The sequence below is a fragment of the Bradyrhizobium sp. HKCCYLS3070 genome (genome assembly GCF_051167575.1).
Taxonomy (GTDB): domain Bacteria; phylum Pseudomonadota; class Alphaproteobacteria; order Rhizobiales; family Xanthobacteraceae; genus Bradyrhizobium.
In genome coordinates this window covers 1-56,647 of the sequence record NZ_JBNPTI010000001.1, presented here as the reverse complement: position 1 = coordinate 56,647, position 56,647 = coordinate 1, and the positions used below count along the sequence as shown (strand labels likewise).

General features: G+C 65.7%; 49 protein-coding genes. 26 read left to right on the top strand and 23 right to left on the bottom strand.

From position 1 onward, the window contains the following. Nucleotides 1–156: 156 nt before the first annotated feature. On the bottom strand, nt 157–1,230 hold the full coding sequence (locus ACQR03_RS00245) for a tartrate dehydrogenase (RefSeq protein WP_315754669.1): 1,074 nt from the start codon (nt 1,228–1,230) through the stop codon (nt 157–159). Nucleotides 1,231–1,387: 157 nt separating this feature from the next. On the opposite strand from ACQR03_RS00245, the gene ACQR03_RS00240 reads away from it, so the two are divergent. The 6 genes from ACQR03_RS00240 (at nt 1,388) to ACQR03_RS00215 (ending at nt 7,914) form a co-directional block, all read left to right on the top strand. Continuing rightward, nucleotides 1,388–2,164, top strand: a complete 777-nt coding sequence (locus ACQR03_RS00240) for an SDR family oxidoreductase (RefSeq protein ID WP_434842365.1) — start codon at nt 1,388–1,390, stop codon at nt 2,162–2,164. Nucleotides 2,165–2,243: 79 nt separating this feature from the next. Next, nucleotides 2,244–3,668, top strand: a complete 1,425-nt coding sequence (locus ACQR03_RS00235; protein WP_434842366.1) for an amidase — start codon at nt 2,244–2,246, stop codon at nt 3,666–3,668. A 225-nt stretch (nt 3,669–3,893) separates the two neighbouring features. Further along, nucleotides 3,894–5,216: an MFS transporter gene (locus ACQR03_RS00230; RefSeq protein ID WP_315754675.1), complete on the top strand. Its 1,323-nt coding sequence runs from the start codon at nt 3,894–3,896 to the stop codon at nt 5,214–5,216. A gap of 41 nt (nt 5,217–5,257) precedes the next feature. Then, complete coding sequence (locus tag ACQR03_RS00225) at nt 5,258–5,920, top strand: sulfite oxidase-like oxidoreductase (protein ID WP_434842367.1); 663 nt, start codon at nt 5,258–5,260, stop codon at nt 5,918–5,920. A 175-nt stretch (nt 5,921–6,095) separates the two neighbouring features. After that, a complete protein-coding gene (locus ACQR03_RS00220) occupies nt 6,096–6,461 on the top strand; it encodes a hypothetical protein (RefSeq protein ID WP_434842368.1) in 366 nt (121 codons plus the stop codon). Nucleotides 6,462–6,696: 235 nt separating this feature from the next. Next, the gene (locus ACQR03_RS00215) at nt 6,697–7,914 is read left to right on the top strand and encodes a bifunctional alpha/beta hydrolase/OsmC family protein (RefSeq protein ID WP_434842369.1); all 1,218 of its coding nucleotides are present in this window, start codon (nt 6,697–6,699) and stop codon (nt 7,912–7,914) included. 192 nt (nt 7,915–8,106) lie between these two features. On the opposite strand, the gene ACQR03_RS00210 is transcribed toward ACQR03_RS00215, so the two are convergent. Continuing rightward, nucleotides 8,107–9,153 carry a YeeE/YedE family protein gene (locus ACQR03_RS00210; RefSeq protein ID WP_434842373.1) on the bottom strand — a complete coding sequence of 349 codons (1,047 nt, stop codon included), beginning with the start codon at nt 9,151–9,153 and terminating at the stop codon, nt 8,107–8,109. A gap of 232 nt (nt 9,154–9,385) precedes the next feature. Here ACQR03_RS00210 and paaI point away from each other — a divergent pair, with 232 nt between their 5' ends. Both paaI and paaK read left to right on the top strand, forming a co-directional pair. Next, the gene (gene paaI, locus ACQR03_RS00205; RefSeq protein ID WP_315715775.1) at nt 9,386–9,835 is read left to right on the top strand and encodes a hydroxyphenylacetyl-CoA thioesterase PaaI; all 450 of its coding nucleotides are present in this window, start codon (nt 9,386–9,388) and stop codon (nt 9,833–9,835) included. Nucleotides 9,836–9,878: 43 nt separating this feature from the next. Then, nucleotides 9,879–11,207 (top strand): phenylacetate--CoA ligase PaaK, encoded by a 1,329-nt coding sequence (paaK, locus tag ACQR03_RS00200; RefSeq protein WP_315715773.1) that lies wholly within the window; start codon nt 9,879–9,881, stop codon nt 11,205–11,207. 138 nt (nt 11,208–11,345) lie between these two features. Here the strand turns inward: paaK and paaE are convergent, their stop codons facing one another. From paaE to ACQR03_RS00160, 8 genes are all read right to left on the bottom strand, one after another. Beyond that, entirely contained in the window at nt 11,346–12,425 is a 1,080-nt protein-coding gene (gene paaE / locus ACQR03_RS00195; RefSeq protein ID WP_434842370.1) for a 1,2-phenylacetyl-CoA epoxidase subunit PaaE, read from the bottom strand. 139 nt (nt 12,426–12,564) lie between these two features. Continuing rightward, nucleotides 12,565–13,068: a 1,2-phenylacetyl-CoA epoxidase subunit PaaD gene (paaD, locus tag ACQR03_RS00190; protein WP_316202278.1), complete on the bottom strand. Its 504-nt coding sequence runs from the start codon at nt 13,066–13,068 to the stop codon at nt 12,565–12,567. Then, nucleotides 13,062–13,838 (bottom strand): 1,2-phenylacetyl-CoA epoxidase subunit PaaC, encoded by a 777-nt coding sequence (gene paaC, locus ACQR03_RS00185; protein ID WP_316225144.1) that lies wholly within the window; start codon nt 13,836–13,838, stop codon nt 13,062–13,064. Before paaC ends, paaD begins: the two co-directional genes overlap by 7 nt. A gap of 129 nt (nt 13,839–13,967) precedes the next feature. Next, entirely contained in the window at nt 13,968–14,255 is a 288-nt protein-coding gene (gene paaB, locus ACQR03_RS00180; RefSeq protein ID WP_009025702.1) for a 1,2-phenylacetyl-CoA epoxidase subunit PaaB, read from the bottom strand. Nucleotides 14,256–14,270: 15 nt separating this feature from the next. After that, nucleotides 14,271–15,260, bottom strand: a complete 990-nt coding sequence (gene paaA, locus ACQR03_RS00175; protein WP_316225142.1) for a 1,2-phenylacetyl-CoA epoxidase subunit PaaA — start codon at nt 15,258–15,260, stop codon at nt 14,271–14,273. A 78-nt stretch (nt 15,261–15,338) separates the two neighbouring features. After that, nucleotides 15,339–16,220 carry a phenylacetic acid degradation operon negative regulatory protein PaaX gene (gene paaX, locus ACQR03_RS00170; RefSeq protein ID WP_315754695.1) on the bottom strand — a complete coding sequence of 294 codons (882 nt, stop codon included), beginning with the start codon at nt 16,218–16,220 and terminating at the stop codon, nt 15,339–15,341. A gap of 90 nt (nt 16,221–16,310) precedes the next feature. After that, the gene (locus ACQR03_RS00165) at nt 16,311–16,787 is read right to left on the bottom strand and encodes a phasin (protein WP_315715766.1); all 477 of its coding nucleotides are present in this window, start codon (nt 16,785–16,787) and stop codon (nt 16,311–16,313) included. A gap of 188 nt (nt 16,788–16,975) precedes the next feature. Beyond that, complete coding sequence (locus ACQR03_RS00160; RefSeq protein ID WP_315715827.1) at nt 16,976–17,749, bottom strand: hypothetical protein; 774 nt, start codon at nt 17,747–17,749, stop codon at nt 16,976–16,978. Nucleotides 17,750–17,895: 146 nt separating this feature from the next. Between ACQR03_RS00160 and ACQR03_RS00155 the strand changes: the two genes are divergently transcribed. Continuing rightward, a complete protein-coding gene (locus tag ACQR03_RS00155) occupies nt 17,896–18,816 on the top strand; it encodes an alpha/beta fold hydrolase (RefSeq protein WP_316225141.1) in 921 nt (306 codons plus the stop codon). Between the two features lie 99 nt (nt 18,817–18,915). Here the strand turns inward: ACQR03_RS00155 and ACQR03_RS00150 are convergent, their stop codons facing one another. Continuing rightward, entirely contained in the window at nt 18,916–19,920 is a 1,005-nt protein-coding gene (locus tag ACQR03_RS00150; protein WP_316225139.1) for an alpha/beta fold hydrolase, read from the bottom strand. A 140-nt stretch (nt 19,921–20,060) separates the two neighbouring features. Then, nucleotides 20,061–20,321 carry a DUF6489 family protein gene (locus ACQR03_RS00145; RefSeq protein WP_315715763.1) on the bottom strand — a complete coding sequence of 87 codons (261 nt, stop codon included), beginning with the start codon at nt 20,319–20,321 and terminating at the stop codon, nt 20,061–20,063. 527 nt (nt 20,322–20,848) lie between these two features. On the opposite strand from ACQR03_RS00145, the gene ACQR03_RS00140 reads away from it, so the two are divergent. The 11 genes from ACQR03_RS00140 (at nt 20,849) to ACQR03_RS00090 (ending at nt 32,968) form a co-directional block, all read left to right on the top strand. After that, a complete protein-coding gene (locus tag ACQR03_RS00140; RefSeq protein ID WP_316225137.1) occupies nt 20,849–22,444 on the top strand; it encodes an ABC transporter substrate-binding protein in 1,596 nt (531 codons plus the stop codon). Between the two features lie 108 nt (nt 22,445–22,552). After that, a complete protein-coding gene (locus ACQR03_RS00135; protein WP_316225135.1) occupies nt 22,553–23,533 on the top strand; it encodes an ABC transporter permease in 981 nt (326 codons plus the stop codon). Nucleotides 23,534–23,535: 2 nt separating this feature from the next. Continuing rightward, on the top strand, nt 23,536–24,498 hold the full coding sequence (locus tag ACQR03_RS00130; RefSeq protein WP_316202282.1) for an ABC transporter permease: 963 nt from the start codon (nt 23,536–23,538) through the stop codon (nt 24,496–24,498). A 34-nt stretch (nt 24,499–24,532) separates the two neighbouring features. Next, nucleotides 24,533–25,516, top strand: a complete 984-nt coding sequence (locus ACQR03_RS00125; RefSeq protein ID WP_316225133.1) for an ABC transporter ATP-binding protein — start codon at nt 24,533–24,535, stop codon at nt 25,514–25,516. Beyond that, nucleotides 25,513–26,508 carry an ABC transporter ATP-binding protein gene (locus tag ACQR03_RS00120; RefSeq protein WP_315754701.1) on the top strand — a complete coding sequence of 332 codons (996 nt, stop codon included), beginning with the start codon at nt 25,513–25,515 and terminating at the stop codon, nt 26,506–26,508. The genes ACQR03_RS00125 and ACQR03_RS00120 overlap by 4 nt, the downstream gene beginning before the upstream one ends. A 48-nt stretch (nt 26,509–26,556) precedes the next feature. Beyond that, complete coding sequence (locus tag ACQR03_RS00115; protein WP_315754703.1) at nt 26,557–28,359, top strand: gamma-glutamyltransferase family protein; 1,803 nt, start codon at nt 26,557–26,559, stop codon at nt 28,357–28,359. Between the two features lie 13 nt (nt 28,360–28,372). Beyond that, nucleotides 28,373–29,083: a DUF1028 domain-containing protein gene (locus ACQR03_RS00110; protein WP_315754705.1), complete on the top strand. Its 711-nt coding sequence runs from the start codon at nt 28,373–28,375 to the stop codon at nt 29,081–29,083. An 84-nt stretch (nt 29,084–29,167) separates the two neighbouring features. After that, nucleotides 29,168–30,679, top strand: coding sequence for an ABC transporter substrate-binding protein (locus ACQR03_RS00105; RefSeq protein WP_315715826.1), 1,512 nt, complete (start codon nt 29,168–29,170; stop codon nt 30,677–30,679). Between the two features lie 145 nt (nt 30,680–30,824). Beyond that, complete coding sequence (locus tag ACQR03_RS00100) at nt 30,825–31,766, top strand: ABC transporter permease (RefSeq protein WP_316188161.1); 942 nt, start codon at nt 30,825–30,827, stop codon at nt 31,764–31,766. Nucleotides 31,767–31,830: 64 nt separating this feature from the next. Continuing rightward, nucleotides 31,831–32,661: an ABC transporter permease gene (locus tag ACQR03_RS00095; protein ID WP_316202325.1), complete on the top strand. Its 831-nt coding sequence runs from the start codon at nt 31,831–31,833 to the stop codon at nt 32,659–32,661. Between the two features lie 25 nt (nt 32,662–32,686). Next, complete coding sequence (locus ACQR03_RS00090; protein ID WP_315776418.1) at nt 32,687–32,968, top strand: hypothetical protein; 282 nt, start codon at nt 32,687–32,689, stop codon at nt 32,966–32,968. Between the two features lie 121 nt (nt 32,969–33,089). On the opposite strand, the gene ACQR03_RS00085 is transcribed toward ACQR03_RS00090, so the two are convergent. From ACQR03_RS00085 to ACQR03_RS00075, 3 genes are all read right to left on the bottom strand, one after another. After that, nucleotides 33,090–36,188, bottom strand: a complete 3,099-nt coding sequence (locus ACQR03_RS00085; protein ID WP_315715753.1) for a MexW/MexI family multidrug efflux RND transporter permease subunit — start codon at nt 36,186–36,188, stop codon at nt 33,090–33,092. Nucleotides 36,189–36,268: 80 nt separating this feature from the next. Then, a complete protein-coding gene (locus ACQR03_RS00080; protein WP_316170596.1) occupies nt 36,269–37,459 on the bottom strand; it encodes an efflux RND transporter periplasmic adaptor subunit in 1,191 nt (396 codons plus the stop codon). Between the two features lies 1 nt (nt 37,460). Then, nucleotides 37,461–38,147: a TetR/AcrR family transcriptional regulator gene (locus ACQR03_RS00075; RefSeq protein WP_315715751.1), complete on the bottom strand. Its 687-nt coding sequence runs from the start codon at nt 38,145–38,147 to the stop codon at nt 37,461–37,463. Between the two features lie 280 nt (nt 38,148–38,427). Between ACQR03_RS00075 and ACQR03_RS00070 the strand changes: the two genes are divergently transcribed. After that, on the top strand, nt 38,428–39,645 hold the full coding sequence (locus ACQR03_RS00070; protein WP_316170597.1) for a cytochrome P450: 1,218 nt from the start codon (nt 38,428–38,430) through the stop codon (nt 39,643–39,645). A 746-nt stretch (nt 39,646–40,391) separates the two neighbouring features. Here the strand turns inward: ACQR03_RS00070 and ACQR03_RS00065 are convergent. From ACQR03_RS00065 to ACQR03_RS00055, 3 genes are all read right to left on the bottom strand, one after another. Continuing rightward, nucleotides 40,392–41,333, bottom strand: coding sequence for an NAD(P)H-binding protein (locus ACQR03_RS00065; RefSeq protein ID WP_316170689.1), 942 nt, complete (start codon nt 41,331–41,333; stop codon nt 40,392–40,394). Nucleotides 41,334–41,471: 138 nt separating this feature from the next. Next, nucleotides 41,472–42,320 carry a VOC family protein gene (locus ACQR03_RS00060; protein ID WP_316186858.1) on the bottom strand — a complete coding sequence of 283 codons (849 nt, stop codon included), beginning with the start codon at nt 42,318–42,320 and terminating at the stop codon, nt 41,472–41,474. Further along, entirely contained in the window at nt 42,317–43,576 is a 1,260-nt protein-coding gene (locus tag ACQR03_RS00055) for a Glu/Leu/Phe/Val family dehydrogenase (protein ID WP_315754716.1), read from the bottom strand. The genes ACQR03_RS00060 and ACQR03_RS00055 overlap by 4 nt, the downstream gene beginning before the upstream one ends. Before the next feature lie 205 nt (nt 43,577–43,781). On the opposite strand from ACQR03_RS00055, the gene ACQR03_RS00050 reads away from it, so the two are divergent. Next, nucleotides 43,782–44,675 (top strand): sugar kinase, encoded by an 894-nt coding sequence (locus ACQR03_RS00050; RefSeq protein ID WP_315715822.1) that lies wholly within the window; start codon nt 43,782–43,784, stop codon nt 44,673–44,675. Between the two features lie 20 nt (nt 44,676–44,695). Further along, nucleotides 44,696–45,604 carry a ribokinase gene (rbsK, locus tag ACQR03_RS00045; protein ID WP_316202287.1) on the top strand — a complete coding sequence of 303 codons (909 nt, stop codon included), beginning with the start codon at nt 44,696–44,698 and terminating at the stop codon, nt 45,602–45,604. On the opposite strand, the gene ACQR03_RS00040 is transcribed toward rbsK, so the two are convergent. Then, nucleotides 45,601–46,836, bottom strand: coding sequence for an NAD(P)/FAD-dependent oxidoreductase (locus tag ACQR03_RS00040; RefSeq protein ID WP_315826399.1), 1,236 nt, complete (start codon nt 46,834–46,836; stop codon nt 45,601–45,603). The genes rbsK and ACQR03_RS00040 overlap by 4 nt on opposite strands. Before the next feature lie 114 nt (nt 46,837–46,950). Between ACQR03_RS00040 and ACQR03_RS00035 the strand changes: the two genes are divergently transcribed. Beyond that, nucleotides 46,951–47,736, top strand: coding sequence for an enoyl-CoA hydratase/isomerase family protein (locus ACQR03_RS00035; RefSeq protein WP_434842371.1), 786 nt, complete (start codon nt 46,951–46,953; stop codon nt 47,734–47,736). Between the two features lie 8 nt (nt 47,737–47,744). On the opposite strand, the gene ACQR03_RS00030 is transcribed toward ACQR03_RS00035, so the two are convergent. Both ACQR03_RS00030 and ACQR03_RS00025 read right to left on the bottom strand, forming a co-directional pair. Further along, nucleotides 47,745–49,451: an IlvD/Edd family dehydratase gene (locus tag ACQR03_RS00030; RefSeq protein WP_315826401.1), complete on the bottom strand. Its 1,707-nt coding sequence runs from the start codon at nt 49,449–49,451 to the stop codon at nt 47,745–47,747. A gap of 138 nt (nt 49,452–49,589) precedes the next feature. Continuing rightward, the gene (locus tag ACQR03_RS00025) at nt 49,590–50,408 is read right to left on the bottom strand and encodes an NAD-dependent epimerase/dehydratase family protein (RefSeq protein ID WP_316164338.1); all 819 of its coding nucleotides are present in this window, start codon (nt 50,406–50,408) and stop codon (nt 49,590–49,592) included. Nucleotides 50,409–50,497: 89 nt separating this feature from the next. Between ACQR03_RS00025 and ACQR03_RS00020 the strand changes: the two genes are divergently transcribed. Then, on the top strand, nt 50,498–51,466 hold the full coding sequence (locus ACQR03_RS00020) for an SMP-30/gluconolactonase/LRE family protein (protein ID WP_434842372.1): 969 nt from the start codon (nt 50,498–50,500) through the stop codon (nt 51,464–51,466). A 94-nt stretch (nt 51,467–51,560) separates the two neighbouring features. Here ACQR03_RS00020 and ACQR03_RS00015 read toward each other — a convergent pair whose 3' ends face one another. Together ACQR03_RS00015 and ACQR03_RS00010 are read right to left on the bottom strand one after the other, a co-directional pair. Beyond that, nucleotides 51,561–52,991, bottom strand: a complete 1,431-nt coding sequence (locus tag ACQR03_RS00015; protein ID WP_316191777.1) for an aldehyde dehydrogenase family protein — start codon at nt 52,989–52,991, stop codon at nt 51,561–51,563. A gap of 490 nt (nt 52,992–53,481) precedes the next feature. Next, complete coding sequence (locus ACQR03_RS00010) at nt 53,482–55,851, bottom strand: transketolase (protein WP_316191778.1); 2,370 nt, start codon at nt 55,849–55,851, stop codon at nt 53,482–53,484. 141 nt (nt 55,852–55,992) lie between these two features. Between ACQR03_RS00010 and ACQR03_RS00005 the strand changes: the two genes are divergently transcribed. Next, the gene (locus ACQR03_RS00005) at nt 55,993–56,454 is read left to right on the top strand and encodes an Lrp/AsnC family transcriptional regulator (protein WP_316191779.1); all 462 of its coding nucleotides are present in this window, start codon (nt 55,993–55,995) and stop codon (nt 56,452–56,454) included. Nucleotides 56,455–56,647: the final 193 nt, after the last annotated feature.

Below are 56,647 nucleotides of genomic sequence, written 5' to 3'. Positions count from 1 at the left end.
AGAGCGGACGGTGGCAATCGCGTAGGGCGGATTAGCGCAGCGTAATCCGCCGTCGTCCAGCAACGATGAGTAAGGCGGGTTACGCTCCGCTAACCCGCCCTACGAACCGTGGCTATGCAACCCGGCGTTCGCCGGGGGCGACAACAATAGCTGTTCCTAGTCCACCATCTCCGCGACCGCCTTGCCGCACGCCACCGTATCGGCATTGCCGCCGAGATCGCGCGTGCGCAAGGTGCGCTCGGCGAGCGTACGCTCGATCGCGCCGACGATCGACTGCGCCGCGGTCTTTTCGCCGAGATGCTCCAGCATCATCGCGCCCGACCAGATCATGCCGATCGGATTGGCGATCCCCTGCCCCGCGATATCGGGCGCCGAGCCGTGCACCGGCTCGAACACCGACGGGAAATGGCGCTCCGGGTTGATGTTGCCCGACGGCGCGATGCCGATGGTGCCGGTGCAGGCCGGGCCGAGATCGGACAGGATGTCGCCGAACAGGTTGGAGCCGACGACGACGTCGAACCAGTCCGGGTGCAGCACGAAGTTCGCGGTGAGGATGTCGATGTGGTACTTGTCCCACTTCACGCCCGGATAGTTCTTCGCCATCGCCTCGACGCGCTCGTCCCAATACGGCATCGTGATCGAGATGCCGTTGGACTTGGTCGCCGAGGTCAGATGCTTCTTCGGCCTGGACTGTGCCAGCTCGAAGGCGAACTTCAGGATGCGGTCGACGCCGGTGCGGGTCATCACCGTCTGCTGCGTCACGAACTCGCGGTCGGTGTCCGGAAACATGCGGCCGCCGACCGAGGAATACTCGCCCTCGGTGTTCTCGCGCACCACCCAGAAATCGATATCGCCGGGCTTGCGGCCCGCCAGCGGCGACGGCACGCCGGGCATCAGCCGCACGGGCCTGAGATTCACGTACTGATCGAACTCGCGGCGGAACTTGATCAGCGAGCCCCACAGCGAGACGTGGTCCGCGATCTTGGCCGGCCAGCCGACGGCGCCGAAATAGATCGCGTCATGGCCGCCGATCTGCGCCTTCCAATCGTCCGGCATCATTTGGCCGTGCTTCTCGTAGTAGTCGTAGCTCGAGAAGTCGAAATGGTCGAACTGCACGGCGACGCCATGCTTCTTGGCGGCGGCCTCGATCACGCGAATGCCCTCGGGCATGACCTCCTTGCCGATGCCGTCGCCGGGAATGACTGCGATGCGATAGGGCTTCTTGCTCATCGAGCGGATCCTTGAGTGTTGGCGCCGGTTGTCCAGGCTGATTTGTCGATCGCCTGAATGGACCAAACGGCCGGGAAGCGCAACGCTGCGGTGCAAGATTGACCGCATGGCTGACGCGCCCGACAATCCGGTCTCCCTCCCCTCAGCGAGAGCCTCCATGGACCTTCATCTGCGCGGCAAGCGCGTTCTCATCACCGGCGCGTCCAAGGGAATCGGCGCCGGGGCGGCCGAAGCCTTTGCCGAGGAAGGCTGCCACGTCCGGCTCGCTGCGCGCAGCGGCGATCGCCTTTCCGCCCTGGTCGAGCAGCTCCGATCGAAGCACCAGATCGATGCAGCCGCGCATGTGGTGGACCTGCGGAAATCCGAAGACGTCGGGCGGCTGGCGCAGGAGGCGTCCGACATCGACATTCTCGTCAACAATGCCGGCGATATTCCGGGCGGCGCGATCGACAAGATCGACGAGGCGGCCTGGCGGCATGCCTGGGACCTCAAGGTGTTCGGCTTCATCAACCTGACCCGGCTGGTCTATGCCCAGATGAGAGCGCGCGGCGGCGGCGTGATCATCAACGACATCGGCGCAGCCGGCGAGAAGTTCGACGTCAACTACATCTGCGGCAGCGCCGGCAATGCGGCGTTGATGGCCTTCACCCGCGCGCTCGGCTCCAAGAGCCTCGCCGACAACATCCGCGTCGTCGGCATCAATCCCGGGCCGGTCGGTACCGATCGCCACGTCAGCCTGCTCAAGACCCGCGCCCGCGATCTGTTCGGTGACGAGAGCCGCTACACGGAATTCCAGAAGAGCCTGCCGCTTGGCCGTCCCGCGCATGTCAGCGAGATCGCCGACCTGATGGCGTTCCTGGCCTCGGACCGTGCCGGCTACACCTCCGGCGTGATCTATACCGTCGATGGCGGCATCAGCGCAGGGTGGGGTTGATCGCCGCGACCTTTCCACCTCAGCCGAAACGTGATCTACAGCGAAGCGCCGGGACGCTTGCCATCAGGAGAACTAAGCTTTGGCCGACCAGGGATTGATCCGCGAGAGCGCCTGCGCCGTCGTCGACAAGTTGAAGTCCGGCAAGGTCACGCCGCTGGATTGCCTCGACGCGCTGGAAGCGCGCATCGCAGCCGTCGACGGCAAGGTCAATGCGCTGCCGACGCTGTGCTTCGACCGCGCGCGCGGTCACGCCAAGGCGCTGATGCAGAAACCGGCTGCCGAGCGCGGCGTGCTGGCCGGGCTGCCCGTGCCGATCAAGGACCTCACCGACGTCGCCGGCGTGCTCACCACCCAGGGCTCGCCGATCTTCAAGGACCGGATTCCGGAACGCTCCGATCTCGTGGTCGAGCATCTCGAAGCCAATGGCGGCGTGATCTACGCCAAGTCGAACACGCCGGAGTTCGGCGCCGGCGCCAACACCTTCAACGAGGTGTTCGGCGCGACGCGCAATCCCTGGGACACGTCCCGCTCGGCGGCCGGCTCCTCCGGCGGCGCCGCGGTGGCGCTCGCCACCGGCATGGCCTGGTTGGCGCACGGCTCCGACATGGGCGGCTCGCTGCGCAATCCCGCCAGCTTCTGCGGCATCGTCGGCCTGCGCCCGAGCTTCGGCCGCGTCGCGCATACGCCGGCGGTGGCCATCGACCGCAATCTCGCCATCCAGGGCCCGATGGCCCGCAACGTCACAGACCTCGCGCTGCTCTTGGACGCGATGAGCGGCGAGCACGCCGCGGATCCGATCTCGCTGCCCTCGCCTGCGACGTCGTTCCTGGCCGCCGCGCGCTCCGGCAGGAAGCCAGTCCGCGTCGCCTACTCGCCCGATCTCGGCATCACGCCCGTCGATCCCGAAGTCGCTGCCGTCACCCGCAAGGCGGCGCAGCGCTTCGCCGAGCTCGGCGTGATCGTCGAGGAGGCGCATCCCGATTTCAGCGAGGCGCATGAATGCTTCCACGTGCTGCGCGCGCTCGACTTCGCGATGAGCAAGGCGGAGCTGCTGCGCACCAAGCGCGACCTGCTCAAGCCCGAGGTGATCTGGAACATCGAGGAAGGGCTGAAGCTCACGGTCGCCCAGATCGCGCGCGCCGAGGCACAGCGCATCGCGATCACCGCGCGCGCGGTGAAGTTCTTCGAGACGTATGATCTGCTGCTGGCGCCGGCGACCATCGTGCCCCCCTTCCCGGTCGAGAACCGCTACGTCGCCGAATGCGCCGGGCAGAAGTTCGACAACTACGTGCAATGGCTCGGCATCGTCTATGCGATCACGCTGGCCTGCTGCCCAGCCCTGTCGCTGCCCTGCGGCTTCACGGAAGCGGGCCTGCCGATCGGCCTGCAAATGATCGCGGCGCCGCGCGCCGACGCCGAGCTGCTCGCCGGCGCCAAGTTGCTGGAAGATGTTCTTGGCGTGGCCAGCTCGACCCCGATCGATCCGCGCGCGCCGAAGGGCTAGTTTGGTCGGCGGCCTCATGGTTCGAGAGGCGCCTTGCGGCGCTCCTCACCATGAGGATCGGGACTTGCTTTCGTGGCGCGATGGCCGACGAACGGGGCTTTTTTTCAAGGCCGCCATCCGCCGAGTTCCATGCTCTGAACATGGGACCCATGTCCGTTATCGGCTGTTGGCAATCCGGGCGGCTGCCGTAGAAGGGCCGCAAATCATGCTTGCCGGAGACCGGATATGACAGACCAGGCGCTGCCGCCTGCCGCGGACACTACCACATTCACCGACGTCGAGCGGCGCATCAAGGCGATCCTGATCGGCTCGGCCGGCAACCTGGTCGAGTGGTACGATTTCTATGCCTATACGGCGTTCGCGCTGTACTTCGCGCCGGCCTTCTTTCCGTCGAAGGATCCGGTGGTCGAGCAGCTCAACGCCGCCGTCGTGTTCGCCGCGACGTTCCTGATGCGCCCGCTCGGCGGCTGGCTGTTCGGCTATCTCGCCGATCACCATGGCCGGCGGCTGTCGCTGACCGTCTCGGTGCTCTGCATGTGCTTCGGCTCGCTGATCATCGCGGTGACACCGACCTATGCCACCATCGGCATCGCCGCGCCGATCATCCTGGCGCTCGCCCGCGTGATCGAAGGCCTCAGCCTCGGCGGCGAATATGGCGCCAGCGCCACCTATCTCTCCGAGGTCGCCGACGCCAAGCATCGCGGCTTCTATTCGAGCTTCCAATATGTCACCCTGATCGGCGGGCAGCTCACCGCGATCATCGTGCTTTTGCTGTTGCAGAAGGTGTTCCTGACCCCGGAAGAATTGCGAGCCTGGGGCTGGCGCATTCCGTTCGCGATCGGTGCCGGCCTCGCAATCTTCGTCGCGGTGATGCGGCGGAACCTGCACGAGACCGAAGCCTTCGTGGAGGCCAAGAAGACCGTAGGCCCTTCCGGTTCGATCACCGCCCTGTTCAAATATCCGCGGGAGCTGCTGCTGGTGGTCGGCCTGACCGCGGGCGGCACCGCCGCGTTCTACACCTTCACCACCTACATGCAGACCTTCGTGAAGCTCTCGGTCGGCCTCACCGAGGACCAGACCACGATGGTGATCTTCGGCTCGCTGCTGTTCGCCTGCGTGCTGCAGCCGCTGTATGGCGCGATCTCCGACCGCATCGGTCGCAAGCCGCTGCTGATCTTCTTCGGCGTCGCCGGCACCTTGTCGACGATCCCGATCCTGACGGTACTGAAGGGCACCAAGGAGCCGTTCACAGCCTTCCTGCTGATCTGCGGCGCCTGGATCTTCACGGCGGGCTACACCTCGATCAATGCGGTGGTGAAGGCCGAGCTGTTTCCGACCAATGTCCGCGCGCTCGGTGTCGGCCTGCCCTATGCGATCACCGTATCGCTGTTCGGTGGCACCGCGCCGGCGATCGCCCTCTACTTCAAGAGCATAGGGCACGAGACGTGGTTCTATTATTATCTCACCGGCGTGATCTTCCTGTCGCTGCTGATCTATGCGACCATGCGCGACACCAAGCATGCGTCCGCGATGCACCGGCACGAATGAGCCCGCACGAAAAAGCCCGCACGAATTGACGAGGTGTCGAGATGGCCGACGAGTCCAGCCTGCCGCCCGAGAGCAAGCTGACCCGCAGCAAGGAACGCTGGGCGCGCGAGGGCAAATTCCTGACCGGCCGCATCATCAGGCCGGAGGACCAGCGCCTGCCGCCGGGGCAGCATCTGACCCGCGACTGGCCGGTGCTCGACCTCGGCCTGACACCGTCGGTCACATCAGAGCGCTGGCGACTCGATGTCTATGGCGCCGTCGAGAACCCGCTGTTCTGGGACATGCGCGCCTTCCTCGCCCAGGAGCAGCGCCAGTTCGTCTCCGACATCCACTGCGTCACGACCTGGTCGCGCTACGACAATCAATGGGAAGGGCTCGCCACACGTGACCTGCTCGCCGCCTGCCGGCCGCGCGACAGCGCTGAATTCGTCGTGCTGCATTCCTATGACGGCTACACGACGAACCTGATGCTCGAAGACTTCGCCGCCGAGGATGCGTTGCTCGCGCATAGCTGGTCCGGCGCGCCGTTGACTGGAGAGCATGGCGGCCCCGTGCGCGTCGTCGTGCCGCATCTGTATTTCTGGAAGAGCGCGAAATGGCTCAAGGCGATCGAGTTTCTCGAGGCCGACAGACCCGGCTATTGGGAGGTGCGAGGCTATCACAACCGCGGCGATCCATGGGCCGAACAGCGCTATTCGGACTGACGGGCCGACAGGACCGTAGGGCGGGCAAAGGCTTGCAGCGTCGTGCCCACCGCCGTCCCGCCGAAAAGAAAAGAATGGTGGGCACGCTTCGCTTTGCCCACCCTACGGACTGCATGTTATCGCTTTCGCACCAAAGCGCGGTTATCGCGATATCCGAACGTGCCAGAGATCCAGCATGGAGTTCACCTCAGAGACCGGCAAGATCCCCAAGGGTTATGGGTATCTGCTCAAGCCGAGCGTCGTCCTCGCCGCATTGACCGCACAGGATCTCGGCGGCATTCGCATCCACCTCGTACGCAGTCATGGCCGGCGTCTCTTCGATGCGCGGTATCGTCCGCCGGACGGAGACATTCCCTATGAGCGTCTCAACATCAAGGTCGGCACCGCGCACGAACGCGACCTGCCCCCGCTTCGCCGGCGCGCGAAGGAGGAAGGCCTTCCCACGCTGATCCAATGGATTTCCAATCTCGTCGCCCAGGACCTGCCGACAGCGATCCGCCGCGGCGAGCAGGAGATCGAGCTGCTGCCTCCGCGGGAGTGATGATTGCTACGTCGCGGCGCGCGAGGGAGGCCTCCCCCGCCCCGCAAGGCTATCGCATTTGACGGTCGCAGTTCGTTCGATCGTCTCTCTCCACGTCGTCATGGCCGGACCTGTCCCGGCCATCCACGTCGTTCGGCATGCTGGGAACGACGTGGATGCCCGGGACAAGGCTGGGCATGGCGGAGTAAACCCATGAGCAGCCGCCGCAAGCGGGCAAAACGAGGGGGACCACATCATGCCGACCGAACGTTTCCAGTTTGAAGGCGCAGGCGGCGACAAGCTCTCCGCGGCGCTCGATCTGCCTGATGGCGCGCCGCGGGCCTATGCGCTGTTCGCGCATTGCTTCTCCTGCGGCAAGGACACGCATGCGGCGCGGCGCATCGCCATGGCGCTGACGGCGCATGGCATCGCCGTGCTGCGGTTCGACTTCACCGGCCTGGGCTCCAGCGAAGGCGACTTCGCCAATACGACGTTCTCCTCCAACGTCGCCGACCTCGTCCGCGCCGCCAATCATCTGCGCGAGACCCGACAGGCGCCGGCGATCCTGATCGGCCACAGCCTCGGCGGAGCCGCCGTGCTGGCCGCCGCCGGCGACATTCCCGATGCGAAAGCCGTGGTGACGATCGCGGCGCCTTTCGACCCGGGCCACGTCACCGCGCTATTCAAGGACAGCCTCGAGGCGATCCGCCGCGACGGCTCGGCCGAGGTCTCGCTCGCGGGCCGCCCGTTCCGGATCAGCAGCACCTTCCTCGACGACATCGCCGAGCAGCGCCTGCTCGACAAGGTCAAGCATCTGCACAAGGCGCTGCTGGTGATGCACTCGCCTGTCGACGAGACCGTCGGCATCGACAATGCGACCCACATCTTCGTCGCCGCCAGGCATCCGAAGAGCTTCATCTCGCTCGATCACGCTGATCATCTCATCAGCAGGAAGGAGGACGCAGCCTACATCGCCGAGGTGATCGCGAGCTGGGCCGGCCGTTACGTCGCGCCCGCGGCCGCCGAGCCGGCGCCCGCGGATGGTCCGCGCGACGTGGTCGTGCGCGAGACCCGGTCGAGCAAGCTGCAGCAGGCCATCGCGCTCGGCCCGCATCATCTCACCGCCGACGAGCCGCTCTCGGTCGGCGGCCAGGACACCGGCCCGGGCCCCTACGACCTCCTGCTCGCGGCGCTCGGCGCCTGCACCTCGATGACGATGCGGCTCTATGCCGACCGCAAATTCCTGCCGCTCGACCGCATCACGGTCACCTTGCGCCACAGCAAGATCCATGCGGAGGACTGCGCGGAGTGCGAGACCAAGGTCGGGCTGATCGATCAGCTCGACCGCGAGATCCACCTGGACGGCGCGCTCGATCAGGAGCAGCGCAGGAAGCTGATGGAGATCGCCGACAAATGCCCGGTGCACCGGACGCTGACGTCGGAGATCCGTATCGTCACGCGCGCGACGGAGTGAGCTCATTCGACTGAGTCACAACCACCGTCATTCCGGGGCAAGGCCGTGAGGCCGTGAACCCGGAGTCCCGAGATTGTCTTGCGTCCATTTCCGGCAATGTCGATATTCCGGGTTCAATCGCCGACGCGCAGCCGCTTCGCGACTTCGCATCGACGATTGCCCCGGAATGACGGTGGTCGTGACACAATGAGACTAACGCGCGGTCTGCGGCTCGATCTTCAGCGGCCTGACGCGCAACGCTCCGCGCAGGCCGGCCGCCGTGCCGATGAAGATTCCCGCGATGGCGACGAAGGACGGCAGCGCCAGGGTCGACAGCCCTGTCAGGCCCTGCCCGACCGAGCAGCCCAGCGCCATCACGCCGCCGATGCCCATCAGCGCGGCGCCGCCAACCGAACGCAGCATGTGATGCGGAGAGTGGAAGCCTTCGAGCCTGAAGCGCCGCGTCGCCAACGCGGTGACGAGGCTGCCGGCGAGCACCCCGGCCACGGTGGCGATGCCGAAATTGGCGGTCGAGCCGGTCGACAGCATGATGTATTGCAGGGCATCGGCGATCGGCGCGACGAAGGTCAGGGACGCGACCGGCACGGGGTTGAAATCGTCCGCGCCGAGAGTGCCGGTCGCGAACCAGCCGGCCGCGATCAGCAGGCCGACGACGAGGCCGGCGAACATCTGGCCGGGCGCGCGCCGGAATGGCGCATGCGCAAGGGCGAAGACGATCAGCGCGCCGCCGAGCCCGAGGGCCGGCAGCAGCCGCGCCGCTGCACCATGCAGGCCACCGACCGACAGCACAGCCGGCAGCGACGTCGCGGTCGCCGTGGTCTGTGAGCCCTGCATCAGCGCGATGCGCAGCGGCGCGATCAGGCCCTTCAACGTCATCTCCGCCGCGATCGCGAGCACGGTCACGACGACGAGGGAGCGCAGATTGCCGCGGCCGAGCAGCACCAGCGCGCGCGAACCGCAACCGTTGGCGAGCACCATGCCGTAGCCGAACAGAACACCGCCCAAGAGCATCAGCGGCACCGAGAACGTCGGCTGCAGATAGATCGACTTGCCGAGATCGACGGCGCCGTTGGCCGCGAGCAGCTGTGTGGCGATGATGGCAATGCCCATCGCCAGGGCGTAAGTTCGCACCAGCCGGCGGTCGCCGTCGGCCCACCAGCCGCGCAGGCTGCTCATCATGCAGAAGCCGCTGAGCAGCCCCACCACGCCATAGACCAGGCCGATCATGAGACCGGCCATCATGGCCAGATTGGCGGCTTCGGGCACGTTCGGGATTCCTTCCGGTTGCGGACAACACGCGCGTTGCGCAGGCAGCGCTTTCGCTTGACGCGCGCAGAATATTTGCCACGATGTCGCACCTAACTAGATGAGAATGCTTGTTCCAACAAGCATCGACGGGAGAGAACGCCGTGATTTCAGAAGCGCATCCTCAGGGGTGGCCGACGCATTGCGCATGCATGGAGGCCGCACGGTGAGCGGCGTGGCGACACTTTCCGCCGACGCTCTCGCCCGCGCCTGCGCCGACGCGATGTGGCAGGATGACCGCGCCAGCCAGGGGCTCGGCATGCACATCGTCGAGATCGGCCCCGGACGCGCCGCGCTGCAGATGACGGTGCAGCCGCACATGGTCAACGGCCACGGCATCGCCCATGGCGGCTTCATCTTCACGCTGGCCGATTCCGCCTTCGCCTTTGCCTGCAACTCGCACAACGACCGCACCGTGGCCGCACAGGGCAGCATCAGCTTCATCCGCCCCGGCAAGCTCGGCGACGTTCTGCTTGCTCGCGCGCACGAGGTATCCCGCAGCGGGCGCTCAGGCATCTATGATGTCCGCGTTACGGCAGGCGACACGGTGATCGCCGAATTCCGCGGCCATTCCCGCAGCATCGGCGGCACGCTGGTCCCGGCCGCCGCGAGCTGATCCGCTTCCCTATCGCCCCGCGCCCCTGCCGGAGGACCTGACCATGACATCGACCAAGCTTCAATCGACCGGCAGCTACGTTCCCGAGATGGACGCAGCCGAGCGAGCCTCGCGCGACGAGATCATGGCGCTGCAGACGAGCCGGCTCGCCTGGTCGCTGAAGCACGCCTACGACAACGTCGCCCATTACCGCCGCGCCTTCGACAAGGCGGGGGTGCATCCCTCCGACTTCCGCGAGCTCGCCGACCTCGCCAAGTTTCCGTTCACGGTGAAGACCGACCTGCGCGACAATTACCCGTTCAACATGTTCGCCGTGCCGCGCGAGCAACTGGTAAGGGTACACGCCTCCTCGGGCACGACCGGCAAGCCGATCGTGGTCGGCTATACCAGGAACGACATCGCGACCTGGTCGGCCGTGATGGCCCGCTCGATCCGCGCCGCCGGCGGCAGGAGCGGCATGATCATCCACAACGCCTACGGCTATGGCCTGTTCACCGGCGGCCTCGGCGTCCATTACGGCGCCGAGCAGCTCGGCTGCACGGTGGTGCCCATCTCCGGCGGCATGACCGAGCGGCAGGTGCAGCTGATCAATGATTTCCGCCCTGACATCATCACCGTGACGCCAAGCTACATGCTGGCAATCCTCGACGAGTTCAAGCGTCAGGGCCTCGATCCGCGGCAGAGCTCGCTCAGGATCGGCATCTTCGGCGCCGAGCCGTGGACCAATGCGATGCGCGCCGAGATCGAGGATGCGTTCGCGATGGACGCCACCGACATCTACGGCCTGTCCGAGGTGATCGGCCCTGGTGTGGCGCAGGAATGCCTGGAGACCAAGGACGGGCTGCACATCTGGGAGGATCATTTCTATCCGGAGATCGTCGATCCCGACACCGGCAAGGTGCTGCCCGACGGCGAGATGGGCGAACTGGTGTTCACCTCGTTGACCAAGGAGGCCTTTCCCGTCATCCGCTATCGCACCCGCGATCTGACGCGGCTGCTGCCGGGCACCGCGCGGCCGGGAATGCGACGGATGGAGAAGGTCACGGGCCGCTCCGACGACATGATCATCCTGCGCGGCGTCAACCTGTTCCCGTCACAGATCGAGGAGATCCTGCTGTCGACCGAGTGGTGCGGCGGCCATTTCATGCTGGAGCTGACGCGCGAGGGCCGCATGGACGAGCTGACCATCTACGCGGAGTCGCGCCCCGAGCATTGGGACGAGAGCGGCCTCGGCGCGCACGCCGAGCGCATCTCCATCCACATCAAGAACACCATTGGCCTCACGGCAAAGGTGAAAGTCGTCCCGCCCGACACGCTGGAGCGCTCGGCCGGCAAGGCGAAACGGATCAAGGACAAGCGGCCGGTGGGGTAATTGTTGGTGTCGCGAGTGTGAGGTTCGGCAAATGGTCGCGGCTCGTCCTTGCGAGCGAAGCGAAGCAATCCAGGGCAGCGCGAAGATTCTGGATTGCTTGGTCGCTTCGCTCCTCGCAATGACGGCGAGCGTAGTTCCTCACATATGATCGTAGTCCACCACCACCCGCTCCGTCACCGGCCTGGCCTGGCACGTCAGTACGAACCCCGCTTTCAGCTCCCAAGGCTCGAGCGAGTAGTTCAGCTCCATCTCGGCCTTGCCCTCGACCAGCTTGGCGCGGCAGGTGGAGCACATGCCGCCCTTGCAGGCGAAGGGCAAGTCCACACCGGCACGCAGCGCGGCGTCGAGGATGGCTTCGCCGTCGGCGACCGGGACCTCGCGGCGCTTGCCGTCGATGATCAGTGCGGCGATGGCCTTCGGCGGCGCCGAGTCCGGAACAACCATCTTGGGCCGCGGCTTGCCGCCGGCGCCGGAGACGAAGCGCTCGACATGGACGCGGTCGTCGGAGATCCCGAGCGCGCGGCAGGCGGCCTCGATATCCTCGCTCATCCCGGTGGGACCGCAGATGAAGACGTGATCGACGCTCTCGGCCGGCACCAGCGAGCGCAGCAGCACGCGCACCTTCTCGCCATCGAGCCGGCCGTGCAGGATCGGCAGATCCTGCTCCTCGCCGGAGATGACGTGGAACACCGAGAAGCGGTCGAGGAAGCGATCCTTCAGCTCCTCGAGCTGTTCGCGGAACAGCATGCCTGCGGTGGTGCGGTTACCGTAGAACAGGAAGAAGCGGCTGTGCGGCTCCCGCGCCAGCACGGCCTTCACGATCGAGAGGATCGGCGTGATTCCGGAGCCGGCCGCGAAGCCGACATGGATGCGGGCCGCCTCAGGCTGCAGCGCGACACCGAAGCGGCCGGTCGGCGTCATCACGTCGATCTCGTCGCCGCGCTTCAGTTCGTCAGTGACGAAGCTGGAGAACGCGCCGCCATCGACGCGCTTCACCGCGATGCGTATCTCGTCATCATCGGGGCCGGAGCAGATCGAATAGGAGCGCCGCACCTCCTCGCCGCCGAGCGTGGTCTTCAACGTGAGATATTGCCCCGGCGCGAACTGATAGTCCGCCGCCAGCTCGTTCGGAATCGCAAAGGTCAGCGACACGGCATCGGGCGCCTCGCGGCGCAGGTCACGGATAGCGAGACGATGGAAGCGTGGCGTGGTCGACATCGGGTTCATCCTCCCGTCATTGCGAGGAGCGAAGCGACGAAGCAATCCAGGACCGCGCGCGGGACTCTGGATCGCTTCCGCCTACGCCCTTCGGGCTTCGGCGGACAAAGTCGCTGCGCTCGCGATGACGGCTGCTGCATCAGTGACACTTGAAATAATCGAACGGCTCGCGGCACGATCTGCAGCGCCACAGCGCCTTGCACGAGGTCGAGCCGAACTCGGCGAGTTGCTCGGTGTCGACGGATCCGCATTGCGGACACGCGACCTCGGCCACGCCAAACAGAGCGCGGCGCCCGCTCGACGGCTGCGGCGGCGCGATGCCGTACTCCCGCAGCTTGCGCCGCCCCGCCTCGCTCATCCAGTCCGTGGTCCAGGCCGGCGACAGCACCGTGCGAACGTGGGCATCACGGAAGCCGGCGCGCTCCAGCGCCAGCTCGATCTCCAGCGCGATCATGTTCATCGCCGGACAGCCGGAATACGTCGGCGTGATCGCGACCTCGACGCGGTCGCCGACGACCTCGACCTCGCGCAGGACGCCGAGATCGTCGATCGTCAGCACCGGAATTTCCGGATCGGCCACCGATGCCGCGGCGTCCCAGGCGCGCTGGCGCAGCTCGGCCGGGCTGAAATCCGCAACTACCATGTCGCACCGGGAAAGCTGCGCTGCATATATTGCAGCTCGCTGAGAAGATGGCCAAGATGCTCGCTGTGGCGGCCGTCGCGGCCGCCCTGCTGCATCCACTCGTTCTCCGGCAGCACCAGGGTCGCCTCGCGCGCGACATGCGACACGCTCGACAGCCATTCCGGCAGCAGTTGCGTCGGATCGATCGCGATACCCGCGTCGATCAGACCGCGCTCACTCTCGTCGACGCTGAACATCTCGCCGGTATAGGCCCAGAGGTCATCGATCGCGGCTTGCGCGCGGGCGTGGCTTTCGTCGGTGCCGTCACCGAGCCGGATCACCCATTCGCTGGCGTGGCGCAAATGATAGGCGCATTCCTTCTCCGACTTGGCCGCGATCGCCGCCAGCGTCGCATCGGTCGAGTCCATCATGCCGCGCCAATACAGATCGGCGAAGGCCGCGTAGAACAGCTGCCGCACCATCGTGTACGCGAAGTCGCCATTGGGACGCTCGACCAGCAGCAGGTTGCGGTACTGCCTGACATCACGAAGATAGGCGAGCTTGTCCTCGTCATTGTCGTGACCCTCGACCTTGGCGGCGTAGCCATAGAGCTCGCGCGCCTGGCCAATCAGGTCGAGCGCCATGTTGGAGAGCGCCATGTCCTCTTCGAGAACAGGCGCATGGCCGCACCATTCGGAGAGGCGATGGCCGAGGATCAGCGCATCATCGGCGCGGCGCAAGGTGTAGAGCACCAGCGGCGTTTCGCAGACGGTGATCGAGGGAGCGGTCATGGTTGTGATCCGATCAGGCCCGCCACGAACTCAGCCATTGCGAGCACAGCAATCCAGGGATTCATCCGAGCCGGCAGTCTGGATTGCTTCGCTGCGCTCGCAATGACGACGGCTGACGGCCGTCCGCACTTACATATGCCCGACTTCCTCGGGCACCTCGTAGAACGTCGGATGCCGATAGATCTTCGACTCCGCCGGCTCGAACATCATGCCCTTGTCGGCAGGATCGGACGCGGTGATCGCGCTCGACGGCACCACCCAGATCGACAGGCCCTCGCCGCGGCGGGTGTAGAGATCGCGCGCCGCCTGCAATGCCATGGTCGCATCCGGCGCGTGCAGTGAGCCGCAATGCTTGTGCGCAAGCCCGTTGCGGCTGCGGATGAAGACTTCCCACAACGGCGTGTTCGGCGTCGCCATTTCGATCTCCCTGTCCTATTCGGCAGCCTGTGCCATCCGGCGCCGCGCGCGCTTCTCGGCGTAGGCGGTCGCGGCCTCGCGCACCCAGGCGCCCTCGGCATGCGCCTTGCGGCGCGCGGCCATGCGATCGCGGTTGCACGGGCCGTTGCCGGCCAGCACCTGCTTGAACTCGCTCCAGTCGATCGGGCCGTGCACCCAATGGCCCTGCTCGTCCTGCGTCATCTCGGGATCGGGAATGGTGAGCCCGAGATACTGCGCCTGCGGCACGGTGGCATCGATGAACTTCTGGCGTAGCTCGTCGTTCGAGAAGCGCTTGATCTTCCACTTGGTCGAGGTGTCGCTGTGCTGGCTGGCCTGGTCGGGCGGGCCGAACATCATCAGCACCGGCCACCACCAGCGGTTCAGCGCATCCTGCGCCATCGCCTTCTGCTCGGGCGTGCCGCGGCAGAGCGTGAGCATGATCTCGTAGCCCTGCCGCTGATGGAACGATTCCTCCTTGCAGACGCGGATCATCGCGCGCGCATAGGGACCATAGGAACAGCGGCACAACGGAATCTGGTTCATGATCGCGGCGCCGTCGACCAGCCAGCCGATCACACCGATGTCTGCCCAGGTCAGGGTCGGGTAGTTGAAGATCGAGGAGTACTTGGCCTTGCCGGCGAGCATCGCATCGACCAGTTCCTCGCGCGAGGCGCCGAGCGTCTCGGCGGCGGCGTAGAGATACAGCCCGTGGCCGCACTCGTCCTGGACCTTGGCGAGCAACGCCGCCTTGCGGCGCAGGCTCGGCGCGCGCGTGATCCAGTTGCCCTCGGGCAGCATGCCGACGATTTCCGAATGGGCGTGTTGCGAGATCTGCCGGACCAGCGTCTTGCGATAGGCCGCTGGCATCCAATCGTTCGACTCGATGCGCTCTTCGGCATCGATGCGCGCCTGAAAGCGCGAGGCGCGTCCAGCGTCCTCGGCGAAGCTGCCCTCCTCGGGCGAATTGAGCGCCTGCGTGTACATGCGGCGGCGTCCTCCCAGGACTTGGTTGACGCCAATATATAACGAGATTTCATCCGTGCAATCGAATTCTGTAATATATCAACGGACCTCATTCTCAACGGCGAAACGCCGCAGCAGCGCCGCTCCGGCCGCCGGCAGAGGCCCCTCTTCATTTGTCGCATGCGCGTCGAGCCAGCGCTCGGAACCCGGCAGCAGCAACCGATAAATCTCGCCGCACAGCGCCCGGGCCTGCCGTCCAGGCCAATTCCCCGGCAGCAGCTCGGCCGGCAGCAGCGGATCGCGCAGCACGATGCGCCGATAGTGGTGGATCAGCAGGATCCGGGCGGTGAAGGCCTGCCCGTCGGACAACACCTCGCCGCGCGCGATGCTGTCCTTGAGCGGCGCAAAGGAGGCGCTGAACTTGCGGTACGCCTCCGCCGTCCGCTCCAGCGCCCAGCTCTCGGCGACCAGCCGTCGCGCCATGTCGGAGCCGGCGGACGCCTGCAGGCGGATGGCCCCCTCCACTGCGTCAGGGACGGCGATGCTCGAGGGGGCCACGAACACACCGGGCAGCGGGCTGCCGAAGCCCGCATCGCGCAGCGCAGTCCGCGCCTGCTCGCGATCCTCGGCGCTGCCGATGAGCAGCAGTTCGAAGCTGCCGTTCCATTCCGCCGGCGGCGAATCGTAGATGTGGCGGGTGGCGCCGGCGAAGGTCTGCTCGCCGCGCCGGGTCAGGCGATAGAAACTGTTGCGGCCCATTCTGCTGCGCTCGAACCAGCCTTCCGCCGTCAGCCGCGACATCGCCGTGCGCACCACGCTGCCGTCGATGGCGAGCCCTTCGAAGAAGGCGAGCAAGCTGCCGAGCCAGACGCTGCCGCCCCGCGGCACGATGGCGTCGCCGAACACGGTGATGATCAGCGAGCCCGTGCGCGACGGCTCGCTCTTCAGTTGATTGACGATGCGGGACAGAGGCTGCGCCATGTCTCCGCTTTATCCGGTTTCGCCTGGTCACAAAAGAAAAGGCCCGCACGATGCGGGCCTTGCAGGTCGATCGGCTGATGCGCGAGGCGATCAGGCGGTCTTGTTGTAGGCCTTGGCCATGTTCTCCTGGGCGAGCTTGGCACCCTCGGTGACGAGCTTGCCGACATACTCGCTGGTCGACTTGGCGCGGGCGACGAGCGCCTCGCCACGGGCACGGGCCAGCTCACCCTGGATCTGAACGGCTTCGCTGATCGACTTGGCGGACGCCAGCCGGTCGATGCCGTCGAAGAAGGCCTCGGTGTCCTGATACAGCGCCTGCTGAATGTTCCGGCTGATCTTGCCGGCCTCGGTCACGCCGTCGAACACGGCGGTCTCGATCGCCGACGTCACCTTCTCGGAGCCAGCGAGGGCCTCCGCAGCGCGCTCCTTGGCGGTCGACGCGGTCTTCTTGACGAACTCCCGCGCGGACTCCGGCACTTCCATCGTCTGCAGGTTCTTGAACGCGTCGGTCACCGGCGCAAAGGCGTCTTTGACGGTGTCGAACACGGTGTTGGTCTCGGTGGTCATGGCTGTCTCCATCCTCAATGCTTCTGAGCTATGGCTCGCTCCGTCCCTTATGAAACCGGAGTGACTCAGCTATATCATTCTGAATGGTGCAACGCAACATAAATGTTGCAACGCACCATCCCGGGATGGGAGGAAAGAACTGGCAACCGCTGAGCGACCCGCCGCACGTCGGAACGTTCGGGTGAACCTCAGTGCTCGGCAGGGGCGCCGCCGTGCTTTTTGTTGCGGTTCTTCCCCGACCGGGCCGGCTCGGCCGGCTTTGGAGCCGCCTCATCAGCCTTGGGCGCGGCGTCGACGGGCTGAGACGGCTTCATCAACGTGTCGAGCATGGCCCGGATCTCGCGCAACTCTGCCTCGATCGCGACTGTCGGTGACGGATCGGGTGCTTTGGCAGCGTTCAGCGTCCGGTCGAGCAATGCTTTGATCTCGCTCAACTGGGGCGTGACGTCGACGGCGGATTTTGCCGCCGGTTGCGGAGCCTTGGTCGCGGCAAGAAGCTCGTTGAGCAAGTCCTTGATCCCCTTCAAGTCCGGCGTGACGTCGCGCGGCGGCGCCACGACTGGCGCCGGCGCCTTGGACGCGGAGAGAAGCGAATCCAGCACGCTCCTGATCTCGTTCAATTGCGGAGCGAGATCGGCGGGCGTCGTCGCGGGCACCTGCGCGGAAGCCAGCAGCTCCTTCAACAACACCCGTGTCTCCGCCAGCTCGCCCTCGATGGAGGCGAGCCGCTCATTCAAGGCGGTGAGCTGACCACGGCTCGGCACGTTCATGCCGGCGAAATAGTTTTCCATCAGATCAACCATGGGCTTCTGTCCGTTTCCTGAACCAGTTGCGGGACCGTCGGAGGATGGACGGGGCGTCACACCCATCGGGCGCAGCCGCGTGAAGGCGCTGAAGCTCTTCTGCATCTCTCCGACCATCTGCTGCCAGAATGCGATCGGGTCGCCAGCTTTGTTCGCCATCGGCACGCTCCTTCAGACCAATACAAGACTCAAACACAACTTATCATAGCACGCCTTCGCTGCGATGCGGGAGAACTTGTAGCTTGCTTCTCTCAACCAACAGAACCATGCCATAGAGGGTTCCAAGGCCTTGAACGAGGGATCAAGTGACTGCAACTGCTCATCAGCCGCCGCAGACTGTGCGCGCCAACGGTATCGACATCTGCTACGAGATCTTCGGCGACCCGGCGGCCCCTCCCCTCATGCTGATCATGGGCCTCGGCGGGCAGATGATCATCTGGTACGACGAGTTCTGCGAACAGCTCGCAAGCCGCGGCTTCCGCGTGATCCGCTTCGACAACCGCGACATCGGCCAGTCGAGCAAGCTGCATGGCGGCCGCCGGCTGACGCCGTTCGAGCTGATCAAGCTGCGCTTCTTCAACATTCCCGTCTCCGCGCCCTACAAGCTGCTCGACATGGCCAAGGACACGGTCGGCCTGATGGACGCGCTCGACATCAAGTCGGCGCATCTGGTCGGCGCGTCGATGGGCGGCATGATCGCGCAGGAGATCGCGATCTCCTTTCCGCATCGCGTGCGCTCGCTGACGTCGATCATGTCGACGACCGGCAATCCGCGCATCCCGCCGCCGACGCGCGAGGTCGCGATGCTGTTGATGGCACCGCCGCCGAAGACCAAGGACGAGTACATCAAGCGCTTCCAGAAGACCTGGAAGGCGCTGCGCGTCGGCTCATTTCCCGAGGACGAGGCAAATGACGTGGCGCTCGCCGAACGCTGCTTCGCGCGCGGCATCAATCCCGCCGGCGTCGGGCGTCAGTTGCGCGCGATCCTGGCCTCCGGCAGCCGCAAGCCGCGGCTGCATCTGGTGACGGCGCCGACACTCGTGATCCACGGCAAGGTCGACCCGCTGGTCCATCCCACCGCCGGCAAGGACACGGCGGAGTCGATTCCGAATGCCAAGCTCCTGATGATCGACGGCATGGGTCACGCTACTCCGCGGCCGATGTGGCCGCAGATCATCGACGCGATCGCCGAGCACGCGCACGGCGCGAATGCGCAGGCGGCGTAGGAGAGCCGACGCGCTGCGTCGGCAGGCTTGACGACATCTGTTGTTGTTTGGCTCGGCCGCAGCCTCTCACTCGGACGTGCAATCTGCCTCGGCCGTTCTTCAACCGAACCGTCGCCGCCGCCATTCGATCAGCTTGGCGCTGACCTCCGCGGGCTGCTCCTGCTGCGTCCAATGGCCGCTGTCGCGGACGAGATGTTTCTCCAGGTCCGGCACCAGCTTCTCCATGCCGTCGGCGGCCGAGGGCGGCAGCACGGCGTCGTTCTCCGCCATGATCATCAGCGACGGCACGCGCACCGTTTGATCGAGCCCTTCGGCGCGCTGCCAGTTGCGCGTCATGTTGCGATACCAATTGATGCCGCCGGTGAAGCCGGTGCGCGTGAAGGTGTCGACGAACACCTGCTTCTCCGCCTCCGACAGGATCGGCTGCCGCGTGTCCTTGGCGGCGTCATAGGCTGCGATCATCTGCGGGAACGCCAGGTTGAGCGATGGCGAGGCTGCGATCCCGCCGTCCGGCGGCTCCGTCGGCGGCGTATCGCTGCGCGGCAGCGGCTTGCGCATGAAGGCATCGAAGGTCTCCTCGACACGGCTGCCGAAGATGCGGTCCGGCTCGCGTGCGGGATCCTGGAACTGCACGATGTACATCATGTCGCCGAACCGCTTGCGCATGATGGCGATGGGATCGGCGGGCGCGCGCGGCAGATGCGGCGTGTTGATGCCGACCACGCCCGCGACCCGGTCGGGGTATCGCAGCGGCATCTGCCAGACGACGAAGCCGCCCCAATCGTGACCGACGAAGATCGCCTTGTCGATCTTCAGATGATCGAGCAGGCCGACGAGGTCGGCGGTAAGATGCTCGAGGTCATAGGCCTCGACCGGCTCCGGCCGGTCGGTCGCGCCATAGCCGCGCTGATCGGGTGCGATGACCCGGATGCCGGCCTCGGCCAGCGCCTTGATCTGATGCCGCCAGGAGAAGGCCAGCTCCGGCCAGCCGTGGCAGAGGATCATCGGCGGCCGGTCGCTGACGGGGCCCGCCTCGTAATAGCCCATGCGGATGCCGTTGGTCGTCGCGAACTGCAGCGCCGGCATCCAAGACGGATCGGTCATGCGTCCTCCCCTGAAGTGTTCAGCCGGTCTTTTTCGACCGGTCTTCGGCGCCGGCATGGAGCCTGCTCCATGCCGTGACGTCACGCCACACGTCCCTTCGGAGTTCCGCGCAAGCGTAATCCGTGCGGCCGTCGGCCGCGTCAGGCCGACTTCTTGTCGTTCGAGCGGCTGCCGCCGAGGCCTGTCATGGTCAGCATCAGGTCCTGAAACCGTTCGGCCAAGCGGGGATCGAACGTGAACCAGCTCTGCATGATGGCTTCGGGCGTGAGCTTGTCGATGTTGCTCGTCATCTGGTTCTGCAGCCGGTCCATGACCGCAGCCTGCATCGGACCGACATCGGGAAGTCCGAAAAACTGCCGCGCTTCGAGCGGTGTGCAATCGATCTCGATATTGACTTTCATGTCCGCTCCGCTGTTCGAACCATCCCGACGCGAGCCCCGGGGCCGGGCTCCCTTCACCAGGAAGACCATCCCGGACTCGCGGCAGGGGGTGTCCAGTATCACCGCGCCGGCCCCCCTCTAGCAAGCGGCGCGTTGCTGCAGGTGCGCAATTCCCGGGACATGGTCAATCCGGCGAGCCCTCAGCCCCATCCCGGAAGCCGCCGCTCGCGTGCGCCGCACAGCGGCGGCGGGGGGATAACCATATCGTTTAGGCTTAAACAAACTGCACTTGTGTGCCGCCGCTGAACTCTGGCAACATATTCGGATCGATCTGCCGCGGGTCGTACGACGCACCGCCAGGCCAGAGCCAACGGGATCAGTTCATTCCGGCGCGGCATCAGACTTGCAAGCATATCGCCCGGCGTCTTGTTGCTTCTTGAAGTTCGTGCAAGAGGCGCTGCAGACAACACGAACTTCGAAGCAAAAACAGGCCGGACACAATCGCGCCTGCCGAAAAACCAAGCGTCAAACGCGGAGAATTTGGACATATGTCGGGACGCAAATCCCTGCTCATCGCGGCAGCGGTCGCATTCGGCCTCGCCGTCATGCCAGCTTCGGCCCAGACCCTGCGCTATGCCAACCAGGGCACCCTGAAATCGCTCGATCCCTACACCTTCAAGGAATCGACCACGATTGCGCACCATGCTCACGTCTATGAGGGGCTGACCGCGCGCGACAAGGATCTGAAGATCATCCCCGCGCTGGCCGAGAGCTGGGAAACGCCCGAGCCGACCCGCTGGCGTTTCCATCTGCGCAAGGGCGTCAAGTTCCACAATGGCGAACCCTTCACCGCCGACGACGTGATCTTCTCCGCCGATCGCGTGCGCGCCACCGGTTCCAACTTCCTCTCCAACGTTCCGCCGGACGCAAAATTCATCAAGGTCGACGACTACACCGTCGACGTGAAGCTCGATGCCCCCAATCCCATCCTGATCTCGCAATGGGATACGTGGTACATCATGAGCAAGAAGTGGTGCGAGGACAACAACTCGGTCGCGCCGACGCCGGTGTCGGCAACCACGCCGAGCTACGCCGCGCTGCATGAGAACGGCACCGGCCCCTTCATCATCGAGAGCCATCAGCCCGGTGTGAAGACCGTGTTCAAGGTCAATCCGAACTGGTGGGGCAAGCCCGAGCACAATCTCAAGGAGATCGTGTTCACCACCATCGCCTCCGACGCCACGCGCGTCGCCGCGCTGCTGTCCGGCGAGGTCGACGTCATCGAGCCGGTCCCGGTGCAGGATATCGGCCGCGTCGATTCCAGCCCGAATGCCCAGGTCCTGAAGGGACCGGAGCTGCGCACGATCTTCCTTGGCATGGACGAGACGCGCGACGAGCTCTTGTACTCCAACGTCAAGGGCAAGAACCCGTTCAAGGACGTCCGCGTCCGCGAGGCCTTCTACAAGGCGATCGACGTCGAGCTGATCAAGACCCGCGTCATGCGCGGCCTCTCGACCCCGTCGGCGCTGATGATCGCCCCGCAGCTCTATGCGCTGTCGAAGGACTTCACCCGGCCGAAATATGATCCGGACGCCGCCAAGAAGCTGCTGACCGAGGCCGGCTATCCCGACGGCTTCGAGGTCGGCATGGATTGCCCGAACGACCGCTACGTCAACGACGCCGCGATCTGCCAGGCCGTGGTCGGCATGCTCGCCCGCATCGGGGTCAAGGTGAACCTGAACGCCCAGCCCAAGGCGCAGTACTTCGCCAAGGTGCTGAAGCCCGGCGGCTACAACACCTCGTTCTTCCTGCTCGGCTGGACGCCCTCCTCGATGGACGCGCACAACGTGATGCACGACATCATGGGCTGCCGTGACGATGCCAAGGACCCGACCCGGGGCGAGGCCAATCTCGGCAATTACTGCAACAAGGAGTTCGACGCCCTGACCGACAAGGTCCTGGTCGAGACCGATACCGCCAAGCGCAATCAACTGATCAAGCAGGCCTTCGAGATCGGCATCAAGGATTACGGCTACATCCCGCTGCATCAGCAGGCGGTGGCCTGGGGCGTCTCGAAGAAGGTGAAGATTCCGCTGCGCGCCGACAACGCCGTGCTGCTGTTCCTCGCCACCAAGACCGAGTAGTCCAGACGCAACGACAAGTCCCGGAAAGCAGAACTGCTTTTCGGGACTTTTCATTTCCTGCGGCAGGTGCTACGCGCCGCCGCATCTCGAAGGACCTGAAAGGATCAGATGCTCGCCTTCGCGCTTCGCCGAGCAATGCAGGCCATCGGCGTCATGATCGCCGTCGGAATCATCGCGTTCGCCATGTTCCGCTTCGCCGGAGACCCGGTGAGCCAGATCGTGCCGATCGACGCGTCGGCCGCGGAACGGGCCAGCATCCGTCAGTCGCTCGGGCTCGACGATCCCTTCATCGTGCAGTTCGGTCGCTATCTGTTCGACGCGGCGCAGTTCAAGTTCGGCGTCTCCTATCAGTTCCGGCAGCCGGTCTCCGATCTGCTCAAGGAGCGCATGCCGGCCACCTTGGAGCTCGCGGTCTGCGCGACGATCCTGGCGCTGTTCTTCGGCATCCTGATGGGCGTGTTCTCGGCGCTGCACCGCGACTCCCTGCTCGCCAAGCTGTTTCAGATGCTGTCGCTGATCGGCATCTCCCTGCCGACATTCCTGATCGGCATCCTCCTGATCTACCTGTTCTCGGTCACGCTGGGCTGGCTGCCGTCGTTCGGCCGCGGCGACACCGTCAGGTTCGGCTGGTGGACATCGGGCCTGTTCACCGTCTCCGGCTGGAAGGCGCTGATCATGCCCTCCATCACGCTCGGCCTGTTCCAGATGACCTTGATCATGCGGCTGGTTCGCGCCGAGATGCTCGAGGTGCTGCGCACCGACTACATCCGCTTCGCTCGAGCCCGTGGGCTGACCACGCGCGCGATTCATTTCGGCCATGCCCTGCGCAACACGCTGGTGCCGGTGATCACCGTGGTCGGCCTGCAGTTCGGCTCGGTGATCGCGTTCTCGATCATCACCGAGCAGGTGTTCCAATGGCCGGGCATGGGCCTGTTGTTCGTGCAGGCGGTGCAGAATGTCGACATCCCGATCATGGCGGCCTACCTGATGATGGTGTCGCTGATCTTCGTCACCATCAATCTCGTGGTTGATATCCTCTACACCGTGGTCGATCCGCGCCTGCGCGCGACCATCAGCCGTCCGGCCTGATCATGAGCGACGCAGCCCTTCCCCACCCCACGCCCGTCGAGACGCCGCGCGCCGACGGATGGCTGAAGCGTGCGCTTGCGAGCGACCTGTTCTACTCGTTCCGCCGCTCCAAGCTGACGGTTGCCGCGGCCGTGATCACGCTGCTGTTCTTCCTGCTGGCGATCTTCGCGCCGCTGCTGTCGCCGCAGAACCCGTTCGACCCGGCCCAGTTGCAGCTGTTGAATTCGCGGATTTCGCCGCTATGGACCGCCGACGGACAGAGCCCGTTCTTGCTCGGCACCGACGAGCAGGGCCGTGACGTGCTCTCGGCCATCCTCTACGGCCTGCGCATCTCGCTCCTGGTCGGCATTCTCGGCGTCGCCTTTTCCGGTGCGCTCGGCATTGGCCTCGGACTCATCGCGGGCTATTTCGGCGGCCGGGTCGACACCGTGATCATGCGCATCGCCGACGTCCAGCTCACCTTTCCGCCGATCCTGATCGCGCTGCTGGTCAACGGCATCGCCAAGTCCGTATCCGGCAACCGGCTGGACTGGCTCAGCATGCTGGTCGTGCTCGTGCTGGCGATCGGCCTCTCCTTCTGGGTGCAATATGCGCGCACGGTGCGCAGCTCGGTGCTGGTCGAGAAGAACAAGGATTACGTCGCCGCAGCACAACTGATCGGCCTGCCCGCGCCCGTCATCATGCTGCGCCACGTGCTGCCCAACACCACCGGTCCCGTGCTGGTGATCGCCACCATCAACCTCGCGCTGGCGATCATCACCGAGGCGACCTTGTCGTTCCTCGGCTCCGGCATGCCCGAAACGATGCCGTCGCTCGGGACCCTGATCCGGATCGGCAACAACTATCTGTTCGCCGGCGAATGGTGGATCGTCGCCTTCCCCGGCATCGCTTTGGCCGGACTGATCCTCGCCATCAATCTACTCGGCGACTGGCTGCGCGACGCCCTCAACCCGAAACTGCGATGACCCGCGTGAATGCGTCCTTCCGAGGCTTGAGCTCATGACCGCCCCCGTTCTGTCCGTGCGCAACCTGCAGGTCGAGTTCGCGACCCGGCGCGGCACCCTGCGCGCGATCGACGGCGTCTCCTACGACATCGCCAAGGGCGAGGTGCTCGGCGTCGTCGGCGAATCCGGTGCCGGCAAATCCGTCACCGGCCTTGCCGTGATCGGCCTGATCGATCCTCCGGGCCGCATCTCCGGCGGAGAGATTGAGCTCTCCGGCCTGCGGATCGACAACCTGCCCCCGGAGGAGATGCGCAAGGTGCGCGGCAAGCGCATCGGCATGATCTTCCAGGATCCGCTGACCTCGCTCAATCCGCTGTATCGCGTCGGCGACCAGATCATCGAGACCATCAGGACCCACACCAACCTCACCGAGCAGCAGGCGCGCAAGCGAGCCATCGACCTGCTCGCCGAGGTCGGCATATCGGCGCCCGAGAAGCGCATCGACGGCTATCCGCACGAATTCTCCGGCGGCATGCGCCAGCGCGTCGTGATCGCGCTGGCGCTGTGCGCCGAGCCGGAGCTGATCATCGCAGACGAGCCGACCACCGCGCTGGACGTCTCCGTGCAGGCGCAAATCATCTCGCTGATCAAGCGGCTCGGCCGCGACCACGGCACCGCCGTGATGCTGGTGACCCACGACATGGGCGTGATCGCCGAGACCTGCGACCGCGTCGCCGTGATGTATGCCGGCCGCGTCGCCGAGATCGGCCCGGTGCAGGAGGTGATCAACAACCCGCTGCACCCCTACGCCAAGGGGCTGATGGGCGCGATCCCGACGCTCGCGGGCGAGGAGAAGCGGCTGGTGCAGATCCCAGGCTCGATGCCGCGACTGTCCGCGATCCCGCCCGGCTGCTCGTTCAATCCGCGCTGCAGCTTCGCCTTCGACCGCTGCCGCGTCGACCGGCCGGAGCCGCTGCGCCAGGGCACGCAGGCCGTCGCCTGTCATCTGTACGATCGCGCGACGGAGACCGCGGCATGACTGATTTCGTCGAGGTCAAGAACCTGCGCCGGGTCTTCGACGTCTCGAAACCCTGGCTCAACCGCGTGATCGAGCGTCAGCCGCAGGAGTTCCTGAAGGCGGTCGACGGCGTCAGCTTCGGCATCAGGAAGGGCGAGACCTTCGCGCTGGTCGGCGAATCCGGTTCTGGCAAGACCACGGTCGCGCGCATGGTGGTCGGGCTGCTGGCGCCGACGTCGGGCGAGGTCATCATCGACGGCGTGTCGATGAGCGAAGCGCGCCAGGCCCAGGTGCGGCGCAAGCTGCGCCGCCGCATCCAGATGGTGTTCCAGGATCCTTACGCGAGCCTCAATCCGCGCTTCCGCGTCGATAGCATCATCGCCGAGCCGATCCGCGCCTTTGACATCATCGAGGGTGAGCGCCAGATCAAGGACCGCGTCGGCGAGTTGCTGACGCTGGTCGGCCTGCATCCCGACGACGGCCAGAAATTCCCGCACGAATTCTCTGGCGGGCAGCGTCAGCGCATCGCCATCGCGCGCGCGCTCGCCTCCGAGGCCGAGTTCATCGTCTGCGATGAGCCGACCTCGGCGCTCGACGTCTCCGTGCAGGCGCAGATCCTCAATCTGATGCGCGATTTGCAGGACAAGTTCGGCCTGACCTATCTGTTCATCAGCCACAATCTCGCAGTCGTCCGCCACATGGCGAGCCGCATCGGCGTGATGTATCTCGGCCGCATCGTCGAGATCGCCGATGGCCGCACGCTGTTCAGCGACCCGCGCATGCCCTACACCAAGATGCTGCTCGGCGCAGTGCCGGACCTGTCGATGTCCGGCCGCCAGCGCATTCCGGTCAGAGGCGAGATCCCGAACCCGATCAATCCGCCCTCGGGCTGCACCTTCAACCCACGCTGTCCCCTTGCATTCGATCTCTGTCGGCAGCAGTCGCCCGAACTCATCGGCGGCGTGGCCTGCCATGCGGTGAACCAGCCGGCGAGCGCGGCCGTTCCTGCATGAGGCAACGAGTCGTGGTGCGGACGGACCGATCATCAGAATGAAAGTCACATGAGCTTCATCAACCCCGATCCCTTCACGACCCGCCCCGAGATCGACGGCACCTTCGGCGTCGTCACCTCCACGCACTGGCTCGCCACCGCGGTGGGTATGGCGATGCTGGAGCGCGGCGGCAACGCCTTCGATGCCGGCGTCGCGGCGGCCTTCACCCTGCAGGTGGTGGAGCCGCATTTGAACGGCCCCGGCGGCGACGTGCCGATCATCCTGCACGACGTCAGGCGCGGGCGCACCGAGGTGATCTGCGGCCAGGGCCCGGCGCCATCAGGCGCCACCATCGCGCACTACAAGAACGAAGGCCTCGACATGGTGCCCGGCACCGGCCTGCTCGCGGCCTGCGTGCCCGGCACGTTCGAGTCCTGGATGCTGCTGCTGCGCGACTACGGCACGATGCGGCTGCGCGACGTGCTGGAGCCGGCGATTTCCTACGCGCGCGACGGCTATCCGCTTGTCGAGCGCATCTCGGCGACGATCCAGACCGTGGAGCAGCTGTTCAAGACGCATTGGCCGACCTCGGCCGCGCTCTATCTGCCCAATGGCGAGGTGCCGAGGCCGGGCACGCTGTTCACCAATCCACAGCTCGCGGAAACCTACGCACGCCTCCTGAGTGAAGGCGAAAGCGCGGGTGCTGATCGCGACGCGCAGATCGAGCGCGCGCGCAAGGCCTGGTCGCAGGGCTTCGTCGCCGAGGCTATCGACCGCTTCTGCCGGACGCAGGAAGTGATGGACGTCTCGGGTTCGCGCCACAAGGGCGTGCTGACAGCCGACGACATGGCGCGCTGGCAGCCGACCATCGAGGCACCGCTGACCTATCAGTACGGCCGCTACACCGTGTGCAAGGCCGGCGTCTGGAGCCAGGGCCCGGTGCTGCTGCAGCAGCTCGCGCTGCTCAAGGGCTTTGCGCTCGACGGCCTCGATCCGACGGGTCCCGATTTCATTCATTGGCAGATCGAAGCCGCGAAGCTCGCCTTCGCCGATCGCGAGGCCTTCTACGGCGATCCTGCTTTCGCCGACATCCCGATCGAGACGCTGCTGTCGGATGCCTACAACGACGAGCGCCGCAAGCTGATCACCGACAAGGCCTCGCTCGAGCTGCGTCCCGGCACGCTCGACGGCTACGGCGCCAAGGTGAAGTTGCGCGAGGCCCAAGGCCGCCGCGAGGCCGTCGGCGCAATGGGCTCGGGCGAGCCGACCGTCGGCCGCTTCGGCGAGGTGCGCGGCGACACCGTGCATTTCGACATCATCGACCGGGACGGCAACATGATCTCGGCGACGCCCTCCGGCGGCTGGCTGCAATCCTCGCCCGTCATTCCCGAACTCGGATTCTGCCTGGGGACGCGCGCGCAGATGTTCTGGCTGGAGGAGGATCATCCGGCCGCGCTGGTGCCGGGCAAGCGTCCGCGCACCACGCTGTCGCCGACCATGGCGCTGCGCGACGGCGAGCCTTATGTGGCCTGGGGTTCGCCCGGCGGCGACCAGCAGGACCAGTGGAACACGCAGTTCTTCCTGCGCCACGTCCATGCCGGCATGAACCTGCAAGAGTCGATCGACGCGCCGGCGTGGCACTCCGAGCATTTCCCGATCTCGTTCTGGCCGCGCACCGCGCGCCCCGGCGTGCTCGTGGTCGAGGGCCGCGTGCCCAAGGCGACCGTCGAGGAGTTGCGCCGTCGCGGCCATGTCGTCGAGGTCGGGCCGGACTGGTCGGAAGGCCGGCTCACGGCCGCATCACGCGTCGGCCGCCGCCGCCGCGCCGCGGCCAATCCACGGGGCATGCAGGGCTACGCCGCCGGACGATGACAGCGAGACGCCGATGACCTGGTCGATCATTGCCAAGGACGATCTCACCGGCCGGATCGGCATCGCCGTCGCCACCCGCTTCTTCGCCGTCGGCGCGCGCGTGCCCTTCATCGTCGCCGGCCACGGCGGCATCGCCACACAGGCGCTGGTCAATCCCTATTACGGCATCGACGGCGTCACGCTACTGCGCGACGGCCGGCATCCGCGCGAGATCGTGCAACTGCTGACATCTGCCGATCCCGGCCGCGAGAGCCGCCAGCTCCACGTCCTCGATCACAACGGCCAGATTGCCGCCCACACCGGCCGCGACTGCATCGACTGGTGCGGCCATCTCGAAGGCCGTGGCTTTTCGATTGCCGGCAACATGCTGGCCGGCCCGCAGGTGCTGAACGAAACCGCGAACGCGTTTATCGCCAGCCACGCCCTGCCCTTCGCGGAGCGTCTGATCGCAGCCATGAAGGCCGGCGAGGCCGCCGGCGGTGACAAGCGCGGCAAACAGTCGGCCGCTCTTCTGGTCCACGGCAAGGAGGAATGGTCCGAGCTCGATCTGCGTGTCGATGATCACCCCGATCCGCTGGCAGAGCTCGAACGACTGGAGGGCGTTAGCCGCAAGCATTGGGCCGTGTTCCGGCAGTTCATGCCGACGCGCGACAATCCGGCAGGGATTACGGATCGCGCCACGATTGATGCCGGCATCGCCGCCGCGCTCGCGAACCAGACATGACCGAGCCGGAAGGACGGCGCGTGATCGGGGTTGGTATTGATAGTGCAACAACGCAGGCTGCATTCGCGTGAGGGACATCGGATGATGAGGAACTGGTGCTTGGCCGCGGTCGCGGCCGTTGTCGTGGCCTCTTGGGGGCCGGTCGCGCAGGCGCAGACCACCTTGCGCATCGGCCTTGCCGAGGACCCCGACGTTCTCGATCCGACCATGGCCCGCACCTATGTCGGCCGCATCGTCTTCGCCGCGACCTGCGACAAGCTGTTCGACATCGACGACAAGCTCAACATCGTGCCGCAGCTCGCGCTGTCGCAGCAGACCTCGGCCGACGGCAAGGAGGTCACCATCAAGCTCCGGCCCGGCGTCAAGTTTCATGACGGCGAGCCGTTCGACGCTGAGGCCGCCAAGTTCTCGCTCGACCGCCATCTCACCCTCCCCGGCTCGTTCCGCAAGCCGGAGCTGGCCTCGCTCGATCATGTCGACGTCGTCGATCCCTTGACGATCAAGCTGGTGTTGAAAGCGCCGTTCTCGCCGCTGATCGCCCAGCTCACCGACCGCGCCGGCATGATGGTGTCGCCGAAGGCGGCCAAGGAGGCCGGCGACAAGTTCGGCCTGCATCCGGTCTGCGCCGGTCCCTACAAGTTCGTCGAGCGCGTCCAGCAGGACCGCATCGTGTTCGAGAAGTTCGCCGACTACTGGAACAAGGACAACGTCTTCATCGACAGGATCGTCTACCAGCCGATCGTCGACGCCACGGTGCGGCTGGCGAACCTGAAGTCCGGAGCCCTCGACCTGATCGAGCGCGTGCTCGCCACCGACATCAAGGACGTGCGCGCCGATTCCAAGCTTGCGCTGTCGACCGCGATCGAGCTCGGCTATCAGGGCATCACGCTCAACATCGGCAAGGACAAGGCCAAGGGCCCACTCAGCCAGTCCGCGAAGGTGCGCCAGGCGCTCGATCTCGCGATCGACCGCGAGGCGCTCAACCAGGTGGTCTTCAACGGCGAATTCATGCCGGGCAACCAGTGGGTCAATCCCTCGCATCCCTATTATCAGAAGGCCTTCCCGGTGCGTGCCCGCGATGTCGAGAAGGCAAAGGCGCTGCTGAAAGAGGCCGGCGTGACGACGCCTGTCGCGGTCGACTTCATGGTACCGAAGGGCGCCGAGACCGAGGCGGCCGCCCAGGTCGTACAGTCGATGGCCGCCGAGGCCGGCTTCGACATGAAGATCCGAGTGACGGAGTTTGCGACCTCGTTGAAGCAGGCCGAGGCCGGCGACTATCAGGCGTTCATGTTGTCATGGAGCGGCCGGATCGATCCCGACGGCAACAGCTACGTGTTCCTGCACAGCAACGCGCCGCAGAACTACAGCGTCTGGGCCAACGCCGAGGCCGACAAGGCGCTCAGCGACGCACGGCTGGTGACCGACATGGCCCAGCGCAAGGCGCTTTACGAGAAGCTGACCAAGCTCGAGATCGAGGACGAGCCGATTCTCTACCTCTACCACCGACGCATCCTGATCGCGCACACCAAGAAGCTCGAGGGCTACAAGCAGATGCCGGACGGCCTGGTGCGCGTGATCGGCCTGAAGCTGAAGTGAGCAGTCACTTGGCCCCCCTTCGTTGGGACGCGACCGCGACGCCTCGCGCGCGCTGCGCTCCCTCGCCCCTTGTGGGGGAGGGAACGCTGGGAGCACGACCGGTTTCCGATGACGCGCCGGGTGACTGCCGCGAGGGACGCAGATCATGCTGACGTTCCTCGCCCGCCGCATCGCCCAGATCATCCCGACGCTGATCTTTGTCTCCATCCTCATCTTCTCGCTGCAACAGCTCCTGCCCGGCGATCCCGCGCTGGTGATGGCCGGCGAGGAGCGCGATCCGGCGGTGATCGAGCAGATCCGCAAACAGTATCGGCTCGACCAGCCGCTTCCGGTTCAGTACGGCTACTGGATCAAGGGCGTGCTCTCGGGCGATTTCGGCGAGTCGCTGCGCATCAAGATGCCGGTGCGCGACCTCATCCTGCAGAAGCTGCCCGTGACCCTGCAGCTCGCCTCGATGGCGATCGTGATCGCGTTCCTGATCGGCATTCCCGCCGGCATCGTTTCCGCCGTGAAGCGCGGAACGGCCTGGGACTATGCCGCCAACCTGTTTGCGCTGTGGGGCATCTCGACGCCGAACTTCTGGCTCGGCATCATGCTGATCTTCCTGTTCTCGATCCAGCTCGGCTGGCTGCCCGCCTCCGGTTACGTCTCGCCCGCCGAGGACTGGCGGGCCAGTCTCGCCGCCACCATCATGCCGGCCTTCGTGCTCGGCAATGCCATCGCCGCGATCCTGATGCGCCACACCCGCAGCGCGATGCTGCAGGTGCTGAGCAGCGACTACATCCGCACCGCGCGCGCCAAGGGCATCTCTGAACGCCAGGTCATCCTGCGCCACGCGCTGCGCAATGCCCTGACGCCGGTGATCACACTGGGCGCGCTCGAGCTCGGGACGCTGTTGTCCGGCGCCGTGCTGACCGAGCAGATCTTCTCGATCCCCGGCTTCGGCAAGCTGATCGTCGATGCCGTGTTCAATCGCGACTACGCCGTCGTGCAGGGCGTCGTGCTGGTCACCGCCACCGTCTACATCATGCTGAACCTGATCGCCGATCTCGCCTATGTCCTCGTCAATCCGCGGCTGAGGAGCTGAGATGGCCGAGACGATGCTGTCAGCTCCGCACGGAGCCCGCGCCCTCGCTCCGCTCGAGCGGCCGATGCAGCGCACCTTGCGCCGACTGGTGAAGCGCAAAGGCGCCATGGTCGGGTTCTGCCTGATCACGGCCTTCATCCTCCTCGCCGTGCTCGCGCCGGTGGTGGCGCCCTACGATCCCATCAAGACGAGCTGGGCGCTGGTGCGCAAGGCGCCGTCGGCGGCGCATTGGCTCGGCACCGATGATCTCGGCCGCGACATGCTGGCCCGCGTGATCTACGGCGCGCGGGCCTCGCTGCTGGCCGGAGCGATCTCGGTCGCCATCGCGCTGGCGATCGGCGTCCCGATCGGCATGATCGCAGGCTACCGCGGCGGCTTCCTCGATGCTCTGATCAGCCGCATCACCGACGCGATGCTGGCCTGCCCGTTCCTGATCCTGGCGATCGCGCTGGCGGCGTTCCTGGGGCCGAGCCTCGGCAATGCCATGATCGCGATCGGCATCTCGGCGACGCCGATCTTCGTCCGGCTGACCCGCGGCGAGGTGATGAGCGTCAAGGTCGAGGAATATGTCGAGGCCGCCCGCAGCGTCGGCGATACCGACCTGCAGATCGCGGTCAGGCACATCCTGCCGAACATCATGCCGGCGCTATTGGTTCAGGCGACGTTGTCGGTCGCCGCCGCCATCATCGCCGAGGCCGCGCTGTCATTCCTAGGCCTGGGCCAGCAGCCGCCCGCCCCGTCCTGGGGCAGCATGCTCAACGCCGCCCAGCGCTTCCTCACCAACGCGCCGTGGATGGCGATCTGGCCGGGGCTTGCGATCTTCCTGGTCGTGCTGTCGCTCAACCTGCTGGGCGACGGCCTGCGCGACGCGCTCGATCCGCAGCAGGACGAGTGAGCGAGGTCTCTCCATGCTAGCTCGAATGGCTGAGGATCTCCTGCGATTGTTGACGATCGTCGACATGGGGGCTGGCGTCGTGATCTGGGCGCTGGCGTTTCGCGAGCGGGTCTTGATGGCGAGCCATGCACCGGAATGGCGCGGCTGGTTCACGCTCCGCCGTGTCACTGCCGACGAATATTCCCGCGCCTATCGCGCGCACTTCCATCGGTCATTGCACTACGCCTTCGCGTTTTTCATCATCATCGGCATCGCCGCTCTGCTGATCCTGCTCGACCATCTGTTCTTTAAGAGGCCGCTGTGCTGAGCGCCGCGGCGGGCGCCGCCGGCCGTGACGACAGTAAGGGGAGAAAGAGACGGCCCGACAAAAACGGCGACTGCCAGGAGCAGCCGCCGTTGATCTTCAGCCCCCCAAAGAAACTGCCCGCTCACGTCGCCTTCAGCGCGTGGTCGGTCTCGGCGTCGAACTGGGCGATCTGCCGGGCGCGCAGCGACTTGGCGGCGGCCTGGTGGTTGGTGGCGATGACGGTGTAGACGGCCGGCAGCACGAACAGTGTGAACAAGGTGCCGATCGACATGCCGGCGACGACGACGAGGCCGATCGAGAAGCGGCTGGCGGCGCCGGCGCCGGTCGCGGTCAAGAGCGGGATCAGGCCGGTGACCATCGCCGCCGTGGTCATCAGGATCGGCCGCAGGCGGATGCGCGCGGACGTCTCGATGGCGGTGCGGCGGTCCATCCCCTCGTTGAGCTGCAGCTCGTTGGCGAACTCCACCATCAGGATGCCGTGCTTGGTGATCAGGCCGACCAGCGTCAGCAGGCCGACCTGGGTGTAGATGTTCATGGTCGCCAGCCCGAAGAACAGCGGGATCAGCGCGCCGACGATCGCCATGGGCACGCTGATCATGATCACCAGCGGATCGCGCAGGCTCTCGAACTGCGCCGCCAGCACCAGGAAGATGATGACCAACGCGAAGCCGAAGGTGATGGCGAGCTGATTGCCCTCCTGGACGTATTGACGGGCGTCGGCGAGATAGTCGTGGCTGAAGCCGGACGGCAGGTTCTTGGCCTGCTTCTCCAGGAAGTCGACCGCCTGCCCGACGGTGACGCCCGGCATCGGCACGGCGGAGAAGGTCGCCGAGTTGAGCTGGTTGAAATGCGTCAGCGAGTTCGGGTCGGTCGCGGTCTCGATGTTGACGACGGTCGACAGCGGCACCTGCTGGCCGGCCGAGGTCGCGACATAGTAGCCGGACAGCGATTCCGGCGAGATCCGCTTGTCACGCGGCACCTGCGGAATCACCTGATAGGAGCGGCCCTCGAGGTTGAAGCGGTTGATGTAGTTGCCGCCGAGCAGTACGGCCAGCGTGTTGCCGATCGACTGCATGGTGATGCCGAGATCGCTCGCCTTGCTGCGATTGATCCAGACCTTGACCACCGGCTGATTGAACTCGAGGTCGCTGTCGGAGACGATGAACATGCCGCTCTTGCGGGCGGCGTCCTTCAGCTTGGCCATCTGCTCATAGACCGCCTGGAAGCCGCTGGTCGAGCTGATCACCATCTGCACCGGCAGGCCGCCGGGGCCGCCCGGCAGCGCCGGCAGGTTGAAGGCGAAGGCGTTGATGCCCTCGATCTTGGACAGCTCCGCCTGCACCAGCGGCTTCAGCTTGATCGAGGAGCGCGTGCGCTCGTCCCAGGGCTTGAGCAGCATGCCGGCAAAGCCGCCCTGCGGGCCGAGGATGCCGTTCAGAACGAAGCGAAGGTCGGTCTCGGGGAACTTCTGGAACGCCTTGTCGACCTTGTCGGTGTAGAAGTTGATGTAGTCGATGTTGGCGTATTTCGGTGCCTTGGTGATCGAGAACACGATGCCCTGATCCTCCTCCGGCGCCAGCTCCTTCGAGGTGTGCATGTAGAGGAAGCCGACGAGGCCGAGGATCGTCAGCGCGAACAGCGCCGTCACCGGCCGGTAGTCGAGCGAGCGGTCGAGCTGGCGGCCGTACCAGCGCGTCATCGCGCCGAACACCCGGTTGACGAGCCGCGCGAAGCGGCCCTCCTCCGCGCTGCGCAGCAGCACCGAGCACATCATCGGCGACAGGGTCAGCGCGATGACGCCGGAGACGATGACCGAGCCGGCGAGCGTGAACGCGAATTCGCGGAACAGCGAGCCGGTGAGACCGCCGAGGAAGCCGATCGGGGCATACACCGCAGCCAGCGTGATCGTCATCGAGACGACGGGACCGACGATCTCGCGGGCGCCCTGCAATGCGGCCTGCACGGGCGCTTTGCCCTCCTCCAGATGGCGATGGATGTTCTCCACCACCACGATGGCGTCGTCGACGACGAGGCCGATCGCCAGCACCATGGCGAGCAGGGTCAGCAGGTTGATGGAAAAGCCGAACGCCAGCATCATCGTGCAGACGCCGATCAAGGACAGCGGGATGGTTACGACGGGAATGATGACCGAGCGCAGCGACGCCAGGAACAGGAAGATCACGACGATGACGATCAGCACGGCCTCGCCGAGCGTGTGCTCGACCTCGTCGATCGACGACTGGATGAACTTGGTGGAATCGTAGGCCACCTTCATCTTCATCGACGGCGGCAAATTGCGCTCGAGGTCCGGGAACAGCGCGCGCACGCCCTTGACGATGTTGAGCGGGTTGCCCTGCGGCGTCGCGTCGACGCCGATGAAGATCGCGCGCTCGCCGTTGAAGGCGACGCTGGCGTCGGTGCTCTGCGCGGCGAGCTCGACGGTGGCGATGTCCTCCATGCGGACGAAGCCGCCGTCCTTGGCCTTGACGATCATCCGCTTGAACTGGTTGACGTCGGTCAGGCCGGTGTTGGTCGTGACGTTGGAGACGATGAAATAGCCCTTGGCCTGGCCGGCCGCGGACTGGAAGTTGTTGGCGGCGATGGCCGCCGCCACATCGGTCGGCGACACGTTGCGGCCGGCCATCTTCTCCGGATTGAGCCAGATCCGCATCGCAAAGGTCTGGCCGCCCAGGATGTTCGCCGCGGCGACACCATCGACGGTCGACAGCACCGGCTGCACCACGCGCGTCAGATAGTCTGATATCGCCGAGCCCGACAGCTCCTCGCTGGAGAAGCCGAGATACATCACCGAGGTCGTCTGTCCCGTCGTCTTGGTGACGATGGGATCGTTGGATTCCTTCGGAATGAGGTAGCGGACCGAGTTCACCTTGGCGAGCACCTCGGTGAGCGCCTGGTTCGGATCGAAATTGAGCTTGATGAACACCTGGATCGTGCTGGTGCCCTGCACCGAGGACGAGGTGATGTAGTCGACGCCCTCGGCGGATGCGACCGCCTGCTCCAAGGGCGTGGTGATGAAGCCCTGCATCAGATCGGCGGAGGCGCCGGGATAGACGGTCGTCACGTTGACGACGGTGTTGGACAGCTTCGGATATTGCCGGATCGGCAGCACGAAGGCGGCGCGCAGGCCGAGCAGCAGAATGAGCAGGCTGACCACGACCGACAGCACCGGGCGCTTGATGAAGATATCGGTGAAACGCATCGCGGCAATCCCGTCAGCAGAAGTCAGATGAGGTCCGGGCGGGCCGCCTCAGGGCGGCCCAGCATTGGATCAGAGGTCGCTCAGTAGCGCGGCGGCTTCGCCGGGACCGGCGGCAGCGGATCGGTGGAGATCGCGACCGCGGCGCCGGACTGGATCTTGAGCTGGCCGACGGCGACGACGCGATCGCCTTCCTTGAGGCCCTTGAGGATCACCGCGCGGCCGTTGATGCGGTCGCCGGTCTGCACATAGATGCGGTCGGCCGTCAGCGCGGTCTTGCCGTCGTCGGTCTTCTTCTCGTTGATGACGAACACCGAGTCGCCATAGAGCGTGTAGTCGACCGCGGTCTCCGGCACCGTCAGCACCGGCGGCTTCTCCGGCAGCACCACGGTGGCGGTGGCGAACATGCCCGGCTTCAGGATGCGCTCCGGATTGGCGATCGTCGCCTGCACGCGGATGTTGCGCGTGTCGGTCGCGATCTGCGGCTCAATCGTGGTGATCTTGCCTTCGAAGGTCCGGCCCGGATAGGCATCGACGCCGATGCGGACGGTCTGGCCGACCTTGAGCTGGCCGCTGTCCTTCTCCGTCACGGTGAAGTTCACCCACAGCTCCGACAGATCGGTCAGCGACACGATCTGCGTGCCGGCGCTGAGATACTGGCCAACCTCGACCTTGCGGACGCCGAGATCGCCGTCGAACGGCGCGCGCACCAGCTTCTGCGCGATCAGCGCCTCGGTCTTGGCGATGCCGGCCTGGGCCTGGTCGTAGGCGGCCTGGGCCTGGTCGACGGTCGCCTGCGGCCCGAACTGGCGCGACGCCAGCTGCTTGGCGCGATCAAGCGACAATTGCGCCACAGTCACCTGGGCCTTGTAGTTGGCGAGATCGCCCTGATCCGGCGCGTCATAGAGCTGCACCAGCGGCGCGCCCTGCTTCACCGTGGAGCCCGGCGTGAACATGATGTCGGTGATGCGGCCGCTGACGTCCGAGGTCACGTTGACCTGATGCACGGCGGCGAGATCGCCGACTGCGGTCAACAGGTTCGGCACCGTCTCCGAACTCGCCGTCGCGACGCTGACGTTGAGCGGCGGCGGCTTCATGTTGGCGAAGAACTGCGCGATCATCTTGTCGCGGAACATGTTGAACCATACGAGACCGCCGACCAGCGCCACGAGCAGGCCGCCAACCACGATGAACCACAGCACCGGGCGGGTGCGCTTGCGCGGCTTGCCGTCGACCGGCTTTCCTGAGAGCTTGGGTTCCGTCGCAATGTTCATGTCATGCACTTTCTGCCGTCGCCGGCCGGGCCGGAGGTTGCGACAATTCGTGATCGAGGTAGCACGCAATGGCGGCGTCGGTCAGTCCGATGCCGCGCAGGATGAATTCGCTGAGCTGGCGCTCCAAGCTCGCCGCAGTTCCATACGGCACACAGGGAATGGATGGAAGCCGCGTCAATGCCGCCATCAATACCGTGTGATGCGCGAACCAGAACAGATCGCGCGGCGCGGCCGCCAATCGCACGGCGTCACCGGAGGCAACGGCGCTGTCCAGAGAGTTAACGAACTTGGCGCCGATCAGATCATCGATCTTCGTATACAGCAGCCTTGCGAACTCGCCATCGTCGAGATGGCTCGACGCCATCAGCCGCAGCCGCTGCTCTTCTTCCTCATTGGGGCCGTCGGCAATGCCGAGGAAATGCCGGACCATCCCGGCCATCAGCATGACCAGCGTCGCGGTCGAAGGTTCCTGGCTGAGCAGCACCTCGAAATCCGGATCGGTCTCACACTCCTCGGTGAGGATCTCCGCATAGAGCGCCGCCTTGGAGGGGAAATGTTTGAACAGCAGCGCTTCCGAGATCGCCGCCGCGGCGGCCACGCTCTTGGTCGTGGTGCCGGCATAGCCATGACGCGCGAAGCAGCGCTTGGCTGCACCGAGGATCAGCTGCCTGCGGAGATCGCTTGTCATGCGCAAAGTGGACATCGGCCGTGAGTAAATACTCACTTGATCTGTGTCAAGAAAGATGCCGCGGCGCAGCAGGGTCGGCGGCCAAGTCCCTGAAATTGCAGGCGGGATTTCACCGGCGCCAAAGGCAATTTTATACCTCTCAAAGCGGCGGATCTGGGGCACCGCTCCATCGGTGGACGCAAGGCCGCGCGGAGACCACCGCGGCGGGCACATTTTCTTCCGCCGCTCGCCGTGCGACGGTCGCCGGGACAAAAACAAGAATCGGCCGGGAGGACCAGACATGACCGACGACGCAGCGCTCGCCAGCCAGTTCGATCTCGAGAGCCTGACGCCGGAGTTCTACGCCGATCCCTACCCGACCTATCGCGCGCTGCGCCGGCACGCCCCGGTCAAGCGCATGCGCAACGGCTCCTATTTCCTCACCCGCTACGACGATCTGATCACCGCCTATAAGGCAACCAGGACGTTTTCGTCGGACAAGAAGCGCGAGTTCGCGCCCAAATACGGCAACTCGCTGCTGTACGAGCATCACACGACGAGCCTCGTCTTCAACGATCCTCCGGCGCACACCCGGGTGCGCCGCCTGATCATGGGCGCGCTGTCGCCGCGCGCGATCGCCGAGATGGAGCCGGCGCTGATCGCGCTGGTCGACGGACTGCTGGACCGGATCGCCGCCAAGGACCGCTTCGAGCTGATCGAGGATTTCGCCGCGGCAATTCCGATCGAAGTGATCGGCAACCTGCTCGGCGTGCCGCACGAGGAGCGCGCCCCCTTGCGCGACTGGTCGCTCGCCATCCTCGGCGCGCTCGAGCCGGTGCTGTCGGCCGAGCAATTCGCCCGTGGCAACCAGGCGGTCGGCGACATGCTGACCTATCTCAAAGACCTGGTCGCGCGGCGGCGCGCGGCTCCCGGCAATCCCGAACGCGACGTGCTGACCCGGCTGATCCAGGGCGAGGCCGACGGCGAGCGGCTGAGCGAGACGGAGCTCTTGCACAACTGCATCTTCCTCCTCAATGCCGGCCACGAGACCACCACCAATCTGATCGGCAACGGCCTCGTGCTGCTGGGCCAGCATCCGGCCGAGCGCAGGAGGCTGATCGAGGCCCCCAACCTGATCCGCACCGCGGTCGAAGAGATCCTGCGCTACGAGAGCTCCAACCAGCTCGGCAATCGGATGACGACGGAAGCCGTCGAGCTTGGCGGCATCGCGTTGGCGCCCGGAACATCGGTCACGCTGTGCATCGGCGCTGCCAACCGCGATCCCGCCCAGTTCGACGATCCCGAACGCTTCGACATCACCCGCCTCGCCAACCGCCACCTCGCCTTCGGCACCGGCGCCCATCAATGCGCAGGGATGGCGCTGGCAAGGCTGGAGGGCGCCGTGGCAATTGGGCGGTTCTTGGCGCGGTTTCCGAACTATCAGCTCGAGGGCGAGCCAGTGCGCGGCGGCCGGGTGCGGTTTCGCGGGTTTGCGAGTGTGCCGTGTGTGGTCGGCTGAGGCGAGGATCACGTTGCGCGGCGTGACCGGAGCAATTCAGTCCGCAATCCGCTCTACGCGCGGCTGTCGGAAGGTCCGACCAGCGACACAAAGAGGGTGATACCCGCCCGCTTCCGCCGACACTCAACCGTCGAAAGAATTTTCTTTCTTTTTTTCAGAATTCGTGTATACGTTCTCCCGTCCCGCCTCACACGAGGGGCGCTTCGCGGTCGTCACGAACGTCGGGTGCGGGATGCGGTGGGCGTGTCGGTGCTGCGCGCGAGTGAACCTCGCGCGGACGAACGGCAGCGATGCGCACGGTCAAGTCGCGTGGTCCTGACACCCCGACGCTGGTGTCACGCCCGTGCCGGCGCTCACGCGCCGCGCGGGCAACGGTGGCCAGAAAGCCCGGAGCACCGGGGAGAACGCGAAGCAGCCGTCAAACCATCGCGCGGGGAATGCCGGGTGTTCTCGGCTGAACCTGTGGTTCCTGCCGCCTGCATTTTTTCCGCAGGCGGGCCATGGGTGCGGCCAGCGCCCGGCATTCCCCGTGCCCTCTTCTCGAAGAGGGCAGGACGAACGGTAAAGCTCGGACGCGAAACGCGCCGCGAGAAGAAGACCGCATGTCTCATCTCTCCGTCATTGCGAGCGAAGCGACCTGTCCGCCAAAGCCCGAAGGGCGACGGCGGAAGCAATCCAGGGCCGCGCCCGCGACTCTGGATTGCTTCGTCGCTTGCGCTCCTCGCAATGACGCGGAGAGATCGAGGTTAAAACACAGCGTGATCGCCGCGCTCGGCGGTCGCCTCGCCGCGGATCAGCCTGGCGTAGTAGTCGAACAGCGTCTCCGATCCCGTCGACGGCGTGGCGTCGGCGTCGTAGCGGCCGGTGGCGGGATCGAGCACCAGCATGGATTCGGTCGCGTAGTAGCGGCCGATGCGGGCGAGCTCCGCCTTGTCGGCCAGCGACGGCACGATCCGCTTGGCGACATCGAGCCCGCCGATGATGACATCGAGCAGCGCCACCGGGACGTGCCGGAAGTGCGGCTTGTGTCCGAGCAGCGCGAACAGATGCTCGCCCTGTTCGATCGGCGTGATGGCGGGGCCTGGGCCGCCGATCGGCAGCACCCGGTTCCAGCGGCGCTCGTCATCGAGACATCCGGCCAAATAGTCGCCGAGGTCCCCGTCGCTGATCGGCTTGCACGCCGTCAACCGGCCGTGGCCGAACACCAGATAGGGCCGGCCCTGCTTCACCCGCGCGACCTGTCCCGACAGCGACTTGAAGAACGCGGTCGGGCGGACGATCGAGTAGGTCAGCCCCTGCTCCATCAGATGCGCTTCGAACGCCAGCTTGGCCCTCTGAAACGCCAGCAGCGGCTTCTGCACGCAGATGGCGGACAGCAGGACGAAGTGACTCACACCGGCACTCCGCGCGGCATCCAGCACGTTCACATGGGCTTGGTAGTCGATCGCCTGGGCATCCCTGGGCACGCCGGTCCGCGAGGCCATGCAGGACACCACGGCGTCGAACCGCTCACCGCCAAAGCCGTCACGTGCGAGGGAGGCGGGATCGGTGACATCCCCCGTCCTGACGGTGGCGCCCGCGATCTTCACGGCGTCATGGCGCGGATGCACCAAGCAGACCACCTCGTGCCCGCGCGCGACGAGCGCGCGTACCGTGGCACGGCCGATCGTTCCCGTCGCGCCAAGCATGAAGACGCGGCGTGGACGGGACACAGTGGCGGGAGCCGGTTCGGAAGGAGAGATCATCGGCGTGGCAAAGACTCCGAATGCCGTTCCGACCTATATCACGGGCGGCTGGCCCATGACGCCGTCGGCTCCGCTTCGACCTCACCGCGCCGCGCGCGGCGTCTTCTCCAGGATCAGCGTATGGATGCCGCAGGTGCCGCTGTACAGGCTCATCACCCGTGTGCCCGGCTTGCGGCCGGCGCGCGGCTCGGAGACCTGCAGGCCGGCGGCGAGCAGCCGCGCGCGCGTCGCCTCGATGTCGGCGACGCGCCAGCTCAGGCCCCACAGCTTGTCATGGGCCTTGTCGTTGCCGGCGACCGGCCGCTTCACCACTTCGACGATCAGGTCGCCGCAGCGGAAGAACATCAACTGGCCCCATTCCTGATGGCTGCGGTCGAGCGCCATGTCGAGGCCGAGCCGCGCGCCGTAGAGCGCGGCGGCGCGTTCGGGATCCTCGGTCGAGATCACGATATGGTCGAGGCCGAGCACGGCCGTATCGGCGGTCTTGATGGACGGCGGGCGCGGCTCGGCGAGCTCGAGGAAGAACATGCGCACGCCACGCGTGAGATCGGTCATGGCGCGGGTGCGCTTCCAATGCAGCGTCTGGCCCGAGATGCGGTCGGTGCTGTCGACCTCGGCAATCGGATCCGGCTTCAGCGCGACCCGCTCGAGCCGCCGATGCATCTTGCCGATATCGCCGGTGGCGAAGCAGATACTGGCGAGCCCCTCGCCCCAGATCTTGATCACGTTGCGGATGCGGTCGGCGGCCACGCCCTGGCCCGCCGGCGCCATCAGCTCCAGGCTCATATTGTCGAGCGTGAACAGGACGCGATCGGCGCCCTCGCCCGAATTCTGCCAGGACGGCTTGCGCGCCAGCAGCGTCTCGAACGCGGCGCTGCCGGCCTGGATGTCCTGCAGCAGGACGACGACGTGGTCGAGGCCGGTGATCACGGAAACAGCCCTCGCGAGTTCTTGGCGGCGCGCACCTTCTCCACGCCGATCGCCATCGCCGCGGTCCGGTGGGAGATGCCGTCGGTCTTGCCGCGCGTCAGCATGCGCTCGAAGGCACGGTCAAGGATCTGGTACTCCCTGCGCATCACCTCCTCTTCCTCCCAGAACAGCTGCTGCAGGTCCTGCACCCATTCGAAATAGCTGACGATGACGCCACCGGAATTGCAGAGAATGTCGGGAATGAGGAAGATCTCGTTGCGGCGCTGGTCGAGCACCAGATCGGCATCCGGCGTGGTCGGGCCGTTGGCGGCTTCCGCAATGACGCGGCATTTCAGGTTCGCCGCCACCTTGGCGTCGATCACCCGCTCGACCGCGGCCGGCACGAGGATGTCGCAGGCCAGGGTCAGGATCTCCCGCGGATCGAAGGCGAGCTCGGTGGAGAAGCCGGCAATGCTGCCGTGCCTGGCGGCGTGCGCCATCAAGGCCGGGATGTCGAGGCCGCGCGGATCATGGAGGGCGCCGGTGTGATCGCTGACCGCAATCACCTTCATGCCCATCTGGTGGAAGCCGAGCGCGGCATACGAGCCGACGTTGCCAAAGCCCTGCACGACCGCGGTGGACTTGGTCGGGTCGATGCCCAGCTCATCCATCACCCGCCTCGACACATGGGCGACGCCGCGGCCGGTCGCCTCGCGGCGCCCCAACGTGCCGCCGGAGAACACCGGCTTGCCGGTCACGATCTCCATCACCGTCTGCCCCTGGTACATGGAATACGTGTCCATGAACCACGCCATCACCTGCTCGTTGGTGCCCATGTCGGGCGCCATCACGTCGGTATGCGGGCCGACGAACGGGATCATCTCCTGCATATAGCGGCGCGACAGCGATTCGAGCTCGCGCTTCGACAGTTTGGAGAGATCGACGTTGATGCCGCCCTTGGCGCCGCCATAGGGCAACCCGACCAGCGCGCATTTCCAGCTCATCCAGATCGCGAGCGCGGCGACCTCGCCAATGTCGACCGTCGGAGCGAACCGCGTGCCGCCCTTGGTCGGCCCCATCGTCAGCAGATGCTGGACCCGGTAGCCTTCATAGACCGCGATCGTGCCGTCATCCTTGTGGATCGGACACGAGACGGTGATCGCCCGCTTCGGCAAGAGCAGCCGGTCCCGCTCGTCGGCTGGGATGCCAAGGTGGTCGGCGATCACGTTGAACTGATTGGTGGCCATCTCGAAGACCGGACCCGCATAGACAGTCATATTCCACTCCCGAATCTGCGCTTCTGCAGGCCGGCAACCATAGCGCGACCCGAGCGCCGGCGGCAGGGGGCCACCGGTAGCAGACGGCCGATCTCAACCACCAAGGTGACGATTTGACGAAGAATTTCAGCGTTGATCCGCTTTGACCGCTTGCTAATCTGCGGCGCCGGGGCCGCGATCACCCCTTAGTGAGACAGAAATGGCAATGCAGGCCCTCTTCATCGGACAGACCTACATCGACGTGACGTTCATCACCGACCACATGCCGACGGGGGACGAGAAGCACGTGGCATCCGACTATGCCGTCTCGTTCGGCGGCAATGCGGTGACTGCGGCATTTTGCTGCGCCAAGCTCGGCATCGTGCCCGACCTGATCGCCACCGTCGCGAATGACTGGCTCGGGCGGATGTTCCAGGACATGACCGCGAAATACGGCATCTCCGTCCATCCCCGGAAGGTCAATGCCTCCTCGCTGTCCTTCATCATGCCGAAGGACGGCAAGCGCGCCATCGTGCGCTGCCGCGACGATGCGCATATCCACCCGTTCCCGCTGCTCAATCTCGGCAATTGCAAGGCGCTGCATGTCGACGGCCACCAGCCCGACGCGGCGTTGCATTATGCCAAGCTGTGCCGCGAGGCCGGCATCCTGACCTCGCTGGACGGCGGCGGCCTGCGCACCAACACCCATGAGCTCCTGGAATATATCGACGTCGCGATCGTGGCCGAGCGGCTGTGCGAGCAGATGGACCTCACGCCGGAGAAGATGCTCGACTACCTGAAGAGCCGCGGCTGCCGCATCGGCGGCGTCACCCAGGGCGAAAAGGGCCTGCTCTGGTATGACGAGGTCGGCGCCGTGCATACGCTGCCCGCCTATCCGATCCCGCGCGAGCGCGTGATCGACACCAACGGCGCCGGCGACGTCTTCCACGGCGCCTATGTGTATTCGTATCTCGCCAATCCTGCGAAGGGCTGGAAGGAGCATTTCGAGTTCGCCCGCGCGGCCTCGACGTTCAAGATCCAGAAGCTCGGCAACGAGGCCGGCCTGCCGACGCTCGCCGATATCGAGCTGGTTCGGCAGGAATTCGAGGCTCGCGTCTAGCGGTTGTGGGGAGCAGGCGGATGGGGCGGGTCGTCGTCGCCGGCAGCATCAACATGGATGTGGTGGCTGCGGCCGAGCGCCATCCGCGCATCGGCGAGACCGTCGCCGGCCGGTCGGTGATGTACTTTCCGGGCGGCAAGGGCGCGAACCAGGCCGTCGCCGCGGCCAAGCTCGGCGTGCCGACGGCGCTGATCGGCCGGCTCGGCCGCGACGCCTTCGGGGAGCAGTTGCGCGCATTTCTCACGGCTCAGGGCATCGATCTCACCGCCGTGAAGGACAGCGCCAGCGCGTCGACCGGCACCGCGATCATCACGCTGGCCAAGGCCGACAACACGATCGTGGTGATATCAGGCGCCAACGCCGAGGTCAGCGCCGACGATGTGGCGCGGGTGTCTCTCGCCTCGGGAGACGTGGCCGTCAGCCAGTTCGAGATCCCGCAAGCGACGATTGCCGCGTTCTTCCAGCGTGCCAAAGCGGCCGGCGCCACCACGATCCTCAACCCCGCCCCCGCGAGCGCCTTCGACAGCACGCTGTTTGCGCTGGTTGATGTCCTCGTGCTCAACGAAACCGAGCTCGGTTTCCTGGCCGGCATCGAGCTCGGCGACGCGCCGACGCCGCAGCAGGTGAATGAGGCGGTTCGCGCGCTCAAGCCTCGCGACGACCAGACGGTCTGCGTCACGCTCGGCGCGCGTGGCGCGGTCGCGGTTTCTGGTGCCGAGGCCCGGCTGGTCGAAGGCCGCGCGGTGAAGGCCGTCGACACTACCGGCGCCGGCGACTGCTTCGTCGGTGCGCTCGCCGCGCGGCTGTCGCAGGGCGCGGCGATTGCGGATGCGATCGGCTATGCCAACGTCGCCGCGTCGATCTCGGTGCAGCGCATGGGCGCCGGCCCGTCGATGCCGACCGAGGAGGAGGTTCGCGCGTGGCTCTAGGCCAGAGCGCTCTTCAGGTCGAAGCTGGGATCAGCGGCCTTGGCTGCATCCAAGGTGCCGCCCGCAGCCAGCAACTTGCGGCCGAACATATGGTCGCCGGCGCGGTTGACCGACTCGATGCCGACCAGCCGGCCCTCCTTGTAACAGAACGCGGAGAATGCCTTTTGCGCCGGGTCACCGCGCAGAACGACCTGGTCATAGCCGGTGGTGAGCCCCGCGATCTGGAGCTTGTCATTGCCCTGGTCGCTCCAGAACCACGGCTGTCCGTCATAGGGCTTGACGTCGCCCGTCAGCCGTGCCGCGACGCAGCGGGCGTGATCGGTGGCGTTCTGCACCGACTCCAGCCGCAGCGTCCCGCCGAAGCGCTGGCTGACGAACAGGGCGCAGTCGCCGATGGCCGAGATGTGCGGATCGCTGGTGAGCAGATATTCGTCGACGACGATGCCGGAGGCGACCTGCAATCCAGCCTCGGCAGCGAGCTCGACATTCGGCAGCACGCCGACGCCGACCACGACGAGGTCAGCGGGGATGTGCCGACCATCGCTGAGGCTGACGCCGGTGACCTTGTTGCCGTCGGCCTCGATGCTGGTGGCCTGCACGCCGAGATGGATGCGCACGCCGGCTTCCGCGTGCTGCTTCTGGAAGTAGTCCGAGATCTCGGCGGTCACTGCCCGCGCCATCACCCGGGCGCCGAGCTCGAGCACGTCGACCTCGAGGCCCTTGATCCGCGCAGTCGCTGCGAATTCAAGACCGATGAAGCCGGCGCCAATGACGACGGCCCGCTTGGCATCGGCGAGCAAGCCTCGCAGCGCTTCGCTGTCGTCGAGAATGCGCAGATAGCGCACCGCCGGGAGATTGGCGTTGGGAATGTCGAGCAGCCGGTTGCGCGCACCGGTCGCGAACACGAGGTGCCCATAGTCGAGCGTCCTACCGGAGGCGAGCAGCACCCGGCGCTGATCGCGCTGAACGGCGACGGCACGATCGTAGACGAGATCGATGGTCTGGTCGGCGTAGAACTTCTGCGGTCGGAACATCAGGGTCTCGGGACCGCCGGTGCCCTTCAGATACGCCTTCGACAGCGGCGGGCGCTGATACGGCAGATGCGACTCGTCGTTGATCAGATGAATCGGATCGGCAAAGCCTGCCTGACGCAGCGAGGTCGCGAGCTGGAATCCCGCATGCCCCGCACCCACGATCACCACCGGTCCCTTCGTCACTGCACCCTGCCCCATTCTGTCATTGTCCACGCCGACGGAACCGGGTTTTGGCAGACTTGTCCGGCATTGTCACCGGTCCCGCCGTACGGTTTAAATGCGGCAACAAAAGCCACGCCCCGGGAGGTATGAATGTCGGACGCCGTAGCGGAACCTGCCCGCCTGAGCATCGAAGGTCCGATCGCGACCATCACGCTCGACCGCCCGGCAGCGTTCAACGCCATCAACCTTGCGATTGCGAAGCGCTTGGAGCTGCTTGCGGCCCAGGTCGAGGCCGACGACACCATCCGCGTGCTGATCCTGAAAGGCGAAGGCCGCGCCTTCTGCGCCGGCGGCGACCTGCAGACGATCGGCGCTGCCGCCGAGGCCGACGCCATCACGCCTGTCGTCAGCGAACTGCTGCATCACTACCATGCCTTCATCGCGAGCCTGCGGCGCATGCCCAAGATCGTGCTGGCGAGCGTGCACGGCTCCGCCGCCGGCGCGGGGATGTCGCTCGCCTTCGCCGCCGACCTCTGCATTGCCGCCGAGGACGCGCGCTTCACGCCGGCCTATGCCAAGCTCGGCGTGTCGCCCGACGGCGGCGGTACAGTTGGCGTGGTCGCCACTGTGGGCATCAGGCGGGCGCTGCAGATCTTCCTGGCGGAGGACAGCTTCACGGCCGCGCAGGCCCATGAATGGGGCTTGGTCGCGAAAGTCGTCCCCGCCCCCGAGCTCGCGGCAGCCACCGACGCGCTGGCTGCGCGGCTGGCGCAGAATGTGCCGGCGGGGATCGCGGCGACCAAGGCGCTGATCCATCGCGCGCCAACCAGCTCGGTCGAAGACCAGCTCGCCGCCGAGCGTGATGCCATCATCAACTGCATGCACTCGGATGAATTCCGCGCCGCCGTGAAGCGGTTCACCAGCAAGGGAAAGTAGGACTGCGCTCACCCCTTCCCTTTCCGGCGCATGAAATCGAAATCGCAGCCGTCGTCGGCCTGCAGGATCGTTTCATGGAAGAGATGCGCATAGCCGCGCTCCGCCCATTCGGGCGTTGCGGCTTGCTTCAGCGCAGCGCGACGCCGGTCCAACTCGGCGTCGTCGACCAGCAGGTCGATGCTGCGCTTGGGAACATCGAGCCGGATCATGTCGCCGCTCCGCACCAGCGCCAGCGGGCCGCCAACCGCGGACTCCGGGGTGATATGCAGCACGATGGTGCCGAAGGCGGTGCCGCTCATGCGCGCATCGGAGATGCGCACCATGTCCTTCGTGCCGCCGCGCGCGAGCTTCTTCGGGATCGGCAGGTACCCCGCCTCCGGCATGCCGGGTGCGCCTTTCGGCCCGGCGTTGCGCAGCACCAGGACGTCGTCGGCCGAGACGTCGAGATCGGGAGCATCGACCCGCAAGGTCATGTCCTCGATCGACTCGAACACGACGGCGCGCCCGGTGTGCTGGAGCAGCTTGGGGCTTGCCGCCGAATGCTTGATGACCGCGCCGCGCGGCGCCAGATTGCCGCGCAGCACGGCAAGGCCGCCTTCCGGCTTGATCGCGTCGTCGCGCGCGCGGATCACGTCCTGCCCCGGCACGTCCTCGGCGGCGGCCACGATGTCGCGCAGCGATTGGCCGGTGATCGAGCGGCAATCGAGATCGATGAGATCGCCGAGCTGCTTCATCAGCTTCGGCACGCCACCGGCGTGATGGAAATGCTCCATGTAGTGATCGCCGGACGGCTTGAGATCGACCAGCACCGGCACCTCGCGACCGATGCTGTCGAATGCATCGAGGTCGATTTTATGCGGCGTCCGGCCGGCGATGGCGGTGAGATGCACGAGCCCGTTGGTCGAGCCGCCGATCGCCTGCAGCACCACCTGCGCATTCCGGAACGCCGCAGGGGTCAGCAGTTCGCTCGGCTTCGGTCCCTTCACCTTGGCCATCTCAGCCGCGACCCGGCCGCTGGCCTCGGCCGAGCGGAAGCGCTCGGCATGCGGCGCCGGGATGGTCGCGCTCATCGGCAAGGACAGTCCGAGCGCCTCGGTGATGCAGGCCATCGTCGAGGCCGTTCCCATCACCATGCAGGTGCCGACGGAAGGAGCGAGCCGGCCGTTGACTGCGTCGATCTCGCTGCCGTCCATCTCACCGGCGCGATACTTCGCCCAGAGACGTCGGCAGTCGGTGCAGGCGCCGAGCACCTCGCCCTTGTGATGCCCGACCACCATCGGCCCGACCGGAATGACCACCGTCGGCAGATCGGCCGACACCGCGGCCATGATCTGCGCGGGCAGGGTCTTGTCGCAGCCGCCGATGACCACCACCGCATCCATCGGCTGCGCGCGGATCATCTCCTCGGTTTCCATCGCCATCAGGTTGCGCAGATACATCGAGGTCGGATGCGCAAAACTCTCGGCGATCGAGATGGTCGGAAACACGAACGGCATCGCGCCCGACAGCATGACGCCGCGCTTCACCGCCTCCAGGATCTGCGGCACGTTGCCGTGGCACGGATTGTAGTCGCTGTAGGTGTTGGTGATGCCGACGATCGGGCGATCGAGCGCGTCGTCCGAATAGCCGGCCGCCTTGATGAAGGCCTTGCGCAGGAACAGCGAGAAGCCGGCATCGCCGTAAGCGGTCAGTCCCTTGCGCAATCCATCGGTCATGGTCTTCTCTTCTTTCATTCTCAACGTCATTCCGGGGCGCGCGAAGCGCGAACCCGGAAGCCAGACATTGTCTTGCGCTCTCACATTGAGATTCCGGGTTCGCGTCCTGCGGACGCGCCCCGGAATGACGAGGTCGGATCAACCCCAGTCGATGATCCGGCTGGTGTCGCCGTCGAACTCAGTGGTGCAGAACGCGCCGCCCTGGAAATAGTCGCCGATCGGATCGGCGGGCAGCTTGGCCTGCTCGGCCAAGGCATGCTCGCGGAAATCCTCCGCGCGGCCGGTCGGGCGATAGCCGAGGTCATAGGCACGCTGGTTGTCCCACCAGGCGCGCTCGTTCAGCGAGGCGCCATAGAGCACTTCAAAATGGATGTCGGGATGCTCGAGGCCGATGCGGCAAAGTTGCACCAGATCTTCCGGCTTGAGCCAGATCGACAGCCGGCGCTTGTCGAGCGGCTTGTCGCCAAAATTGCCGATGCGGATGCAGGTCACCTTCAGCCCATGCTTGTCGGCATAGAGCGAGCCGAGCGCCTCACCGAACACCTTGCTGACGCCGTAGCGGCCGTCGGGACGCGGCTGCACGTCATTGTCGATCTTGCGGTGACGGGGATAGAAGCCGACCGCATGGTTCGACGAGGCGAACACCACGCGCTTGACGCCCTTGCGGCGGGCCGCCTCGAACAGGTTGTAGCCGCCGATGATGTTGGCCTGCAGGATGTCGTTCCACGGTCCCTCGACCGAATAGCCGCCGAAATGGATGATGCCGTCGACGCCTTCGCACAGCGCCTCGACCTGGGCGAGGTCGGCAAGATTGGCCGCCTTGAAGGTCTCCTGGCTGGAAAGATCGGCAGGCGGTTTCAGGTCGCTGAGCAGAAGGTCCGGATAGATCGGCGGCAGCAGCTTCCGTAAGGAAGTGCCGATTCCACCGCTCGCACCGGTCATCAAGATACGTGGCATTTCATCCCTCGTGTTGGGTCCGCAGGTTTGCGGTTGTGGCGGGCCAATGATAGCAGAGATCGCAACCGCGCAATAACAGGACCGGCCAAATGTCCGACGGAAACGCTCACGCGCAGGGCTGGCGCCCTGCCACCTTCTATCCCGATCCGGCGATCCAGGCGCTGGATCCGCGCTTCGAGAAATACTGGCTCAAGCTCTCGGCCGTGGAGCGGCTGGCGACGGGCCTGCGCTGGGCGGAGGGGCCAGTGTGGTTCGGCGACGGGCGCTATCTGTTGTGCAGCGATATCCCCAACCAGCGCATCCTCAAATGGGAGGAGGAAAGCGGCGCGGTCTCGGTGTTTCGCAAGCCCTCCAATTTCGCCAATGGCAACACCCGGGATCGCCAGGGCCGGCTCGTCACCTGCGAGCACGGTGGCCGCCGCGTCACGCGGACCGAGTATGACGGCTCCATCACCGTGCTGATGGACTCCTTCGACGGCAAGCGGCTGAACTCGCCAAACGACGTCGTCGTCAAATCGGACGGCTCGATCTGGTTCACAGATCCGACCTTCGGCCTGCTCGGCAATTACGAGGGCTACAAGGCCGAGTCCGAGATCGACGCCAACGTGTACCGGATCGACGCGGCCACGGGCCGGGCGACCATCGTCGCCGAGGGCGTGCTGGGACCGAACGGGCTGTGCTTCTCGCCCGATGAATCCATCCTCTACATCGTCGAATCCCGCGGCGTGCCGAACCGCAAGATCCTCGCCTATGACGTCTCCGCCGATGGCAGCAAGCTCGCCAACAAGCGCGTCCACATCGATGCCGGTCCGGGCACGCCGGACGGCATGCGCTGTGACGTCGACGGCAATCTCTGGTGCGGCTGGGGGATGGGCAGCCCCGAGCTCGATGGCGTCATGGTGTTCGCGCCCGACGGCGCCCCGATCGGCCGCATCGCCTTGCCCGAGCGCTGCGCCAATGTCTGTTTCGGCGGCCTCAAGCGCAACCGCCTGTTCATGGCCGCCAGCCAGTCGATCTACGCGCTCTACGTCAACACGCAGGGCGCGCTGGGCGGGTAATTGGCCGTCATTGCGAGGAGCGAAGCGACGAAGCAATCCAGACTTCCTTTTCGACCCTGGATTGCTCCGCTGCGCTCGCAATGACGGCGACCAATCAAGCCGCGTTGTAGCCCGCGATGGCCTTGACCTCGAGATACTCCTCGAGACCGAACTTGCCCCATTCGCGGCCGTTGCCGGACTGCTTGTAGCCGCCGAACGGCGCGGTGCGGTCGTTCGGGACACCCTGCAGGTTGACGTTGCCGGCGCGGATCTTGCGGCCGACCTCGCGGGCCTTCTCGATCGTCGGGGCCGTGACGTATCCGGCAAGACCATAGGGCGTGTCGTTGGCGATACGCACCGCCTCGTTCTCGTCCTTGGCGCCGATGATCACGAGCACTGGTCCAAAGATTTCCTCGCGCGAGATCGTCATCTCGGGCTTGACGTCGGCGAAGATGGTCGGCCGCACATAGAAGCCCTTGTTGACGCCCTCCGGCAGGCCCGGGCCGCCGGCGACGAGGGTCGCACCCTCCTCGATACCCTTGTTGATGAGGGCCTGGATCTTGTCCCACTGGCCGCGATTGACGACCGGGCCGATCGTGGTGCCCTCGCCGCGCGGGTCACCCGCCTTGGTCTTGTCGGCGACGCCCTTCGCGATCGCGGCGACTTCCTTCATCCGCGCGGCCGGCACGATCATGCGCGACGGCGCGTTGCAGGACTGGCCGGAATTGTTGAACATGTGCATGACGCCGCCGGTCACCGCCTTCACGAGGTCGGAGCCCTCCAGGATCACGTTCGGCGACTTGCCGCCGAGTTCCTGGCTGACGCGCTTCACCGTCGGCGCGGCGCGCTTGGCGACGTCGATGCCGGCGCGGGTCGAGCCGGTGAACGAGATCATGTCGATGTCCGGATGCTCGCTCATGGCGGCGCCGACCTCCGGCCCGAGGCCGTTGATCAGGTTGAACACGCCCTTCGGCACGCCGGCTTCATGCAGGATCTCGGCGAAGATCAGCGCCGAGGTCGGAGTGAATTCCGACGGCTTCAGGATCATGGTGCAGCCCGCGGCCAGCGCCGGCGCGACCTTGCAGGCGATCTGGTTGAGCGGCCAGTTCCAGGGCGTGATCATGCCGACCACGCCGACCGGCTCGCGCACGACCACGGACGCAGGCAGCGTCTCCTCGAACTCGTACTTCTTCAGCACGTCGAGCGTCGACATCAGATGGCCGAGGCCGGCGCCGGCCTGCAGCTTCTCCGCCATCGGCAGCGGCGCGCCCATCTCGTCGGAGACGGCGGCGCCGATCTCCTTCATGCGGCCCTTGTAGATCGTGATGATCTTCTCGAGCAGCGCGACGCGCTCCTCGCGCGAGGTCTGGGAGAAGGTCTCGAAGGCGCGCTTGGCGGCGGCGACGGCCTTGTCGACATCGGCCTTGGAGCCCAGCGCAACCTCGTACATCGCCTCCTCGGTCGCCGGATTGATGACCGGCGTGGACTTCTTGACGACCGGATCGACCCAGGCGCCGTCGATGTAGAATTGCAGGCGATTGACCATCGGAAAACCTCTTCACGTGGAAGCATCTGGAGGGGGCGGCAGCACGCGGCCGGCATCCTGGCACGCGCGATCCGCGGGATGAACCCGCCACATGCGGGGACCGGGGTTGCGTCCCGCGGATATAGGAGCAAGGCCGCGACCGGCGCAAGCCGACCGGCCTGCGTTTCGTCGCCGCCTCATTTTGCATCGCAGCAACCGCGTGTCCCCTTCGCCCCCTCCAGATCGCCATCATTCCGGATGGCAGAATTCCTGCCGTCGAAGATTCATTTCCAAGATGTGAACTGCTTCACATCGCCGTTCGATCGCTCTGGCTAATCTCCTCCTCATAGACATCCCGGCATCTCGAAAGGACGCCGGATAAGATTTCAGAACCGATATTTTCGCCAGTTCTTATTGCGTAGCCTTTCAGTACGTAGACATTTGATCCAAGTTGCGACGCCGTCTCCTTCATCCAGGTGAGGGAGACGGCGTCCCCGTTTTTGGCCCGCCCTCACACTGCCATCTTGCGATGCCGCACCGGCGCGCCAGTGAGGCTCTCGGCCGCATCGATGATCGCGTTGGCGTCCATGCCGTTGTGTCGGTAGAGATCGTCGATCGTCCCGGTCTGGCCGAATTTCTCAACCCCCAGCGCCTCGACGCGATGGCCGCGCACCGAGCCGAGCCAGCCCAGCGTCGCCGGATGGCCGTCGATCACGGTGACGATGCCGCAATCGCGCGGCAGCGGCGCCAGCAGTTGTTCGATGTGGCTGAGATGTTGCACGCCGCGGCGATGCCGCCGCAGGCTGCGCGCCGCCGTCCATCCGGCATGCAGCCGGTCCGCCGAGGTGATCGCGAGCAGGCCGACGTCGCGGCGGGACTCGCCGATCAGGCCGGTGGCCTCGATCGCCTCCGGCGCGACCGCGCCTGTATAGGCGACGATCACCTCGGCATTCGGTCCCGGCTTGCGCAGCCAATAGGCGCCGGCGGCGATGTCGGATTCCAGTTCCGGCGTCATGATCCGCTGCGGCTGATCGATGGTGCGCGTCGACAGCCGCAGATAGAGCGAGCCGCCCTCGCCTGCCTCGCGCTGCATGTGGGCAAAGCCCCATTTCATGATCGCGGCGAGTTCGTCGACGAAGGCCGGCTCGAACGACGACAGCCCGTCCTGCGCCATGCCGATCAACGGGGTCGCGATCGACTGATGCGCGCCGCCCTCCGGCGCCAAGGTCACGCCCGACGGCGTCGCCGCCACCATGAAACGCGCATCCTGATAGCAAGCGTAGTTCAGCGCATCGAGGCCGCGCTCGATGAAGGGATCGTAGAGCGTGACGATCGGCAGCAGCCGCGCGCCGTTGATGGAATGCGACAGGCCGAGCGCCGAGGCCATGATGAACAGGTTCATCTCGGCGATCCCCAGCTCGATATGCTGGCCCTTCGGCGAGGCCGCCCAATTGAAGGTCGACGGGATCTTCTCGCTGCGGAACAAATCCGCCTTCTCCGCGCGGGCGAACAGGCCACGGCGGTTGACCCAGGCGCCAAGATTGGTCGAGACCGTGACGTCGGGCGACGAGGTCACGATGCGCGAGGCCAGCGCGGTGTCGCTGCGGGCGAGATCGTTGAGGATCAGGCCAAAGCCCTGCTGCGTCGACATCTGCGCCGCGGCGGTGAAGGTCAGCCGCTCCGGCACGTCGAGCACGTCATCGTCGAGCCGGCGGCCATCGCGATTGAACGGCACCGACGCGAGGAACGACTCCAGCGTCGAAGCATCCTGCGTCAGTCCCTCGAACTTGTCCCATTCATGGCCCGGACGGATGTTCTGCTGCGCGCGCCACTTCTCCATCTGGGCGACGGTCATCAGGCCGGCGTGATTGTCCTTGTGGCCCTGGAACGGCAGGCCGACACCCTTGATGGTGTAAGCGATGAAGCACACCGGGCGGTCGTGGTCGATGGACTCGAAGGCATCAAGCATGCTGGCCATGTCGTGGCCGCCGAGATTGCTCATCAGCGCCAGCAGCTCGTCGTCGCTGCGCTTGTCGAGCAGCCGGGTCACGTCGCCCTGATCGCCGATCTCGTCCTGGATGTGCTTGCGGAAGGCAGCCCCACCCTGGAAGCACAGCGCCGCATAGAGCGCGTTCGGGCAGTTATCGATCCAGCGCCGCAGCGCCTCGCCGCCGGGTTCGGCAAACGCCTCGCGCATCAGCCGGCCGTATTTCACGATCACCACGTCCCAACCGAAATTGCGGAACATGGTTTCGAACTTCTCCCACAGGCCCTCGCGCACGACGGCGTCCAGGCTCTGGCGGTTGTAGTCGACGATCCACCAGGTGTTGCGCAGGCCGTGCTTCCAGCCTTCGGCCAGCGCCTCGAAGATATTGCCCTCGTCCATCTCGGCATCGCCGACCAGCGCGATCATGCGGCCCTCGCGGCGGTCCTTCATCCAGCCATGCGCGTGCACGTAGTCCTGCACCAGCGAGGAGAACAAAGTCTGCGCGACGCCGAGGCCGACCGAGCCGGTCGAGAAGTCGACATCGTCGACATCCTTGGTGCGCGACGGATAGGATTGCGCGCCCTTGAAGCCACGGAAATTCTCCAGCTTCTCGCGCGTCTGCCGGCCGAACAGATATTGGATGGCGTGGAACACCGGGCTCGCATGCGGCTTCACCGCGACGCGGTCCTCCGGGCGCAGCACCGAGAAGTACAGCGCCGACATGATGGTCGCGAGCGAGGCGGAGGAGGCCTGGTGGCCGCCGACCTTCAGGCCGTCGGTGTTCGGCCGGATGTGGTTGGCGTGATGGATGGTCCAGGACGACAGCCACAGCGCCTTGCGGGTCAGCGCGTTCAGGATGTCGAGACGGTCTGACGATGCGGATGGCGTGGCCATGGCGCGCTGCTCCCCGGGGCCTTGTTGGATTCGCCGATTTTAATCCTGTCGCACCGGCCATAATTCTCAATTTTTCGCGTGCAGTTGCCGATTGTTGAGATATTTTCCCATTCAGAATCCACTTTGAGCGATTTTATCCCAATGTCCGAGCTCGACGCCATCGACCGCAAGATCCTCGGCCATCTCCAGGCCGACGGCCGCATCACCATGCAGGAGCTCGCCGACAAGGTCGGGCTGTCGGTCTCGCCCTGCCACCGCCGCGTCAAGCTCTTGGAGGAGCGCGGCGTCATCACCCGCTATCTCGCGACCGTCGACCAGAAGGCGCTCGGGCTGCACGTTTCGGTCTTCATCTCCATCAAGCTGGCGCGGCAGAAGGAGGAGGATTTGAAGCGGTTCGAAAAGGCGATCTCGGCCTGGCCCGAGGTGCTGGAGTGCTATCTGATGACGGGCAATCGCGACTATCTCCTGCGCGTGGTCGCGGCCGATCTCTCCTCTTATGAAGCGTTCCTGAAAACCAAGCTGACGAGGCTCGACGGCATCGCCTCGATCGAGTCGAGCTTTGCGCTGAGCCAGGTGAAGTACTCCATCGCGCTGCCGGTGTGAGGCAGGCCATCGCCACGACCTCAGCTGTCGTCCCTGCGAACGCAGGGACCCATACTCCGCGGCAGACGTTGCGAAGAACGACTGGTCCAACATCGTGCGCAACAACATCTCCCTGGGGTTATGGGTCCCTGTGTCTGGAAAGTCTGCCATGATGATGGTGGGCGGGAAGCCGTTGGGTCCTTGGCGCTAGACG

Bases quoted from the DNA above. Each gene is read 5' to 3' on its own strand.
- ACQR03_RS00005 (WP_316191779.1), top strand. From the start codon at position 55,993: ATGTCCGAGCTCGACGCCATCGACCGCAAGATCCTCGGCCATCTCCAG.
- ACQR03_RS00075 (WP_315715751.1), bottom strand. From the start codon at position 38,147: ATGACAAGCGATCTCCGCAGGCAGCTGATCCTCGGTGCAGCCAAGCGC.
- ACQR03_RS00115 (WP_315754703.1), top strand. From the start codon at position 26,557: ATGAGCTTCATCAACCCCGATCCCTTCACGACCCGCCCCGAGATCGAC.
- ACQR03_RS00135 (WP_316225135.1), top strand. From the start codon at position 22,553: ATGCTCGCCTTCGCGCTTCGCCGAGCAATGCAGGCCATCGGCGTCATG.
- ACQR03_RS00130 (WP_316202282.1), top strand. From the start codon at position 23,536: ATGAGCGACGCAGCCCTTCCCCACCCCACGCCCGTCGAGACGCCGCGC.
- ACQR03_RS00220 (WP_434842368.1), top strand. From the start codon at position 6,096: ATGGAGTTCACCTCAGAGACCGGCAAGATCCCCAAGGGTTATGGGTAT.
- paaC (WP_316225144.1), bottom strand. From the start codon at position 13,838: ATGACCGCTCCCTCGATCACCGTCTGCGAAACGCCGCTGGTGCTCTAC.
- ACQR03_RS00140 (WP_316225137.1), top strand. From the start codon at position 20,849: ATGTCGGGACGCAAATCCCTGCTCATCGCGGCAGCGGTCGCATTCGGC.
- paaK (WP_315715773.1), top strand. From the start codon at position 9,879: ATGACATCGACCAAGCTTCAATCGACCGGCAGCTACGTTCCCGAGATG.
- ACQR03_RS00065 (WP_316170689.1), bottom strand. From the start codon at position 41,333: ATGCTTGGCGCGACGGGAACGATCGGCCGTGCCACGGTACGCGCGCTC.
- paaA (WP_316225142.1), bottom strand. From the start codon at position 15,260: ATGTACACGCAGGCGCTCAATTCGCCCGAGGAGGGCAGCTTCGCCGAG.
- ACQR03_RS00080 (WP_316170596.1), bottom strand. From the start codon at position 37,459: ATGAACATTGCGACGGAACCCAAGCTCTCAGGAAAGCCGGTCGACGGC.
- ACQR03_RS00030 (WP_315826401.1), bottom strand. From the start codon at position 49,451: ATGACCGATGGATTGCGCAAGGGACTGACCGCTTACGGCGATGCCGGC.
- ACQR03_RS00215 (WP_434842369.1), top strand. From the start codon at position 6,697: ATGCCGACCGAACGTTTCCAGTTTGAAGGCGCAGGCGGCGACAAGCTC.
- ACQR03_RS00050 (WP_315715822.1), top strand. From the start codon at position 43,782: ATGCAGGCCCTCTTCATCGGACAGACCTACATCGACGTGACGTTCATC.
- ACQR03_RS00020 (WP_434842372.1), top strand. From the start codon at position 50,498: ATGTCCGACGGAAACGCTCACGCGCAGGGCTGGCGCCCTGCCACCTTC.
- ACQR03_RS00165 (WP_315715766.1), bottom strand. From the start codon at position 16,787: ATGACCACCGAGACCAACACCGTGTTCGACACCGTCAAAGACGCCTTT.
- ACQR03_RS00125 (WP_316225133.1), top strand. From the start codon at position 24,533: ATGACCGCCCCCGTTCTGTCCGTGCGCAACCTGCAGGTCGAGTTCGCG.
- ACQR03_RS00210 (WP_434842373.1), bottom strand. From the start codon at position 9,153: ATGGCCGGTCTCATGATCGGCCTGGTCTATGGCGTGGTGGGGCTGCTC.
- ACQR03_RS00105 (WP_315715826.1), top strand. From the start codon at position 29,168: ATGAGGAACTGGTGCTTGGCCGCGGTCGCGGCCGTTGTCGTGGCCTCT.
- ACQR03_RS00015 (WP_316191777.1), bottom strand. From the start codon at position 52,991: ATGGTCAATCGCCTGCAATTCTACATCGACGGCGCCTGGGTCGATCCG.
- rbsK (WP_316202287.1), top strand. From the start codon at position 44,696: ATGGGGCGGGTCGTCGTCGCCGGCAGCATCAACATGGATGTGGTGGCT.
- ACQR03_RS00160 (WP_315715827.1), bottom strand. From the start codon at position 17,749: ATGGCGAACAAAGCTGGCGACCCGATCGCATTCTGGCAGCAGATGGTC.
- paaB (WP_009025702.1), bottom strand. From the start codon at position 14,255: ATGGCGACGCCGAACACGCCGTTGTGGGAAGTCTTCATCCGCAGCCGC.
- ACQR03_RS00100 (WP_316188161.1), top strand. From the start codon at position 30,825: ATGCTGACGTTCCTCGCCCGCCGCATCGCCCAGATCATCCCGACGCTG.
- ACQR03_RS00095 (WP_316202325.1), top strand. From the start codon at position 31,831: ATGCAGCGCACCTTGCGCCGACTGGTGAAGCGCAAAGGCGCCATGGTC.
- ACQR03_RS00120 (WP_315754701.1), top strand. From the start codon at position 25,513: ATGACTGATTTCGTCGAGGTCAAGAACCTGCGCCGGGTCTTCGACGTC.
- ACQR03_RS00230 (WP_315754675.1), top strand. From the start codon at position 3,894: ATGACAGACCAGGCGCTGCCGCCTGCCGCGGACACTACCACATTCACC.
- ACQR03_RS00010 (WP_316191778.1), bottom strand. From the start codon at position 55,851: ATGGCCACGCCATCCGCATCGTCAGACCGTCTCGACATCCTGAACGCG.
- ACQR03_RS00150 (WP_316225139.1), bottom strand. From the start codon at position 19,920: ATGACCGATCCGTCTTGGATGCCGGCGCTGCAGTTCGCGACGACCAAC.
- ACQR03_RS00225 (WP_434842367.1), top strand. From the start codon at position 5,258: ATGGCCGACGAGTCCAGCCTGCCGCCCGAGAGCAAGCTGACCCGCAGC.
- ACQR03_RS00070 (WP_316170597.1), top strand. From the start codon at position 38,428: ATGACCGACGACGCAGCGCTCGCCAGCCAGTTCGATCTCGAGAGCCTG.
- paaD (WP_316202278.1), bottom strand. From the start codon at position 13,068: ATGGTAGTTGCGGATTTCAGCCCGGCCGAGCTGCGCCAGCGCGCCTGG.
- paaX (WP_315754695.1), bottom strand. From the start codon at position 16,220: ATGGCGCAGCCTCTGTCCCGCATCGTCAATCAACTGAAGAGCGAGCCG.
- ACQR03_RS00145 (WP_315715763.1), bottom strand. From the start codon at position 20,321: ATGAAAGTCAATATCGAGATCGATTGCACACCGCTCGAAGCGCGGCAG.
- ACQR03_RS00035 (WP_434842371.1), top strand. From the start codon at position 46,951: ATGTCGGACGCCGTAGCGGAACCTGCCCGCCTGAGCATCGAAGGTCCG.
- ACQR03_RS00240 (WP_434842365.1), top strand. From the start codon at position 1,388: ATGGACCTTCATCTGCGCGGCAAGCGCGTTCTCATCACCGGCGCGTCC.
- ACQR03_RS00040 (WP_315826399.1), bottom strand. From the start codon at position 46,836: ATGGGGCAGGGTGCAGTGACGAAGGGACCGGTGGTGATCGTGGGTGCG.
- ACQR03_RS00025 (WP_316164338.1), bottom strand. From the start codon at position 50,408: ATGCCACGTATCTTGATGACCGGTGCGAGCGGTGGAATCGGCACTTCC.
- ACQR03_RS00085 (WP_315715753.1), bottom strand. From the start codon at position 36,188: ATGCGTTTCACCGATATCTTCATCAAGCGCCCGGTGCTGTCGGTCGTG.
- ACQR03_RS00110 (WP_315754705.1), top strand. From the start codon at position 28,373: ATGACCTGGTCGATCATTGCCAAGGACGATCTCACCGGCCGGATCGGC.
- paaE (WP_434842370.1), bottom strand. From the start codon at position 12,425: ATGTCGACCACGCCACGCTTCCATCGTCTCGCTATCCGTGACCTGCGC.
- ACQR03_RS00245 (WP_315754669.1), bottom strand. From the start codon at position 1,230: ATGAGCAAGAAGCCCTATCGCATCGCAGTCATTCCCGGCGACGGCATC.
- ACQR03_RS00090 (WP_315776418.1), top strand. From the start codon at position 32,687: ATGGCTGAGGATCTCCTGCGATTGTTGACGATCGTCGACATGGGGGCT.
- ACQR03_RS00055 (WP_315754716.1), bottom strand. From the start codon at position 43,576: ATGACTGTCTATGCGGGTCCGGTCTTCGAGATGGCCACCAATCAGTTC.